This window comes from [Flexibacter] sp. ATCC 35103 (assembly GCF_001975985.1).
GTDB lineage: Bacteria > Bacteroidota > Bacteroidia > Flavobacteriales > Flavobacteriaceae > Flavobacterium.
Genome location: NZ_MTQF01000004.1, coordinates 670,635 through 722,134 on the forward strand (window position 1 = coordinate 670,635; position 51,500 = coordinate 722,134).

50 protein-coding genes (1 of these 50 only partly in view) are annotated in these 51,500 nt (G+C 32.8%); 25 read left to right on the plus strand and 25 right to left on the minus strand.

Going from position 1 to position 51,500, the window contains the following annotated elements; all coding sequences use genetic code 11:
• On the minus strand, positions 1-1,161 hold the 5' portion of the coding sequence (locus BXU01_RS10895) for a sialate O-acetylesterase (protein ID WP_083693232.1). 231 nt of this gene lie to the left of the window's left edge; the window shows 1,161 of its 1,392 coding nt (coding positions 1-1,161); the start codon lies at positions 1,159-1,161; its stop codon lies beyond the left edge, outside the window.
• Positions 1,151-2,245: an SGNH/GDSL hydrolase family protein gene (locus BXU01_RS10900; protein ID WP_083693233.1), complete on the minus strand. Its 1,095-nt coding sequence runs from the start codon at positions 2,243-2,245 to the stop codon at positions 1,151-1,153. The genes BXU01_RS10895 and BXU01_RS10900 overlap by 11 nt, the downstream gene beginning before the upstream one ends.
• Before the next feature lie 219 nt (positions 2,246-2,464).
• On the opposite strand from BXU01_RS10900, the gene BXU01_RS10905 reads away from it, so the two are divergent.
• Positions 2,465-2,971 (plus strand): C40 family peptidase, encoded by a 507-nt coding sequence (locus BXU01_RS10905; RefSeq protein WP_083693234.1) that lies wholly within the window; start codon positions 2,465-2,467, stop codon positions 2,969-2,971.
• A 266-nt stretch (positions 2,972-3,237) separates the two neighbouring features.
• Here BXU01_RS10905 and BXU01_RS10910 read toward each other — a convergent pair whose 3' ends face one another.
• Together BXU01_RS10910 and BXU01_RS10915 are read right to left on the minus strand one after the other, a co-directional pair.
• Entirely contained in the window at positions 3,238-4,812 is a 1,575-nt protein-coding gene (locus BXU01_RS10910; protein WP_083693297.1) for a murein L,D-transpeptidase, read from the minus strand.
• Between the two features lie 162 nt (positions 4,813-4,974).
• A complete protein-coding gene (locus tag BXU01_RS10915; RefSeq protein WP_083693235.1) occupies positions 4,975-5,391 on the minus strand; it encodes a DUF1573 domain-containing protein in 417 nt (138 codons plus the stop codon).
• A 162-nt stretch (positions 5,392-5,553) separates the two neighbouring features.
• Here BXU01_RS10915 and BXU01_RS10920 point away from each other — a divergent pair, with 162 nt between their 5' ends.
• The 3 genes from BXU01_RS10920 to BXU01_RS10930 all read left to right on the plus strand — a co-directional run bounded on the left by BXU01_RS10920 (position 5,554) and on the right by BXU01_RS10930 (position 8,457).
• A complete protein-coding gene (locus BXU01_RS10920) occupies positions 5,554-6,816 on the plus strand; it encodes a sensor histidine kinase KdpD (protein ID WP_083693236.1) in 1,263 nt (420 codons plus the stop codon).
• Positions 6,813-7,496 carry a response regulator transcription factor gene (locus BXU01_RS10925; protein WP_083693237.1) on the plus strand — a complete coding sequence of 228 codons (684 nt, stop codon included), beginning with the start codon at positions 6,813-6,815 and terminating at the stop codon, positions 7,494-7,496. The genes BXU01_RS10920 and BXU01_RS10925 overlap by 4 nt, the downstream gene beginning before the upstream one ends.
• Before the next feature lie 196 nt (positions 7,497-7,692).
• Positions 7,693-8,457, plus strand: a complete 765-nt coding sequence (locus tag BXU01_RS10930; protein WP_083693238.1) for an MBL fold metallo-hydrolase — start codon at positions 7,693-7,695, stop codon at positions 8,455-8,457.
• A 2-nt stretch (positions 8,458-8,459) separates the two neighbouring features.
• Here the strand turns inward: BXU01_RS10930 and BXU01_RS10935 are convergent, their stop codons facing one another.
• Both BXU01_RS10935 and BXU01_RS10940 read right to left on the minus strand, forming a co-directional pair.
• Entirely contained in the window at positions 8,460-10,664 is a 2,205-nt protein-coding gene (locus tag BXU01_RS10935; protein ID WP_083693239.1) for a radical SAM protein, read from the minus strand.
• A gap of 131 nt (positions 10,665-10,795) precedes the next feature.
• Positions 10,796-12,073 (minus strand): MFS transporter, encoded by a 1,278-nt coding sequence (locus tag BXU01_RS10940; RefSeq protein ID WP_083693240.1) that lies wholly within the window; start codon positions 12,071-12,073, stop codon positions 10,796-10,798.
• 268 nt (positions 12,074-12,341) lie between these two features.
• Between BXU01_RS10940 and bshC the strand changes: the two genes are divergently transcribed.
• The 3 genes from bshC (at position 12,342) to BXU01_RS10955 (ending at position 16,004) form a co-directional block, all read left to right on the plus strand.
• Positions 12,342-13,931, plus strand: coding sequence for a bacillithiol biosynthesis cysteine-adding enzyme BshC (gene bshC / locus BXU01_RS10945; protein WP_083693241.1), 1,590 nt, complete (start codon positions 12,342-12,344; stop codon positions 13,929-13,931).
• Between the two features lie 168 nt (positions 13,932-14,099).
• Positions 14,100-15,371, plus strand: coding sequence for an acyltransferase family protein (locus BXU01_RS10950; RefSeq protein ID WP_083693242.1), 1,272 nt, complete (start codon positions 14,100-14,102; stop codon positions 15,369-15,371).
• A 213-nt stretch (positions 15,372-15,584) separates the two neighbouring features.
• Complete coding sequence (locus BXU01_RS10955) at positions 15,585-16,004, plus strand: nucleoside-diphosphate kinase (RefSeq protein WP_017495185.1); 420 nt, start codon at positions 15,585-15,587, stop codon at positions 16,002-16,004.
• An 86-nt stretch (positions 16,005-16,090) separates the two neighbouring features.
• Here the strand turns inward: BXU01_RS10955 and BXU01_RS10960 are convergent, their stop codons facing one another.
• From BXU01_RS10960 to BXU01_RS11030, 14 genes are all read right to left on the minus strand, one after another.
• Positions 16,091-16,561 carry a hypothetical protein gene (locus tag BXU01_RS10960; RefSeq protein ID WP_083693243.1) on the minus strand — a complete coding sequence of 157 codons (471 nt, stop codon included), beginning with the start codon at positions 16,559-16,561 and terminating at the stop codon, positions 16,091-16,093.
• A gap of 36 nt (positions 16,562-16,597) precedes the next feature.
• Complete coding sequence (locus tag BXU01_RS10965) at positions 16,598-16,894, minus strand: DUF721 domain-containing protein (RefSeq protein WP_083693244.1); 297 nt, start codon at positions 16,892-16,894, stop codon at positions 16,598-16,600.
• Positions 16,875-17,315 (minus strand): hypothetical protein, encoded by a 441-nt coding sequence (locus tag BXU01_RS10970; RefSeq protein WP_083693245.1) that lies wholly within the window; start codon positions 17,313-17,315, stop codon positions 16,875-16,877. Before BXU01_RS10970 ends, BXU01_RS10965 begins: the two co-directional genes overlap by 20 nt.
• Before the next feature lie 510 nt (positions 17,316-17,825).
• Positions 17,826-18,779, minus strand: coding sequence for a signal recognition particle-docking protein FtsY (ftsY, locus tag BXU01_RS10980; RefSeq protein WP_055095555.1), 954 nt, complete (start codon positions 18,777-18,779; stop codon positions 17,826-17,828).
• A gap of 266 nt (positions 18,780-19,045) precedes the next feature.
• Positions 19,046-19,198, minus strand: a complete 153-nt coding sequence (locus BXU01_RS10985) for a DUF4295 domain-containing protein (RefSeq protein ID WP_007805819.1) — start codon at positions 19,196-19,198, stop codon at positions 19,046-19,048.
• 90 nt (positions 19,199-19,288) lie between these two features.
• Positions 19,289-19,471, minus strand: a complete 183-nt coding sequence (gene rpmG, locus BXU01_RS10990; RefSeq protein WP_017495179.1) for a 50S ribosomal protein L33 — start codon at positions 19,469-19,471, stop codon at positions 19,289-19,291.
• Positions 19,472-19,498: 27 nt separating this feature from the next.
• Positions 19,499-19,735 (minus strand): 50S ribosomal protein L28, encoded by a 237-nt coding sequence (gene rpmB / locus BXU01_RS10995; RefSeq protein ID WP_007805815.1) that lies wholly within the window; start codon positions 19,733-19,735, stop codon positions 19,499-19,501.
• 71 nt (positions 19,736-19,806) lie between these two features.
• Positions 19,807-21,060 (minus strand): CinA family nicotinamide mononucleotide deamidase-related protein, encoded by a 1,254-nt coding sequence (locus BXU01_RS11000; protein ID WP_083693247.1) that lies wholly within the window; start codon positions 21,058-21,060, stop codon positions 19,807-19,809.
• A gap of 226 nt (positions 21,061-21,286) precedes the next feature.
• Complete coding sequence (locus BXU01_RS11005; RefSeq protein WP_055095551.1) at positions 21,287-21,631, minus strand: Hpt domain-containing protein; 345 nt, start codon at positions 21,629-21,631, stop codon at positions 21,287-21,289.
• Positions 21,631-22,242, minus strand: coding sequence for a fumarylacetoacetate hydrolase family protein (locus BXU01_RS11010; RefSeq protein ID WP_055095549.1), 612 nt, complete (start codon positions 22,240-22,242; stop codon positions 21,631-21,633). The genes BXU01_RS11005 and BXU01_RS11010 overlap by 1 nt, the downstream gene beginning before the upstream one ends.
• Positions 22,243-22,339: 97 nt before the next feature.
• On the minus strand, positions 22,340-23,110 hold the full coding sequence (locus tag BXU01_RS11015) for a 3'-5' exonuclease (protein WP_083693248.1): 771 nt from the start codon (positions 23,108-23,110) through the stop codon (positions 22,340-22,342).
• Between the two features lie 216 nt (positions 23,111-23,326).
• Positions 23,327-24,652 (minus strand): dihydrolipoamide acetyltransferase family protein, encoded by a 1,326-nt coding sequence (locus tag BXU01_RS11020; protein WP_083693249.1) that lies wholly within the window; start codon positions 24,650-24,652, stop codon positions 23,327-23,329.
• 84 nt (positions 24,653-24,736) lie between these two features.
• Positions 24,737-25,900 (minus strand): glycosyltransferase family 2 protein, encoded by a 1,164-nt coding sequence (locus tag BXU01_RS11025; protein ID WP_083693250.1) that lies wholly within the window; start codon positions 25,898-25,900, stop codon positions 24,737-24,739.
• Positions 25,901-25,930: 30 nt separating this feature from the next.
• Positions 25,931-27,112: a hypothetical protein gene (locus BXU01_RS11030; RefSeq protein WP_083693251.1), complete on the minus strand. Its 1,182-nt coding sequence runs from the start codon at positions 27,110-27,112 to the stop codon at positions 25,931-25,933.
• A gap of 140 nt (positions 27,113-27,252) precedes the next feature.
• Here BXU01_RS11030 and BXU01_RS11035 point away from each other — a divergent pair, with 140 nt between their 5' ends.
• Positions 27,253-27,843: a hypothetical protein gene (locus BXU01_RS11035; RefSeq protein ID WP_083693252.1), complete on the plus strand. Its 591-nt coding sequence runs from the start codon at positions 27,253-27,255 to the stop codon at positions 27,841-27,843.
• A gap of 61 nt (positions 27,844-27,904) precedes the next feature.
• Here BXU01_RS11035 and BXU01_RS11040 read toward each other — a convergent pair whose 3' ends face one another.
• On the minus strand, positions 27,905-29,095 hold the full coding sequence (locus BXU01_RS11040) for a DUF5009 domain-containing protein (protein WP_083693298.1): 1,191 nt from the start codon (positions 29,093-29,095) through the stop codon (positions 27,905-27,907).
• 116 nt (positions 29,096-29,211) lie between these two features.
• Here BXU01_RS11040 and BXU01_RS11045 point away from each other — a divergent pair, with 116 nt between their 5' ends.
• Positions 29,212-29,952, plus strand: a complete 741-nt coding sequence (locus BXU01_RS11045) for a tyrosine-protein phosphatase (RefSeq protein WP_083693253.1) — start codon at positions 29,212-29,214, stop codon at positions 29,950-29,952.
• On the opposite strand, the gene BXU01_RS11050 is transcribed toward BXU01_RS11045, so the two are convergent.
• Positions 29,949-31,367, minus strand: coding sequence for an undecaprenyl-phosphate glucose phosphotransferase (locus BXU01_RS11050; protein ID WP_083693254.1), 1,419 nt, complete (start codon positions 31,365-31,367; stop codon positions 29,949-29,951). The genes BXU01_RS11045 and BXU01_RS11050 overlap by 4 nt on opposite strands.
• A 145-nt stretch (positions 31,368-31,512) precedes the next feature.
• Here BXU01_RS11050 and BXU01_RS11055 point away from each other — a divergent pair, with 145 nt between their 5' ends.
• Positions 31,513-32,478 (plus strand): hypothetical protein, encoded by a 966-nt coding sequence (locus BXU01_RS11055; RefSeq protein WP_083693255.1) that lies wholly within the window; start codon positions 31,513-31,515, stop codon positions 32,476-32,478.
• Between the two features lie 130 nt (positions 32,479-32,608).
• Entirely contained in the window at positions 32,609-33,028 is a 420-nt protein-coding gene (locus BXU01_RS11060; RefSeq protein ID WP_083693256.1) for a helix-turn-helix domain-containing protein, read from the plus strand.
• 248 nt (positions 33,029-33,276) lie between these two features.
• Here BXU01_RS11060 and BXU01_RS11065 read toward each other — a convergent pair whose 3' ends face one another.
• On the minus strand, positions 33,277-33,831 hold the full coding sequence (locus tag BXU01_RS11065) for a hypothetical protein (RefSeq protein ID WP_083693257.1): 555 nt from the start codon (positions 33,829-33,831) through the stop codon (positions 33,277-33,279).
• Positions 33,832-34,156: 325 nt separating this feature from the next.
• Here BXU01_RS11065 and BXU01_RS11070 point away from each other — a divergent pair, with 325 nt between their 5' ends.
• From BXU01_RS11070 to BXU01_RS11085, 4 genes are all read left to right on the plus strand, one after another.
• A complete protein-coding gene (locus tag BXU01_RS11070) occupies positions 34,157-36,019 on the plus strand; it encodes an ABC-F family ATP-binding cassette domain-containing protein (RefSeq protein WP_056252302.1) in 1,863 nt (620 codons plus the stop codon).
• A 140-nt stretch (positions 36,020-36,159) separates the two neighbouring features.
• Positions 36,160-36,528 carry a four helix bundle protein gene (locus BXU01_RS11075; RefSeq protein WP_083693258.1) on the plus strand — a complete coding sequence of 123 codons (369 nt, stop codon included), beginning with the start codon at positions 36,160-36,162 and terminating at the stop codon, positions 36,526-36,528.
• Positions 36,529-36,629: 101 nt separating this feature from the next.
• Positions 36,630-37,103 (plus strand): FKBP-type peptidyl-prolyl cis-trans isomerase, encoded by a 474-nt coding sequence (locus BXU01_RS11080; protein WP_083693259.1) that lies wholly within the window; start codon positions 36,630-36,632, stop codon positions 37,101-37,103.
• Positions 37,104-37,337: 234 nt separating this feature from the next.
• The gene (locus BXU01_RS11085; RefSeq protein ID WP_083693260.1) at positions 37,338-37,880 is read left to right on the plus strand and encodes a hypothetical protein; all 543 of its coding nucleotides are present in this window, start codon (positions 37,338-37,340) and stop codon (positions 37,878-37,880) included.
• Positions 37,881-37,989: 109 nt separating this feature from the next.
• Here the strand turns inward: BXU01_RS11085 and BXU01_RS11090 are convergent, their stop codons facing one another.
• Complete coding sequence (locus BXU01_RS11090; RefSeq protein ID WP_083693261.1) at positions 37,990-39,540, minus strand: SDR family NAD(P)-dependent oxidoreductase; 1,551 nt, start codon at positions 39,538-39,540, stop codon at positions 37,990-37,992.
• A 162-nt stretch (positions 39,541-39,702) separates the two neighbouring features.
• On the opposite strand from BXU01_RS11090, the gene BXU01_RS11095 reads away from it, so the two are divergent.
• Both BXU01_RS11095 and BXU01_RS11100 read left to right on the plus strand, forming a co-directional pair.
• Positions 39,703-40,494, plus strand: a complete 792-nt coding sequence (locus tag BXU01_RS11095) for an O-methyltransferase (RefSeq protein ID WP_083693262.1) — start codon at positions 39,703-39,705, stop codon at positions 40,492-40,494.
• Between the two features lie 105 nt (positions 40,495-40,599).
• A complete protein-coding gene (locus tag BXU01_RS11100) occupies positions 40,600-41,007 on the plus strand; it encodes a helix-turn-helix domain-containing protein (protein WP_083693263.1) in 408 nt (135 codons plus the stop codon).
• 89 nt (positions 41,008-41,096) lie between these two features.
• Here BXU01_RS11100 and BXU01_RS11105 read toward each other — a convergent pair whose 3' ends face one another.
• Positions 41,097-41,756 (minus strand): DUF6565 domain-containing protein, encoded by a 660-nt coding sequence (locus BXU01_RS11105; RefSeq protein ID WP_083693264.1) that lies wholly within the window; start codon positions 41,754-41,756, stop codon positions 41,097-41,099.
• Between the two features lie 309 nt (positions 41,757-42,065).
• Here BXU01_RS11105 and BXU01_RS11110 point away from each other — a divergent pair, with 309 nt between their 5' ends.
• The 8 genes from BXU01_RS11110 (at position 42,066) to BXU01_RS11145 (ending at position 51,400) form a co-directional block, all read left to right on the plus strand.
• Complete coding sequence (locus BXU01_RS11110) at positions 42,066-42,752, plus strand: ABC transporter ATP-binding protein (protein WP_055095513.1); 687 nt, start codon at positions 42,066-42,068, stop codon at positions 42,750-42,752.
• Between the two features lie 100 nt (positions 42,753-42,852).
• Complete coding sequence (locus BXU01_RS11115; protein ID WP_083693265.1) at positions 42,853-43,422, plus strand: cob(I)yrinic acid a,c-diamide adenosyltransferase; 570 nt, start codon at positions 42,853-42,855, stop codon at positions 43,420-43,422.
• 291 nt (positions 43,423-43,713) lie between these two features.
• Positions 43,714-43,935 carry a DUF2795 domain-containing protein gene (locus BXU01_RS11120; RefSeq protein ID WP_007138072.1) on the plus strand — a complete coding sequence of 74 codons (222 nt, stop codon included), beginning with the start codon at positions 43,714-43,716 and terminating at the stop codon, positions 43,933-43,935.
• A gap of 87 nt (positions 43,936-44,022) precedes the next feature.
• Positions 44,023-47,364, plus strand: a complete 3,342-nt coding sequence (gene secA, locus BXU01_RS11125; protein WP_083693266.1) for a preprotein translocase subunit SecA — start codon at positions 44,023-44,025, stop codon at positions 47,362-47,364.
• A 313-nt stretch (positions 47,365-47,677) separates the two neighbouring features.
• Entirely contained in the window at positions 47,678-48,022 is a 345-nt protein-coding gene (locus BXU01_RS11130; protein ID WP_083693267.1) for a hypothetical protein, read from the plus strand.
• A gap of 117 nt (positions 48,023-48,139) precedes the next feature.
• Positions 48,140-48,943, plus strand: coding sequence for an MbnP family protein (locus tag BXU01_RS11135; RefSeq protein ID WP_083693268.1), 804 nt, complete (start codon positions 48,140-48,142; stop codon positions 48,941-48,943).
• 160 nt (positions 48,944-49,103) lie between these two features.
• Positions 49,104-50,144, plus strand: coding sequence for a cytochrome-c peroxidase (locus tag BXU01_RS11140; RefSeq protein WP_083693269.1), 1,041 nt, complete (start codon positions 49,104-49,106; stop codon positions 50,142-50,144).
• Between the two features lie 296 nt (positions 50,145-50,440).
• Complete coding sequence (locus BXU01_RS11145; RefSeq protein WP_083693270.1) at positions 50,441-51,400, plus strand: hypothetical protein; 960 nt, start codon at positions 50,441-50,443, stop codon at positions 51,398-51,400.
• The last annotated feature ends 100 nt before the right edge of the window (positions 51,401-51,500 follow it).

The window sequence follows — 51,500 nt, forward strand, 5'->3', positions numbered from 1 at the left end:
AAACGAAACGATAGCTTTGTTTTTATCTACTTTAAAATCTTTAAAAAGCGGACCATTTACCACATTAGAATTTACTCCCGAAACTTCGGGATAAGTATTAGCCAAAGCCAAATTTGCCAAACGAATCCCAACCGATTTTTTATTTTTTGGATGAATATCTATGGTATCCGAAATATCACTTGTTAGTACCATTCCCGTTTTAGAAACTTCTTTCAATACTTTTCGTTGAGAATTTCTTACCGTAACATTCGAGAAGTTATTACTGCCAGTTTTATAAGGCGCGATTTGAACGAAATAAAACGGAAAATCATCATTCCAGGCTTTTCTCCACGAAGTAATTAGAGCCGATAACGTTTGATCATAAACCAAAGAACCAACATTCGATTCTCCCTGATACCAAAGTGTTCCTGCGATTTTAAAACCTACAAAAGGATAAATCATCGCATTATACGCACGTCCGGGTTGGCGCGGGCCATATTCTTGCTCGTTTAGTTTTTTAGCATTTTCTAACAAAACCGGATCGTTCTGAACCACTTCTTCCGGCATCCAGATTTCCGCAGGCGTTCCTCCCCAATTCGAAGAAATCAATCCTATCGGAACATTTTTTAAATCTTCCCTTAAGCGTTTGGCAAAAAAGTAACCAATCGCGCTAAAGTTTTTCATGGTTTCCGGAGTCGACTCGACCCAGTTTCCTGATAGATTATTTTGAGGACTTGTTGCCGTTAATTTCGGAACGGTAAAAAATCGAATATTCGGATTTGTGGCATTTTTCATTTCTTCTTCGCCGTTGTCGATTCCCCAACTTGCCGACATTTCCATGTTCGATTGTCCGGAACAAACCCAAACTTCACCAATCAAAATGTTTTTCAGGACAACTTCATTATACCCTTTTATAGAAATAGTATAAGGTCCTCCGGCTTCAGGAGTTTTGATATGAAGTTCCCATTGTGCCTGATTATTAGCAACCGTTTTATATTCCTTATTGTTCCAGCTCGAAACCAATTTGATTTCTTCCTTTGGATTTGCCCAACCCCAAATTTTCACTTCGGAGTTGCGTTGTAAAACCATATTATCGCCAAAAATATTCGGAAGTGTAACGTTTGCCATCATAGTACTGGAAATCATCAGAATGAAAACAAACTTAAATATATTATTTTTCATTTAGCAACTTTTTTAAAAACGGAGCATATTCATCTGCCAAAACCTTATGATCAGCCACATCAGGATGTCCGCCACAACCATTTGGAGTCATCGGTTTAAATTTGAAAATCAGGATAGGTTTATGGATTTTATCAGATTCAAAAGTTGCTTTTACTTTATTTAAACAATCTTCAAAAACAACTGCTCTTTCGCCGCCAACCATCGGACTATTCGTAATCACGATTTGCGCTTTCGGATTGTGCTGGTACAACATTTTAATAAAGTTGATGTAATTCGAAACGTACTTTTCAGGATTAAAAGGTAAACGTTCTTTTTTACCATCTCCGCCAGAAAAATCGTTGGTTCCTAATGCAATGCTGATAATATCAGGCTGAAAAGTAAAATCGTATTTAGGCTTCGAATTGTCTTTGGTCAAATATAAATTCTGATAAACGTCAGGCATAATTCCTTCTTCTTTATTCTCGTCGTTCCAGTTTCTATACATTCCAATTCCCGAAACAGAACTCATCAAATAATCGACACCAATTGCTCTCGAAAGTACTGGCCCGTAAGCATAATATCCATTATGATGATCAAAATATTCTCCTTTATCGCACGGAATATCAGACGGATCACTAGCTGCTCCGCAAGTAATGGAATCGCCTATAAATTCGATTTTCTTTTTCTTTTTAGTAGTAATAGAAGTAAGCTTTGCCGTTGTTCCTGCAAATAAAATTCCGCCACTGTGAGCTTCTGTAGTTTTATAGATTTCGAGTGTATGAACTTTTTTATTTGAAGTGACTTTTATTGGGAAAGATTGTGTTGCTCCTTTTTCGATTCTCAATTTCCCTATATATTTCCCGTCTAAAACCAAAGAAACATAATTATGATGTTCCCACGAATCCACACTTTGCAAGCTAATCGAACATATACTACCCGTAAAATTAAAAGAAACTGAGGAAGCCGTTCCTATTAATATAACAGCATTATTTTCAAGTTTTTCTACACGACCCTGATATAAAAAAGTATTGGTTTTGCTTTGTGAAATCGACACAATTGAAATCAGCAAAAACGAAATTAAAAATGATATTTTTTTGAGAAACATAATTTATTTGTTAAAATATAAATACGATTCACAAATATATCTGAAAAACGACATACAGAAAGATACTAAAACATCAAAAAGCAATAAAAAAACACCAAAACGATAAGACTAATTCTTAGTATTTATCGTTTATTAATAGACTACATTGCAAAACATTCTTCTCGTATTGAACGTAAGGAGATATATTTGTAAATTAAATCTTATAATTACCTCTTAAAAATGAAACCAATCATATATATTGCCTATGCTGCAACTATTTTACTATCTTCTTTTGTGCCAAAAGATAAAAATATAATACGATCAAATTCAATTCAAAAAACACAAAACACAATAGATAGAGATTCTATTATTGTTTATGCAAAACAATATTTGGGAACGCCCTATTTATATGCAGGAAATGATCCAAAAAAAGGTTTTGATTGTTCCGGCTTCGTAAATTATGTTTTCAAAAATTATGGTATCACTTTACCAAGAAGTTCAAGTGGTTATAAAAATATAGGAGCCAAATTATCTCCTGAGGATTTTAAAGTGGGAGACATTTTAGTTTTTTATGGTTATAAGGATAAAACTATTATTGGGCATCTGGGAATCATCTGTGAGGCAAATGGTATGCATTCAAAATTTATTCACGCATCATCTGGAAAAGCAGGCAGCGTAACGATTAGCGATTTAGATTCTGATCATTATAGCAAACGTTATTATAAGTGTATTAATGTATTGCCTTAGTTTTTTTAAGCCACGAATTTCAAGAAAGTGGTTTAGTAATTTGACAAAGAGTTACTAACTTAAATTGTCTATATAAGAACGCGGATGAAAAACGGATTTTTTATCTATACTTTTTAAAAATCAGTTTTTTATCTGCGTTTTTACTTTTGTAAATCCGTTTTATCCGCGTTTCTTTCACAAAGAATTAAATAGAATTTTACGAATTATTTTTTTATAATTAAGATTATAAATTAGTGAAAATTCGTGTAATTCATGGCAAAACTCTCTTATTCCTCAGTCAATAGTTTTATCAAACTTTCATCTCTATTATAAACATCTTTATAAAAGTTCAAATTGCCATCACGATCTACAAAGGCTGTAAAATATCCTATATAAACCGGAATTTTCTTTTTTAGTGTATACCAGCTTTCTTTACCGGCGTGCATTGCTTTATCAATTCTCTCCGGAGTCATGCTTGGATCTTGTTTTAAAATTTCTATTGCTAATTCTCTAGGCTTTCCTACACGAACACAACCATGACTAAAAGCTCTGTTTTCTCTTTCGAACAAACTTTTTGCCGGAGTATCATGCAAATAAATATTGTTTGAATTTGGAAATAAAAACTTCACCAAACCAAGCGAATTATTTTTTCCCGGTAACTGACGAACCGCGCCATTATTCCATTCCAGGTTTTTCTGAGCCAGATAGTTTTTATTCTTAGCCATTCCGGGTTTTATCTCACTCTTGATAATACTTGGAGGAATATTCCAATACGGGCTAAAAACAATATTATTCATCATTCCGCTAAAAACAACTGTTTTTGTCATTGCTTTTCCTACCACAACCGGAGAAACAAAAGCAATTTCATGATTTCGAATTAAGTATAATCTAAACTCCGGAATATTAACTTCGATGTATTCTTTTCCTTTTTCAAGTTCAGGATCAATCCATCTGCAACGTTCCATGTTGGCAATAATAGTTTTTATTCTATTCGAAACCGGAATGTTTAATTCGGCAATATGCTCCGATAAAATAGTATTTTTAGGTGTTAAACCATGATGTAATTCGTAACTTCTTATTGCTTTTATCAATGTCGAATCACAAATATTACTTTTGCAATTTTCTTTAAGATCACCCGTTTTATATAATCTTTCTCTGATTTGCCCAATTGTAGCTACAGAATCTCCCAATTTCAGACTTTTAAAATCTTCAGCGGTTTCGATAGTTTTCCATCCGCCTTTTTTCTCAATTTCTCTATATCGGTGAAGTGCATCACGAAGTTTATAGTACTGACTGAACATTTTACTCTTTTTGTCGTCACTAATAGTCGCTTTTTTATAAATCGAATCTGAAAAAACCTGATAGTTAACTTTTTTTCGAGGTAAAAGCCATTCTAATGATCTGGTCGTTTTTTCGTCTACGCCCGAAACTTTCTGTACATAATAAAAATACAGATTGGTAATCATCAAATCTGTGTCTTCTTTTGACAGCTTATTTTCTGCAGTATGCTCAAAAATAGGATTGATCTTTTCGTTATAAGGAAAGTTAGCTTTCAAACCTTCCTGATCTAATCCTTTGTATTTATTAAACAAAGTGTTTCCGTATTCTACAACACCTCTGTTATCCAGCCATAATTGAGTCGATTTGTTTTTTTTGTATAAAGCCAGAACTTCATTCTGAAATTTAATCAATTTAGGATATGTCTCATAAAATGCAGTAATACCTGCACTGTCGATTGTAATTTTAAGTTCAGGAATCGCTTTCTCTGAAGTCTTTTTTAATTCTTTTTTTTCTGCCTTTTTATTACACGAAACAACAGTTAAAAGAAACACAACAGCAACAAGCGAATGCAAAATTTTCATAATCTTTTTTTTAATAAAAATAGAAAAGTTTTGATGAAAAAAAAGCATTTCAGCAAAAAATAATACTGCCTTCACAATCTTTATTCTGCTTGAGGAAAAGGCAAAAAAAACTCCGGATACATTACATATCCGGAGCTGCCACTTTATAACCAACCTTTATTTTTAAATTACTGTTCCTTTTAAAGTAAGGATTTTTGGAGCAGTTTCAGCACTTGTTGTTACGGTAACTGTTTTTGTAAAACCGCCTTTATTTGCTGCATTGTAAGTTGCTGTAACTTTAGCTGATTTACCAGGTAAAATAGGCTCTTTTGTATAATCTGTTGCTGTACAACCACAAGATCCCTGAACATTTGTAATTACAACTGCAGTTTTCCCTGTATTTTTAAATTCATAAACAATTGCTTTTGGCGTTCCCTGAGGAATTTGACCTACATCAATTGTTTCTGCTTTCCATACAATTGTAGAAGCAGCTTCTGCCTCAATTTTTGTTTCAGCTGTAATCGATTTTATCGGAGCAATTGCCGAAAAAGACATTAAACTTAAAGCTAAAGCTAACATCGAAATTTTAATCATTTTCATAGTTATAGATATTAATGGTTTATAGTTCTAATTTTGTTTTACAAAGATATTTCAGACAAATCCTAATCGCTGTTAACCGCTTTCAAATCTTTGTTAATGACTTGTTAATCGGTGTTTTTAAACCTAAATTTGATTAATATTACACTCTAAAATACCGTTTTCTTGAAAATCAATAAACTCAATAGTATTATCCTTCTGGGACTTTTAGCCATTATTAGCATATTGGTGGCGCAATTGCTTTGGACAAAAGAGGCTTTTACTTTAGAACAAAAGAAACTGAGCCAGAAAGTAAATATTGCTTTACTTGAAGTTGCCAGAAAATTATATGAAGGAAAAGATCACGAATCATCTTGCCAGAATCCTGTTCAAAAAATATCAAACGACTATTATATTGTAAACATTCAAAACGATTTTGAACCGGATATTTTAGAATTCTATTTGAGATCAGAGTTTAAAAAAGTGAATATTATAACTGATTTTGAGTATGCGGTATATAATTGTCAGAGTGATGAAATGGTTTATGGAAAATACATCTCATTTTCTGAAAAAGAAAAGACCAAAAGAACAGTTTCTTTCCCTAAGCATAAAAATTTAGTTTATTATTTTGCTATTCGATTTCCTAATGAAACAACTTATTTATTCAGTTCGATGCGTTTTTGGTTTGTGCTTTCGATCGCTTTAATTCTTATTTTACTGATTTATGTGTATTCGATTTTTACACTTTTGCAGCAAAAAAAATACTCTGAATTGCAACGGGATTTTATTAATAATATGACGCATGAATTTAAAACGCCTTTGTCGTCTATACTAATTGCTTCAAAATATCTTAGCGAACAAAATCCTATTAAGGACGATAAAAAACTTCATACTTATACCAATATCATCATCAATCAGAGTCATAAACTGAACAATCATATTGAGAAGATTTTAAATGTTGCCAAATCAGATTCTGCTCCTTTAGCATTAAAAAAAGAAATGATTTTAATTGTTCCTATTATCGAAGAAGTAATCGAAAATATTCAGTTAAAATATCCTGATGCAACCATTAAAATTGAAACTTTATCTCACGATTATAAAATAGAAATTGATGTTTTTCATTTTACTAATTTAGTCTACAATTTATTAGATAATGCGGTGAAATATTGCAACGAAAAACCGGAAATTACGATTGCAATATCATCAGAAAATAATATTTTAAAACTCGCTTTTATTGATAACGGAATCGGAATTTTGCCTAAAAATTTATCGTTTATCTTTGATAAGTTTTACCGTGCACAAAACGAGAAAAGCAATGAAGTTAATGGTTTTGGACTTGGTTTGTATTATGTAAAAGAAATTTGCAATTTGCATAACTGGAAAATAAAAGTCGAAAACAATCTCGCAAATGGTATTACAATAACCTTGTCTATTCCTCATAAAAAATGAAACAATTCAAAATACTTTATACTGAAGACGATGAAACTTTAGCTTTTTTGACTAAAGACAATCTGGAACAAAATAACTATGAAGTTATTCATTGTTGCGATGGAAAATTGGGATTGGAAACCTTTAAAAAAGAAAATTTTGACATTTGTATCTTTGATATCATGATGCCAAAAATGGATGGTTTTGAATTGGCTACAGAAGTTAGAAAATTAAATACTGATATTCCGATTATTTTTCTCTCGGCAAAAACATTAAAAGAAGATCGTATCAAAGGTTTGCGTCTGGGCGCCGATGATTATTTAGTAAAGCCTTTTAGCATCGAAGAATTATTGCTGAAAATCGAAATATTTCTGAAGCGTTCTCAGAAAAATATACCGATAGAAAAATCTGTTTATGAAATTGGAAAGTATCAATTTGACACGAACAATTTTATTTTATTTAATGAAACTGAAAAAATCAGCCTTACACAACGTGAAGCCGAATTATTGAAATTATTTCTGGACAATAAGAATTCGGTTTTAAAAAGAGAACAAATTTTGACTTCACTTTGGGGAACCGATGATTATTTTATGGGAAGAAGTCTGGACGTTTTTATTTCGCGACTGCGTAAAATTTTAATTAATGAAAAAGGGATTTCTATCGAAAATCTTCACGGAATTGGGTTTAGGTTTACGGTGTAAATTTTGTTTATAAACGTTTTTATAGCATTATAGAACATTTTTAGCATTAACAAAGCATCCTAAAAATATAATACTTACGAAAACCTTCTTATAAATACATTATCCTGAAAAGTTATATTTTTAATACAAATTAGAAAAAAACTGTAAAATTAATTTTAAAAAACTTTCGTATTTTTAATATCTAATTTTCCCCGATATGAAATTACATCATTTACGCAACGCCACTTTAGTTATTGAAACTGAAACCGATGTTATATTGGTTGATCCCATGTTAGGAAAAAGAAAAACGATTCCTCCTTTTACAATTTTTCGTTATAACCCCCATAGAAATCCGCTTGTCGCTTTGCCCAAAAATAGCAGGGATATTTTAAGCCGCGTTACCATTTGCCTGATTACACATTTACATCCTGATCATATTGACAAAGCCGGAGAAGTTTTTCTTCGACGAAAAAGCATTCCGGTAATTTGCAGTTCAAAAGATGAAAATGCTTTAAGCGCACGAGGATTAAACATTCTTCAAACTTTAAACTATTGGGAACCTGAGGAATTTTTGGGCGGTAAAATTACAGGCATTCCCGCAATTCATGGTTACGGATTTATTGCCAAATTTATGGGAAACGTAATGGGTTTTTATATTGAATTACCCAATGAAAAATCAATTTACATAAGCTCTGATACCGTTTTTACTGAACACGTACAAAAAGTTCTGGTTGAATTTAAACCGGAAATTGCTGTAGTGGCCTGCGGAACAGCAAGATTAGATATTGGTCAGCCTTTATTAATGCGAATGAACGATATCCTCAAATTTGTTGCCTTAGCACCTAAATATGTTTTAGCAAATCATTTAGAAGCCTTAAATCATTGCCCAACAAAAAGATCTGAATTGAGATTAGCCTTAGAACAAAATGGCCTTTTAGATAAAGTTTCGATTCCGGAAGATGGAGAAACGGTTTCGTATTAAAATTATAAAACAAGCAAACCAAATTCGCGTAAAGTGTTTATAGGTTTTGAATACCAGAATAATTCAAAATCATCTAAAGTGGCTTCAAAATCAGCTTTTACTTCCTGAAAAGTATAATTTTTAGCATTTGAAATCGTGATTTTGGTTAAAATATCTACCAGCCATTCACCTTCTTCTTTATTGGTCTGAATGTTGAAACTTTCTTTTTTATCATGAAAAGTAAAAGTCATCATTTCCCAGGATCTGCCTTTTTTAGATTTTGTAAAATGTTCTGTAAATGGCTTTCCTCCTAACCAAACTACTTTTGCATTTGGTTTGGTATTAAAATCATTTCCTTCTTCGAGAGCATTAAAAATAAAATCGGGATCAATTTTAGTTTTAGGGATCTTAAAATCGAACCAATCCTGTAATTCGTAGTCAAAACAAATTCCGTGCATGAAATTAAAGAGCGATTTCTTTAATCCGAAACTAAATTTATCATGATTGATTCCTGTAGAATCTGTATAATCAATATCATTATTGGCGAAGGTTCCAATAGCTTCGGTCTTTTTTGTTACGCCAAATTTTTCCGGATACAATCCAACCGGACTATGCGCCGTCATGGCAAATTGATGCCAAAATCCCGATTGCAAAATTCCAGCTTCAAATAATTGACGTACCATTTCGAGACTATCCACCGTTTCCTGAATGGTTTGAGTTGGATATCCGTACATTAAATACGCATGAACCATGATTCCGGCTTCGGTAAAGTTGCGTGTCACTTTTGCTACTTGCTCTACGGTTACGCCTTTGTCTATTAATTTTAATAATCGATCAGAAGCAACTTCTAAACCTCCTGAAACAGCAATACAACCGGAAGCTTTCAGTAATAAACACAAATCTTTAGAAAAGCTTTTTTCGAATCTAATATTCGTCCACCAGGTTACGGCTAATTTTCTTCGCAGAATTTCTAATGCCAAAGCGCGCATCAAAGCAGGCGGTGCAGCTTCATCAACAAAATGAAATCCGTTTTGTCCTGTTTGCAGCATCATATCTTCCATACGATCGCACAACAAATTGGCTGCAACGGGTTCGTAAACTTTGATATAATCTAACGAAATATCACAAAAAGTACATTTTCCCCAATAACAACCGTGTGCCATGGTAAGTTTATTCCAACGGCCGTCGCTCCACATTCGATGCATAGGATTTACAATTTCGATAACCGAAATGTATTTATCCAAAGACAAATCAGAGTAATCCGGAGTTCCTACGTAAGCTTGTTTGTAATCTTGTTTTAATGAATCGTTTTTGTAAACTACTTTTCCGTCTTCTAAAAGAAAGGTTCGTTTGTATAAATTGTAATTTGGATTTTCGAGATTGAAGATTAACTCTTCTATCGGAACTTCTCCATCATCTAAGGTAATAAAATCGAAAAACTCAAACACGCGTGCGTCAGAAAGTGAACGCAATTCGGTATTTGGAAAACCACCTCCCATCGAAATTTTAATCTCGGGATGATGTTGCTTAATCCATTGTGCCGATCGAAAAGCGCTATATAAATTCCCCGGAAAGGGAACCGAAATTAAAAATAAAGTAGGCTGAACAGCTTCAATTTTTGCTTTTAAAATCGAAATTAAAATCTTGTCTATATAAGTAGGTTCTTGCTGTAAAGCATCGTATAATTCATCAAATGAATTGGCGCTTCGGCCTAAACGCTCGGCATATCGGCTAAAGCCAAAATTTTCATCGACACATTCTACAATATAATCGGATATATCTTCAAGATATAAAGTCGCCAAATGTTTTGCTTTATCCTGAGTTCCCATTGTTCCGAAAGCCCAATCGAGTTCTTCTAATTGTGCAAAACGAGAAGCTTCAGGCAAAAAATCTTCCTGACAAATTTGTAATGCCAATGTTGGATTTTTTCCTTGCAAAAACTGAATTACAGCGTCAATGGTTTTGATATATTCATCTTGTAAGGCAAAAATACGTTTGGAGTTATCAGATGTTGCAGAACCTGAAACCTGAAACTTGAAACTTGAAAATTCAAACAAATCAATTAATCCTTTTTTTGAAAACAATTCTAAAATAACATCAATACCCAAATCAGCCTGAACAGATTCGATATTTTTGGTATTCAGAAATCCTTTTATATACGCAGTTGCTGGATACGGTGTATTCAGTTGTGTAAAAGGTGGAGTAACGACAAAAAGTTTGGTTTTCAAGGCAACATTATTTTTTGCAAAAATACGCGATATTTAGAGACTTTTCAGGAAAAGATTTTATTCATTTTAAATTAAAAAAGCCTTTTGAAAAAGATTCAAAAGGCTTTATATTATATATAAGATAAGAATAATTAAAACTTATGTTCTTCTTTGCTAATCATCAAAAAAGCAAACAAAGAAATACATGCCGCAATTGTTAAATATAGACCCACGTAGCTTACACTATAAGTAGAGGCTAACCAAATTGCGATCATTGGTGCAAAAGCTGCACCAAGAATTCCTGCCATATTAAACGTTAATGAGGCACCGGAATAACGAACATTTGTTGGAAACAACTCTGACAAAAAAGTTCCTAAAGGTCCGTAAGTAAACCCCATTAAAGCCATACCAATACAAGCGAAAGTGGTCACTAAAACAATGTTTCCTGAACTTAAAAAGTAAGAAAAGAAAAATCCGAAAATCGCGATTGCCACTGTTGCAATAATAAGCATTTTGCGTCGGCCAATTTTATCAGCGACTACAGCCGAAACCGGAATAAAAATCGCAAAAAACAATACCGAAAATAATTGTATTAATAATCCGTCTCGTTTCACAATTCCTAAATCTGAAGTTGCCCAACTTAACGTAAAAACGGTCATTAAATAAAAAACCAAAAAAGTGGTAATTGCTGCAAACGTTCCAAAAATCAATTGATTTTTATACGATTTGACAAGCGTTAAAAAAGGAACTTTAACTTCTTCCTGTTCTTTTTTAGAATTTTCGAAAGAAGGTGTTTCGGTTATTTTTGTTCGAATATAAAACCCGACAATTACCAAAAGTGAACTGGCAATAAACGGAATCCTCCATCCATAATCCATAAAAGCTTCATTACTCATTGAATCGGTCAGCAATAAGAAAGTTCCTCCTGAAAGTAACAATCCTATTGGAGCTCCTAATTGCGGAAACATTCCGTACCAGGCACGTTTATTTGGTGGTGCATTTTCTATGGCCAATAAAACAGCTCCTCCCCATTCGCCTCCTAAACCTACTCCTTGTCCAAATCGACACAGCATTAATAACAATGGAGCAGCAACACCAATACTTGCGTGACTTGGCAAAAAGCCAATGGTAACAGTAGAAATACCCATGGTTAATAAAGCAGCAACTAACGTAAATTTACGCCCTATCTTATCTCCATAATGTCCAAAAAAGGCTGAGCCCAAAGGTCGCGATAAAAAAGCTATTGAAAAAGTAGCTAACGATTCTAAAGTCGCCATAGTCGAATCAGAACCCGGAAAAAATAATTGAGGAAAAACCAATACAGCTGCATTGGCATAAATATAAAAGTCAAAAAATTCAATTGTGGTACCAATTAAGGAACCGAAAAGAACATGTTTTAATGAGTTCTTCTTTTTCGGGGTAGTTTCCATGTAAATAGATATATCTTTTTTAATTACAAAAATAGAATTTCGCTACTAATAATTCACCTTTAGAATAAATACTTTTAAATCATCCTGTATTTTTAACAAATTTTCCTAATTTTCAATTTATTTCAGCCATCAAATAATGCAACATTAAAAACTTGATTACAGGAGCTTTAAAATAAATTTTAAAAATCAAATCATAAGCTATCGTTAAAACTGTTTTTCACTGCATATTTTCATTAAATTTACAGCTGTCAAAAATAAATTTAAAATTATGCCTACCGACTGTATCAGCTATCAAACTTCAGGATATTTCTCTAAATTGATGCAAGATTATTTAGATCAAAAATCAGAATTAAAGCCGCTGTACAACAACTTTCCTACTTTAGAAAACTTCGAAAAACAGATCGCTGAAAAAGCTGCTAACTTTAATAACAACAACCGAATTCCTCTGGTTGAAACTTTAAAAAAGCAATATCAGCATATTGAAATCTCTGATTCGACAAAACAAAATATCGAGCTTTTAGCGCTTCAAAATACGTATACCATCACAACCGGACATCAGTTAAATTTATTTAGTGGTCCGCTATACTTCTTGTATAAAATCATTTCGACGATTAATCTTACCAAGGAATTAAAACTAAAATATCCAACGAATAATTTTGTTCCAATTTATTGGATGGCGACAGAAGATCATGATTTTGAAGAGATCAACTATTTCAATTTTAAAGGAAAAAAATTTAGATGGAACACAGAAAGCACAGGTCCTGTGGGAAGACTTTCGACTGAAGGTTTATCTGAATTTTTCGAAATTTATTCAAAAGAATTAGGATCAAGTACTAATGCAAATGCTCTGAAAAAACTATTTGAAGAAGCTTATTTAAAACACGAAAAACTAGCTGATGCTACTCGTTTTTTAGCCAATAGTTTGTTTGCTAATTATGGTTTAGTGATTTTAGATGCTGATGATGCCAATTTAAAACAAGCTTTTATCCCGTATATCAAAGAAGAATTATTTGAACAAACTTCATTTAAAGCAGTTCAGGAAACTATCGAGCAATTACAAGCATATAATGTTCAGGTAAATCCACGTGAAATAAATTTATTCTATATTGAAGATGATTTACGTGAACGAATTATTTTTGAGCATGATAAATACTTTGTCAACAATACTAAAATCTCATTTTCTAAAGATGAAATTTTACAATTACTGGAAAGCAATCCGGAAAAATTTAGTCCAAACGTGATTATGCGTCCACTATATCAGGAAATTATTTTACCTAATTTATGCTACATTGGCGGAGGCGGAGAAATTGCTTACTGGTTAGAATTAAAAGCATTTTTTGAAGCTGTAAACATTACTTTCCCAATGCTTTTAGTTCGTAACTCGGTACTTATATCTACAGAGAAACAAGGTAAAAAAGCAGACAAATTAAATCTGTCTTGGGAAGACCTTTTTACAAAACCTGCAGATTTAACAAATGCCATTACTCATAAATTATCTGATTTTGCGATTGATCTGACACCTCAAAAAGAAATATTGGAAAATCAATTTGAATATCTTTACAAATTAGCAGAACAAACGGATAAATCATTTACAGGAGCTGTAAAAGCACAGGAAGTCAAACAAAAGAAAGGATTGGAAAATCTTGAAAAAAGATTATTAAAAGCTCAAAAACGAAAATTAGATAACGAAATCCAACGTGTCACAGATTTGCAATCCGAATTATTTCCAAATCAGAGTCTGCAGGAACGCCAAACTAATTTCTCAGAATTTTATCTGGAAAAAGGCGAACAATTGATTCCGCTTTTAATTCAAAAATTAAAACCTTTAGAAACGAATTTTAACATCATAACAATATAAAGCAACAAAAAAAGTCGCCATAAATTTACAAATAGATTTGTCTGAATTTGTGGCAAACAATAAAGTAATAATCCTCAGAAACAAATAACCACCTCGTCTGAAATTATTGCCTCTCTAAACCAAATAGTAACTTTTAAAAAACAAAAATTAACCTATTTACCAAAAATTATGACCAGAGAGCGCTTGATATCTTTAGATGTCTTTAGAGGATTAACGATTTTATTAATGACAATTGTTAATAATCCCGGAGATTGGGGACATGTTTACGCCCCTTTATTACATTCAGAATGGCATGGCTGCACGCCAACCGATTTAGTTTTTCCGTTTTTTATTTTTATCATGGGAGTCGCTGTTCCCTTAGCAATGCCAACCAAAACCTGGGACGATACCACTTTTAATAAAATACTGGTTCGTTCTTTACGAATGTTCTGTCTGGGCATTTTCTTTAATTATTTTTCTAAAATACAATTATTTGGGTTAGAAGGAATTTCACTTCTTATTGGTCGCTTAATCATTACTGTTATAGTTGGTTATTCATTAATGGGTGATTTTAGCTCTAAACTTAAAAATATCCTGGCTTTTTCAATTCTCTTTATCTATCTGTTTTTAGCTTACAGCGGTATCGAAGCCTATCAGGATGTTCGCCTTCCCGGAGTTTTACAGCGAATAGCAATTGTATATTTTGTAGTTTCTCTTTTATATTTAAAAACCAGCAAAAAAACACAAATCATAACCGGTGCAGTTTTATTATTAGGGTATTGGGCAGCAATGACATTAATACCTGTTCCCGGAATTGGAGCTCCAAATCTGGAAAAAGGAACTAATCTTGCTTCATGGGTTGACAGTATATTACTAAAAGGACATATGTACCGCGAAACCATAACCTGGGATCCTGAAGGAATTTTGAGTACTCTGCCATCAATCGTAAACGGAATCATAGGTTTATTAATTGGACAGATTTTACAACGCGAGATTACCAAAACACAAAAAGCTTCAAAAATAGCTCTTGCAGGTGTAGCACTTATTATTGTAGGACTACTTTGGGATATTATTTTCCCTATAAATAAATCACTCTGGACAAGCAGCTACGTTTTGTATACGACTGGATTAGCTGCAACTTGTCTGGCATTATTATATTATATAATTGATATTGCAGATTATAAAAAAGGATTTAAATTATTTTTAATCTGGGGAGTAAATCCAATGATTGTCTTTTTCTTTTCGCAGATTATCCCACAAGCACTGGTGATGATTCAATTTAAAAATCCACATAATCCTGCTGAACAAATTAATCTTCTAAATTATTTATATATTTTCGGGATTGCACCATTTTTCAGTAATCCAATGACAGCTTCATTAGCTGGAGCCCTGGTTTATGTTGCAATCTGGACTTTTATTTTATGGATATTCTATAAAAATAAACTAATATTCAAAGTTTAAATTTTACCATATATGTAGAGACGCACAGTAGTGCGTCTTTTTTTATTAAAGATTTACCTTGGGGTAGATGCACTGCTGTGCATCTTTATACATATGGATCAAAAAAAAGTTTTTTTTGGTTAAAACATCATTCTACCATGTTTTAATTACGAATTAATTAAAAACAATTCATAAAAAAAGTATACTTTTGCACAAAATTTAATAAAATATAAAATGGCAACAAATAGAACTTTTACAATGATTAAGCCAGATGCAGTTCAAAACGGACACATCGGTAATATCTTAGCAATGATTACTAATGGAGGTTTCAAAATCGTTTCATTAAAATTAACTCAATTAACTGTAGCTGATGCTCAAGCATTTTACGCAGTTCACGCAGAAAGACCTTTCTACGGAGAATTAGTTGAATTCATGTCTCGCGGTCCAATTGTTGCTGCAATTTTAGAAAAAGACAATGCAGTAGAAGATTTCAGAACTTTAATTGGAGCTACAAATCCAGCTGAAGCTGCTGAAGGAACTATTCGTAAAGCATACGCAACTTCTATTGGAGAAAATGCTGTTCACGGATCTGATAGCGACGAAAACGCTGCAATCGAAGGTGCATTTCACTTTGCTGGAAGAGAGCAATTCTAATATAAGTTTACAGTCACAGTTATCAGTGACAGTTTACAAATACAAAAAAACCTGTTTCAAATCTGAAACAGGTTTTTTTATATCTTTTACTTAAACAGTTCAATACCTTCTTTTATAAAAGCAGGTTCCCTCTCTCCCATATCCGTAAGTCTATCTTTCAAAACCGACTTTAATTCCTCAAAATTACTGTGATAAAAGTTAGAAATACTACCAATTCTTTTTCCGTCTTTAAGAATAAAAAGGGATTCATAAACTCCTCCTCTTGCGAATTCAATCAATGTTATAAAACCATCTAACGTATTAAAATCATAACTTACAGATTTTCCAGCTCCAAAATAGCGTTTTATAATTATAGCAGTATCTTCAATTTCAACTTTAAACGCCCTGGTTCTAAAAACTGTGAGCCAAAAAAACACTATAAATAATACAAATAAAATAGGCAAAAACATACCTGCCGTTATCGACTTAGCCGAAAAATAAACCGCCACTAGTGGCAATATTGTAAAATAAGAAATTAAAAGGATCGTCCAAAATTTAAACTTAGATTTTATACTCATCACAACAAAAACTTCATTCTCAAATCACCAACTAATCTATCTCAAAACAACATCTTTCACCACCTCACGACCTAATTCTTCATTAATCATTTTCACTATTTTAGATTTTCCGTGGCTTAACTCTTCCCTTAAAACTGCCGAACCCAATTCTACATACAATGTACTCCCCTTCAATATTACATTCTTCGTATACGTATTTACTCCATTCCCCATCAACTGTCTCCAGGCCTCTTTTACATCAATCTGATCCATTCCGGGACCTAGCTTATTCACTTGGATAATCTGTTGCAAAACAGCCCCAATCGTACTCTGATTATTTAGTCTTTTTGCCATTGTCTAATAAATTTATTGGTCCTGCTTTTTTATAATGATATTCCTTATTCTCTTGATTTTTTACCACCAGTTTTTCATCTGTAATCAAAATCAATTCCTCGCTCCATTTTGCATAATCTGTTTTATAATCCAGAAAAACCTGATCTTCCTTAAATCGAACCGACACATTCTCAAAAGAATCACTTGTCAAAAAAGTTCCATCAAGTTGAGGCATAACTTTCTTCCTTATTCCTTTATTATTTTTAACATCAAAATAATCAAAACTCTCATTCATTCCATAATCCTTATCTTCTCCTTTATCAAAAACCACTTTTTCAATTTCCCAATAGCCATTTAATTTAGCAATATCTGCCGGTTTAATTTCCTGTTTGCAACTCACAAACAAAAACGATAAAACCAAAATCATAAAAGTGTTTTTCATAGTATACTTATTAAATTTAACAAATGTCATTTTAAATATCCTTAAGCTTCAGTAGAAGAATTTGGAGCTGATTCCTGCTGTCCGCTATATCTTTTTCCTGCAAAAAAGCAAGAAAAAGGATGCCGCTTCCATCAGGGCTAAAACTCCTGTTTTTAAAAGAATCTTTTGTAATACAAAGTTAACCTTATAAATTCAAAAGAAATAAAAATTGCTAAAAACAAAAATAAGATCACGATCAAGTTATCAACATTGTCAAAAATAGAACAATGCAATTTTGATGAAATCTTATTAAAGAAAATTCGTTTATATTAAACTATCGCTTGGTACCCAATCTTTTAAGGATTCCCATAAAAAAGAAAACGATTCCCAATACCAGTAAAATGTAGTAAAAGGATAAAACTTTATCTCTTAATACATTTGCTAAAACAAAACAAATAACACTTCCGAAATAAAAAGTAAGAGGTGTTATATTTTTTATAGAAGAAAAACTCATTGAAATTATTTCGAAAATTATTTAAAAAAACTATCTACAAATTCGTATTTATTAAAAACCTGTAAATCTTCAATTCCCTCACCTACACCAATATATTTTACAGGAATTTGAAACTGGTCAGAAATACCAATTACAACACCACCTTTTGCAGTTCCGTCTAATTTAGTTACAGCAAGAGAAGTTACTTCAGTTGCAGCAGTAAATTGTTTAGCCTGTTCAAAAGCATTTTGTCCAGTAGAGCCATCCAAAACCAAAAGTACATCATGAGGCGCATCAGCAACTACTTTCTGCATTACACGTTTTACTTTGGTAAGCTCATTCATTAAATTAACTTTATTATGCAAACGTCCGGCAGTATCAATAATCACGACATCGGCATTTTGCGCCACAGCTGATTGCAGGGTATCAAAAGCTACAGAAGCAGGATCACTACCCATATTTTGTCTCACAATTGGCACATCTACACGATCTGCCCAAACCTGTAATTGATCAATAGCAGCAGCACGAAAAGTATCAGCAGCTCCTAAAACAACTTTATAACCGGCTTTTTTAAACTGATAAGCCAATTTACCAATTGTAGTCGTTTTACCTACTCCGTTTACTCCTACAACCATTAAAACATATGGCTTCTTATCTTTTGGAATTTCAAATTCAGTTGCTTCACCAGTATTGGTTTCAGATAATAAAGCACCAATTTCTTCTCGTAGAATTTGATTTAGCTCATCTGTACCTAAATATTTATCTTCGGCAACACGTTTTTCGATTCGGGAAATCACTTTCAAGGTTGTATTTACACCAACGTCTGAAGCCACAAGAATTTCTTCCAGATCATCTAAAACATCATCATCGACTTTAGATTTTCCGGCAACGGCTTTACTTAACTTTGAGAAAAAAGTAGTTTTTGATTTTTCAAGACCTTTGTCTAAAGTCTCTTTTTTATCAGTAGAGAATAATTTTTTAAAAAAACTCATTTTTATAGGTTGTTAGTTTTTTAGACTATACGATTTTTGACAATCTAATAATCCTAATTTTTATAGAAGCCCAATTGTTTTCATATGAACCAATAGTTTTTATATCATTTGACTTCACAAAACCGAAAGTAAAGATATAGAGGATATCGGGAATTAATGCTTAAAAAAAAGCCAATTGTTATATTTCTATAAAATTTTAGACAAATATAAAAAATAAAAAAGCTACTTCCGAATGAAAGTAGCTTTTCTATATACTGTAATTGTTATTATTTCTTTTTCAAGAAAGTATCAACTTCTTCAGGAGCCATAATAGATTCTACGAATGTATATGCACCTGTTTTAGGAGATTTCACCATTTTGATGGCTTTTGATAATCTCTTAGAAGATGTTTGTAACGATGCTACGGTTTTCTTTGCCATGATTTAAATGTTATTGAAATTCAATAAATCTTAAATGTTAGTAATATTGCTATAATCAACATTCAGGATTGTACTAAAATCTCTAAATTATTACTTAATTTCTTTGTGAACAGTTACACGTTTCAAGATTGGATTAAATTTCTTAATCTCTAATCTGTCTGGTGTATTTTTTTTGTTCTTAGTTGTAATGTATCTTGAAGTACCCGCAACACCAGAAGTCTTGTGTTCAGTACATTCTAAAATTACCTGGATTCTATTACCTTTCTTTGCCATCTTGCTATATATTTATTTAGGAAAAGATTATTTGATAAATCCTTCTGACTGTGCTTTTTTCAAAACAGCAGAAATTCCATTTTTATTAATTGTTTTTATCGTAGATGCTGCTACTCTAAGAGTAATCCATCTATCTTCTTCTGGAAGATAAAAACGCTTTTTAACTAAGTTTACAGAAAATTTTCTCTTAGTTTTGTTCATAGCGTGAGAAACGTTATTTCCTACCATCGCTCTTTTACCTGTAAGGTCACAAACTCTTGACATTATACTTATCTTTTATCGTTATTCAAAATCAGGGTGCAAAGAAAAGAAAAATAAACGATTGAAACAAAAAATTACAGCACATTTTTTAAAATTTCTTTCTGTAATATTTCTAAACTCTTAATCGAAGCTCTATCTATCACTTTTTCACGTGGTTGGCCAAAATTAAATTCTTCCGTAATTATACCGTTTGGAGTAGCCAAAGCGATAAAAACAGTTCCAATTTCAGCATCTGAGTCTCCTTTTGTCGGTCCGGCGTTCCCAGTTGTTGCAATTGCATAGTCTGTTTTAAGTATCTCTTTCACCTTCAAAGCCATAGCAGAAGCAACCTCTGCGCTAACTACCGAAAATTGACTAACTAAATCCTGCGAGATACCGAGAACATTAACCTTCGCCTCTGTTGCATACGAAACTATACTGCCCTTAAAGTAGTTAGAAGCTCCGGGAACCGCTGACAAAATCGAAGCAATTTTTCCTCCCGTAAAACTTTCTGCCGTTGAGATTGTTTTATTTTGTTTGGTTAAAATTTTACCAACTACAGATTCTATCGTTTCATTTTCTTCATATCCTACTATAATATCATGAATTATAGCATCTAATGTTTTTACATTTTCTTCAATTGCCGCTTCAAGCAATTCTTTATTTGTCCCTCTGGCAGACAAACGCAAACGCACTCTGCCGGGATTTGGCAAATACGCCAATTTAATAAATTCAGGTAAATTATTCTCCCAGTCCTCGATACGTTCTGCCACTAGACTCTCGCCCTGACCATAGGTTAAAATGGTTTTATGAATGATATAAGGACGTTTGTACTCGCGAACTATTTTAGGAATTATCTCTTCTTCGACTAAATATTTCATTTCATAAGGAACTCCCGGAAGCGAAATAAACACGGTATTTTCTTTTTTCATCCACATTCCCGGTGCAGTTCCCATTTTATTGTGTAAAACGGTACATTTTGACGGAACCAAGGCCTGATCTTTATTTAATTGTGAAATTGGTCGTTTATAAAATCCTTCGATCAATTCTGTCACATGTGCCAGAACTTCCGGATTTACGACTAACTCATCGTCAAAATAATCACAGAAAGTTTTTTTAGTTACATCATCTTTCGTTGGCCCTAAACCTCCTGTTACAATTACAACATCTACTTTGTTTTGCAATTGCGCAAAGGTATCCAGAATGTGTTTTTTATCGTCGCTTATCGAAATCATTTCATGAACCTCAACACCAATTCCGTCTAGAGATTTGGCAATAAACCCTGAATTGGTATCTACAATCTGACCTATTAAAATTTCGTCTCCAATAGTAATGATAGTTGCTTTCATAGCTGTGGATTATTTTTACTTACTTGTGTTGTAAGTGGTTATTAGAAAGAGGATGTTATGCTCCCGTTTTTACCTGAAGAATATAAACAACTTGCTTTTATAACAAAAGTGATGTTTGTTTAAGTAAAATATTTCCGGAACAAAAGATAGAGTGAATCTCTATAACTATTAATACGCTCCTGTTTTCAGCCTATAGCATAAACTCAAAAACAGGAACGTGCTTTTTTTACAAATCGAAATCTTTTTTAATTTCTTTAATTGCTTCTTTTACCTGAACTTTAATACTTTTAAAAGTTTCGATAATTTCTTTCTTCTTGCCTTCGGCCTTTGTCCAGGCTTCAACTTGCAGAATTTCTTCAAAAGCAACATTTAACCCCATTAAATCTAATGTTGGTTTTATTTTGTGCGCGTAAGAATATGCATATTTATGATCTTTTTTCTTGATTCCTTCTTTGATTTGCTGTAAATCTTCAGGAACTTCGGTAACAAATAATTGCAGAATTTCGTTTACAAATTCCGGATCATTGTCTGAAAGCGCATATACTTTCGAAAGGTTGTATTTTAAAGCCATTATTTTACTTGTATTCTAAATAATTTTTTATCTTCTAAAAAGCCTTCTAAAACATCATTAGGTTTAACTGAAGCGACACCTTCCGGAGTTCCCGTAAAGATAATATCTCCAATTTTTAATGTAAAAAATTGCGATACATACGCCACAAGTTCATCTATTTTCCAAAGCATAAAACTTGTATTTCCTTTTTGAACCGTTTCAGAATTATTTGTTAACTCAAATGTAAGATTTTCCATCGAAACAAAGTCGGTTTTTGGTAAAAACTCTCCAATAACCGCAGAACCATCAAATGCTTTTGCTTTTTCCCAGGGTAATCCTTTAGCTTTCAGTTTATCCTGCAAATCTCTAGCAGTAAAATCAATCCCTACACTAATTTCATCATAATATTTATGAGCAAATTTAGGCTCTATATACTTCCCTACTTTATTAATCTTTACAATTATCTCTATTTCGTGATGAATTTCTTCAGAAAATTCAGGAATTACAAACGGATGCTGTTTCAACAAAACTGCTGAATCCGGCTTCATAAAAACTACAGGCTCGGTTGGTCGTTCGTTTTTTAATTCCTCAATATGATTGGTATAATTTCTACCGATACAGATTATCTTCATTCTTTTTAGTTTTCAGTCTCGGTTTTCAGTCACAGTCTTTGCAAAATACAAAATCAGTTCCAGCACAAAACTGCATACTGAGACTGTGACTAAAAACTTATTTCGTATTTAACTTTCTTAGTTTGATTGCTGTCAGAACTTTTTTGGTATATAATGGAAAGTCTGCGTTTTGAATCCAGCTGAAATATCCCGGTTCAGTTTCCAGAATTTTATCCACTTTTGCGCCTTTATGTTTTCCGAAGGTAAAAATTTCTTCGTTGTCTTTATCGAAAGCAATCATTCCGGCGAAATCAGCGATTTTTTTACGGGTTGTAAATTCAGACAATGACTTCATATCATTTTCTAAATCCGGATAACGATCTAATTGTGCTTTTAATATTTCGTAAGTTGCCATTGTATCCGCTTCTGCAGAATGCGCATTTTCAAGACTTTTTCCGCAGTAAAATTTCAATGCAGCACTTAAAGTACGTTCTTCCATTTTATGAAAAATAGTCTGCACATCTACTGAAACTTTATTTTTCATATCAAAGTCAACTCCGGCGCGAAGTAATTCTTCCGCAAGCAACGGAATATCGAAACGATCAGAATTAAAACCACCCAAATCACTATCCTTAATCATATTATGAACCTGAGGTGCAAGTTCTGCAAAAGTAGGCTCGTTTGCTACTTTTTCATCAGTTATACCGTGAACAGCTGTAGTTTGTGGCGGAATTGGAATCGTAGGATTCACTAACCATGTTTTACTTTCTTTATTTCCGTTTGGAAAAACTTTGAATATCGAAATTTCTACAATTCGATCTTTACCGATATCAATTCCGGTTGTTTCAAGATCAAAAAAGCAAATTGGTTTGTTGAGTTTGAGTTCCATTTTTAATTTTTATAAGATTACAAATGTAATTTTTAAAGCCGAATTTCCTCCTGTATTCTTATTTTTTTTAATCAAAAATGGATTCAATTTTCAGACTTTAACTTTAAAATATATTCTTAAAGAAAGACAACGTTCATTTCTTTAACCTTTTCTTACAAACAAAAAACCCGCAAAATCATTAAAATTTTCCGGGTTTGAATTTATTTTTATTTGATTTTAGAAGTCTCTGTCAATATCAAAAGCTTCTAAATATTCTGCAACTCTTTTTACAAAACTTCCACCTAAAGCTCCATCAACCACTCTGTGATCGTAAGAATGCGACAAGAACATTTTTTGACGAATCCCTATAAAATCACCTTCAGGTGTTTCGATAACAGCAGGAACTTTACGAATTGCACCAAGAGCAAGAATACCAACTTGTGGCTGATTGATAATTGGCGTTCCAAAAACACTGCCAAAAGTTCCCACGTTTGTTACGGTATAAGTTCCGCCTTGCGTATCGTCTGGTTTTAGTTTTCCGGCTTTTGCACGGTTTCCTAAATCGTTAACCGCTTTTGCCATTCCAACAAGATTCAATTGATCTGCGTTTTTAATTACAGGAACAATTAAATTTCCGTTTGGTAAAGCCGCTGCCATTCCTAAATTTATATTTTTCTTTTTGATGATATAATCCCCATCAACAGAAATGTTCATTCCCGGGAAATCTTTTAAGGCTTTTGCCACAGCTTCCATCATAATTGGCGTAAAAGTCAACTTTTCACCTTCTCTTTTCTCGAAAGCAGTTTTTACTTTTTCTCTCCATTTTACAATATTCGTCACATCAACCTCAATAAATGATTGCACGTGAGCCGAAGTCTGAACTGAAGCAGTCATGTATCCTGAAATCAGTTTACGCATTCTGTCCATTTCGATAATTTCGTCACCTCCATTTACAGAAACAGGAACTGCTTGCTGGCTTTTTTGAACCGGAACTGCCTGAACTACTGGTTCTGCAGCTTTTGGAGTCTGAACTACCGCTTTTGGAGTTTCGACAACACCAGATTTACGATCTTCAATATATTTTAAAATATCTTCTTTTGTTACACGTCCGTCTTTCCCTGAACCGGCAAGACTTTCTAATTCTGCCACAGAAATCCCTTCTTCTTTCGCAATATTTTTTACTAAAGGAGAAAAGAATTTATCTGATCCGGAAAAATCTTGCGGAGCAGCTACAACATCTTTCGCAGCTTCTATAGTTTGTTCTATTGCAGCAACTTCAGCAGGAGCAGCAACTTCTTGAGATTTTGCTGCTGGCGCATCACCTTCTGTTTCAATAATTGCAATGGTTTGTCCTACCTGAACTAAATCATCTTTGCCAAATAACTGTTCAACTAAAATTCCCGAAACTTCGCTTGGTACTTCACTGTCAACCTTATCAGTTGCAATTTCCAGTACAGCTTCATCAGCTTCAATTTTATCTCCCACTTCTTTCAACCAGTTGGTAATAGTTGCTTCAGCGACACTTTCTCCCATTTTAGGAAGCTTTAATTCAAATCTTGCCATATTGTTAATCTAAAGGATGATTTTGATTTTCTGATTGCGAAATTACTGAATATTTTAAATATAAATTACACTTAATATAATTTTCTACTCAATTTTTATAATTTGCCCTCTGTCATTTCGGGAATTACTCCCGATAATAAAATTTGTATTTTTGGGGAAAATCTTAAAAGTAATGTTCTTATCTCTAAGAGTTTCTATGATTTTGATACATTTTTTGAACGAAACATACTGATTATCTAAAATAATCTCCACCTTTTTACCCCTAAAAATCAGGGACGAATTTACCATTTTTTCTTTTTTCAAATCGAAAAAGACAACTTTATTTTTTAAAATAAAAGGTAATTTTTCAGACAAATTTTTATTTAAAGAATAAAAAACAACACTTTCCGGTTCAGGTTTTGACTTCGTTTTTCCTTCAAACATTTTTACAATAGAGAAAAACCAAATTCCGATTTGAATGAAAAATTCAAAAAACCATGATCTTTTAAAATGCTTTTGATAAAAAAAGCTCATTGCTTCCTGAAAGCGTTTCATATATTTTTCGTCTTTCACGGTGCTTTCTCCTTTATAATGCAAAACGGTCGTTTCATGAAAGTAATAGTTTGATTTCTGTTTCTGCAATACCCGATATGACAAATCGATATCATCTGCATACATGAAACATTTTTCATCGAAACCTTCCAGTTCCAAATACAAATTACGATGCATTACCATAAATGCCCCAACTAAAATCTCAACTTTTCCGGTCTCATTTTTATTTAAGTGTTGTGCATAATATTGATTAAAAATCCTCCATTTTGGAAAAACTTTATACAAACCAAAAATCTTGGTAAAGGCAACCCAAGGCGTTGGAATCCCTCGTTTACTTTCGGGCAGAAAACTTCCTGTTCCGTCAATTAATTTACAGCCTATAATCCCTAAATCAATTTGGTTTTCGGCGAAAGCCAGAACTTTTATAAATGTATCTTCGGCAACAATAGTATCGGGATTTAAAATACAAATATATTTTCCGGAAGCATGTTCAACACCAATATTATTGCCTTTAGGAAAACCACAATTAGAATTGTTTTGAATTAATTTTACGTTTGGAAATCTAATTTTCATCATTAAACAGCTTTCGTCTGATGAATTATTATCGACTACAATAATTTCGGCATCAAGTGTCAAAAGCGCTTCCTGAACACTTAAAACACATTGTTCCAGAAAGTAACGCACATTATAATTGAGAATAATTACCGATAATTGCATGAAAATTTGATCTGTTGATTTTTGGGAAAGTTAGAAATTTTCAGCCAAACCTAACCGCAATGACCAATCGTTTTTACTAACACCAAAATCCAAGACTAAATTACTATTGTTTTGCTTGTTCCATTTAATACGCAAACCGGTTCCAACGGCAGGATTCCATTTTTTGAAATCATAAGTATCCAACTTTGAAACCGAAGAAAGATTGGTAAAAAACACAACTCCCCAAAATCCGTTTTTAGAAATATCTGTTCGATATTCGCTTTCAAAATAAATTAATGCATTGCTCCGAAATCTATTTCGTGTAAAACCCCGGCCCGTTTTTCCGTCACGGTCCCAACCAATGCTTGGCAAATCAAGATAATGTGGTTTTCCGCCAAACGTAGACCAATAAAAAGCTCTGTACGCCAGAACTCTGTGTTTGTATTTATGGAAAGAATGATATTTTCGTGCATCCAAATAAATAGATTTCCATTTTGCACCTTCTACTCCACTGGTATTAATTCTGTAATCTGCTTCGACATACAAACCCTGTTCTGGATTTACGTTGTTTTTTCTGGAATCATACAATCCCTGAATAGCAACACCAAAAGAATTTTCATTTGAGAAATCGTCATTCATATATTTCGAATAATCAGTTTGGTCTTCTATATAAGACTCTTCAGAAATATTCTGATAATTATCTAATAATAAACCTAATCCTAAACGGAAATCACCAATGATTTTTCGGGTTGCAAATTGATAAAACCGCCATTGCTGATAATCCAAAGTCGACATTTTTTTATCTGTATTATGTCCGCCTAAACCATATGTGGGCTGCGGATAGATCATATAGCGATAATCACCAATAAAATTCCAGTTATTGTCTTTTGTATAAATATAAGATTGTACAGGAAAAACGTATTGCTTGGTAAAACTAAAATAGGGCGAAAATGAAACTTGCGACATTTTTGTTGTATTGCTGTCGCCAAGGTAAAATGTAGTCAAAAAAGAAACTACTAATCCTGCACTTTTATTTGCATCTATAGGGACCGGAAGCAATGAAAAAGCAACTTTTTTATCCGGATTAATTCGTACTGAGTCATTTTTATGAAAGAGCTTATATAAAACATCTAAAATATCTTTTTCGTTATTCGAAATCGAATCATTTTGCGAATAACAAAATGAACTCAGAAAAAAGAAAAACAAAACAATTAGAGATTTTACATTTTTCATTTCATAATTATTTAAGAAACAACTTCTTACAAATTTAAAATTAAATTTAGAACCAAAGCTGATTTTAGAAATAATAAAAAAAGAAAACCTGTAACAAACTATAAAATCATATTTTTGATTGTAAATAAGATTTCATTTCTATGACAAAGAAAATATTAATTAAAACGAAATTCTTGCTTTTAATTCTAACTATAGCATTTTTCGTTTTTGGATTTAGCGCTATTAAAAACAATTCGGCTAAAGATTTAGTTAAAACCTCGACTTGGTATATTGCAGGTCCAACAGTAGAAAATCAGAAAATTATTAATCGGGTTCGTCTGGAACAAGGGATTGTTAGAATAACCGCAAAAGATAATCCAGTTGGTGAAATTGAATTGAATGTTTTAATAACAGAGTCCGATTCAAATGATGGCGCTGCAACAAATTTATCTGACGATTCTAAATTTGTAACGATTACTTATAAATCTTCTCATCTTATAAAACTACAAGCACGAGAAGGAAATCCGGAAGGAACAGGATGTGTGCATGGAGGTTCACACCCAAGAGTTGATTTAGCAGCTTCACCAATAAAATTTACAACAATTAAAATTCCGTGGTCAGATTTTAAACAAGATGGACTCTCTGACGGAAAAGTTTTAAACATTCATAATCTTTGCAAATTCAATTTTGTGAATTATACTCCGGTTTCGGGGGCATTTTTAGAAATAAAATCAGTTATAGTTGAGAGGTGAAAGTTGTTTCAGGTTTCATGTCTCACATTGCGTTAATCTGAAACCTGAAGATTTTAAATCTTTACAAATGCAATTGAATTTTATATTTATTGCATAATTTCATTACAAATAGCATAATGGTAGAAAACACAAGTGACCAGATAATTCCGGGAACACCTACTCTAAAATATCCCGGAATGATATGAATATTAATAGCTTTACAGAAATAATACAACACGCCGGGTAAAATATAAATTAACAAAGGGTTTGCTGCTGCAGGCATAAAGAAATCACTCCATCTAGTTTTCTTTTTTATTTCCATCAACCAATAAAGAAAGTAGAACAAAACGGTACAAATAGCAGCCGAGAACATGGTCCAGGATGGAGTTCCTTTAATTTTTGAAATTCCATAATATGGTCGTAGCAAATATCCTGTTACAAAAAACAAGACTGCAAAACCTATAACAGCCCAATTGATTTTTGCAGGCACTTTTCGGTCAAAAAATAGTAACGAAATAACGATTCCGGCAGCAACTAAAGCGGCATGAGTTAAATGTCCTGCAATAAAATTAAACCAAGGCAAATGCTGCAAAGGTGCGCCTTCGGTTAAATTTATACTATTGGCTAAAACACAAACTACTAAAAAAGCAATCATCGCCCATAACTTTCCGCAAACAAGCCAATAATAAACTACGGTAAAAAGATATGCCCAGCCTATTAATCCCAGAATTCCCCACCATTTTGGCGTCATTCCAATTTCTCCGGTATCCTGAACGTATAAAAAATAAAGTGCAACTAAAACCAATATTCCGCCGTATTGAAGTATATTTTTTAACCAGACCGGAAAATTTTTATCATATTTATTCCAAATCGGGATTGGCATTGTATACGCTAAAAGTGCCCAAAACACGGGAGTAATTATCATTTTTGCAGCATCATAACCATCCTCGGCATTTACCATAAAAACACCAATGATAATTAATGCCAAAGCTCTTTTTAAAGTATGTGACCAAATCGTTTTTGTACTATCTCCTTTTAACAATCGGGCATTAAAAGCAAACGGAACAGACATACCTACAATAAATAAAAAGGCAGGAAAAACAACATCAACAAAAGTCATAGCATCAGCATCTGCCGGCATATGTCTCATCCATTGAGGCACATTTTTGATACTCGCCAGTTCATTTACAAAAATCATAACAAAAATTGTAATTCCTCGTAAAGCATCAATAGAAATAATCCTCTGATTGTATAAATTTTCTTTAATTTTCATAAAATAGTAGGTTTTTAGCAATTCCAAATATAACATAATTACAAAAGCTGTTGTTACATTTTGTTACATTAAATTTAAGTAATAACAAATCCCTTCCGTTTTCATACTTTTGCAACATGCTATCTTTCCTCAAATCAAAACCTGTTCTAAAAGATCTTTTATCTGATAATTATGTTGATATTCATTCCCATTTGTTGCCCGGAATAGATGATGGTGCAAAAAATATAACACATACCACAAAACTTATTCGTGCTTTTGAGAAAATTGGGGTTTCTCAATTTATCACAACACCGCATATCAGCCATTATGTATGGAATAATTCTGCAGAAGTTATTACAGCCAAACATCAGGAAACTAAACTAATTATAGAAGAAAAGAATACGACAATTCCTTTTCAGGCTGCTGCTGAATATTTTATAGATGATTGGTTTGAAAGTCATTTTAAAAAAGAAAAGCTTCTTACTTTAAAAGACAATTATGTATTGGTTGAAATATCGTACCAGAGTGCTCCTATTAATCTCTACAAAACACTTTTTGAATTACAAGTTGCAGGATATACTCCAGTTTTAGCGCATCCGGAACGTTATTTATATTACCGAAAAGACTTTGATGAATATAAAAAACTAAAAAAAGTAGGCTGTTTATTTCAATTAAATTTATTGTCGACAGTAGGCTATTATGGAGACACAATAACTCAAATTGCAGAAGAACTTCTAAAAAAAGGATTATACGATTTTACAGGAACTGATGTGCATCATATGAAACATATTGCCTCTTTTGATGAAAAAATAAAAACAAACAGCGTTTCTAACCTAAAGGAAGTGATTAAAAACAATCAGTTCTTTAAATTTCATTAATAGGCGTTCTCTTCACCCTTGAATATATTAATGACTGTTTCTATAATAATTTTTACGTCAAGTAACAGGCTCCAGTTTTCGATATACCAAATATCATATTCTACCCTATTTTCCATATCGTTTAATGTTTTTGTTTCACCACGAAACCCATTAATCTGTGCCCAACCTGTAATTCCGGGTTTTGCATATTGGCGAACCACATAATTATTAATCAAATCACTATATTCTTTTACAACATTCATCATATGTGGTCGTGGTCCTACAACAGACATATCGCCCCAGAAAACATTAAAGAATTGTGGCAACTCGTCGATACTTGTTCTGCGTATAAAAGCGCCAAACTTAGTAACACGGCTATCTCCTTTTTTTGTTATTTTATCATGGGCAAAATCATTTACATACATGCTTCTGAACTTAAAACACATAAAAGATCTATTGTCCCTGCCTGATCTTTTTTGTTTAAAGAAAATAGGACCTGGCGATTCTAGCTTAATAATCAACATTATGATTGGAAACAGCCACGGAAACACAAAGAAAATAACCGAAGCAGAAAAACAAATGTCAAATATTTTTTTTATAAGTCTGTTTACAGGAAATTCCAAAGGCTCTGTACGAAACATTAATACCGGAGTATTTTCATAAAAAGCAACTTCGACTTTGCTAGATTTTGTGTACAATTGAAAATCAGGAATAAATTTTATTCGCACCATATTTTGTTCGCAAATTCTGGTCAGTTCATTTATTATCTCAATATTATCAATATGTAATGCCACATACATTTCATCGACTTTTTTTTCAAGGACAAAATTTCTAATAGCGTCAAATCCTCCCAGAACCAAATTTCGATTAACAATTTTATCTTCTATCTGTTCATCAAAAAAACCTAAAAATCGATATCCGTAAGTTAAATCTTTAGCTAATATTTTACGTATTTTATCTCCGGACTCATTGGCACCAACAACCACAAAGGTTTTAAAATTATATCCTTTTGCCCGAATGTATTTCAAAAGCTTCATCGAAAAATAACGGGAAATCATTAACAAACCAAAGAAGATCAGGTAAAAAGACAGCAATCTCCATCGCGAAATATCAGTGTAGTTTAAGTACACAACAAAAATTGAAATTAGAGATGCATGAATTACTAATTTTTTTATTGTTCTGACCAATATAGATTCTATAGGTTCAACACGAATGCTTCTGTTTGAATCGTTTTGAAGCAATAAAGCCACCCAAATTAAAATTGCCAGTAATGAAACCGTTCTTTCCTCTTTAGACAAAAGCCTGTCTAAACTGCCAAATCTGGCTAATGCCGAAAGGATTGTAGCTAAGTTTAACAATACCAAATCTACACCTACAAATAAAATTTTAAAATAGCGTGAAATACGATAATGTGAAAGTCGTTGTAAAATTTTCATATTTGGGAATTATGCTACAGCCAGAGAAAAAGCCTAAATTAAATTAGCACTGCAAAATAACATTTTAATTATATTTTTTCAATAATATTTAAAGCTATTCTTTAAAACTTTACTTTTATCTTATGCAAATATAACATTGCAGGATATGCTAAAAACGATTTTATTTTTTTGTTTGATTTTCACTTCTAATTATGCGCAAATTCACGGTTGTACAGATCCTAATTCTAAAAACTATAATCCTAATGCAACAATAAATGACGGAAGCTGTTTGTATAAAGACCTCAAAATCAAACCACAGTATTCTATTAAATTGAGTGACTCAATACGCGAAACTTCAGGATTAATTGCTTTTGATCATTTATTATGGACACATAATGACGATCATGACAAAACAATATATGGATTAGATTCATTAGGAAAAATTCGGAAAAAAGTCATTCTTGATAAAGTAACAAATCAGGATTGGGAAGAGATCTCGCAAGATAGTTCTCATTTATATATTGGTGATTTTGGCAATAATTATTCCGGAAACCGAAGTAATCTTAACATTTTGAAAATTGAAAAAAAATCGTTTTTAGAAGGAAATCCCATTATAGAAACGATTTCTTTTACCTATTCAGACCAAAAAAATCTGAATTTAGAAAAACCAAATACTACCAATTTTGATTGCGAAGCTTTTATCGTGTCAAAAGACAGCATTTATTTATTCACCAAACAGTGGAGCTCATCCAAAACCAGTATTTATGCTTTACCCAATAAATCCGGCAATCACGTTGCACGACTAAAAGATACTCTTGATACAAAAGGTTTAGTAACTGGAGCAACTTATTTAGAATCGCAAAAATTAATTGTTCTTTGTGGATATTCGAAAATTGGAAAACCATTTTTATACCTATTATACGATTATAAAAACAATGATTTTTTATCCGGAAATAAAAGACGGATTAGCATTAAATTTCCCATTCTTCAAATAGAAGGCATTGCAACTCAAGATGGTTTGCATTATTATGTGACAAATGAATCTTTGGTACGAAAACCTATTATTAATGTTATCCAGCAAATTCATCGTTTTGATTTAAGCGAAATCTTAAAAACCTATATTTATAAATAATTCGCAATAGACATATAATAGTTTCCTTTTTGGGAAAAATTATTTTACATGATATTTTTTTATCTTTGAAACTCATGCTTTTTCATCGAAATGGGTTTATCTTTGAATCTTCAGAAAATTGATATTCATTATGGAACAAAAAATACATCAAGGAAGAAACGTAAAACGTTTTAGAGAAATGCTTGGAATCAAACAAGAGGGATTGGCTTTTGATCTGGGAAATGACTGGAATCAGAAGAAAATTTCTATGCTGGAGCAAAAAGATGTAATTGAAGATGATATATTAAATCAAATCTCAGAGATATTAAAAATTCCTGTTGAAGCTTTTCAGAATTTTGATGAGGAACAAGCAGTGAATATTATTGCAAATACTTATTCATTCCAAGATTTTAAAGATAATGCAGTCGCTTCTGGATTTAGCTATCAACCTTCTTTTAATCCCGTAGATAAAATTGTTCAATTATATGATGAAAAAATTGCATTGTACGAACGTATGTTGAAAGAGAAAGATGAAATGATGCAAAGACTTGAAAAATTAATCAATAAATAATTTTGTAATTATCATATATCACGAGACATAAAAAAAGTGCCATTTTCATGACACTTTTTTTATTTTTAAACCTTCTTTACAAGTGATTTAAAATGTAAATTATTTAAGAATTTTTTTGCAGTTTCAACTTTTTCGGGAAACAAAATTCTTTCCTTCAATTTTGAAGAAACCAATGATAAAAGAGCACTTTCTGACACTTTTACATATTTGTCGTTTTTTATAACTTTATTTTCCATAGTACAAAGGTATCATATTTTTTCTACTACCATACTAAAATACTCTTTGTTTTTCACGTAATCCTCTAAGTAAGAGTTTTGAAATTCATCTCTAAAGCCACCATAAAACTTATATTCTTTAATTAAAATATCATAGTTTTTATCAACGTAGCCTTTATAAATTTTCAATCTCTGATTGAACTTTCTGCATTTATTATCTTTGCAATTCTTTATACAGTTCTCTTTACATTTTTCTAAAAAATCTTGTGTTCCGTCACTTCCTTGGACTATTATTTTATCATTTGGAAAAATTTCAAAAAAAGCAGTTATGCTAAGTAAAACAGTATTGAATACAGGATAAACATCACCATTATTTGAGTTTGCATCATCAACTACGATATCTTTTTCTGCATCATAATTTCCAAATGCTAAATTATAAATATTATGTTGCTCATATTCTTGAACATATTGATAATCAATAATTTTAATAATTGATTCTTTACCTTCACTTATAAAATAATATCTTAAATAATTATTATTCTCATCTTTACTTTCGGATAAATTATATGTATTGAAATTCAGGTTCATTTAGAAGTTTTAAAAAATTAAAAGTAAATATTTTCTTTCAATTATATTGCTTTTTTTCTTATAACTTCTAAACTGACTTGCCTTTTACAGCTTATATCCATAAACTTTAATTTAGTTTGTATGTCTTTTTTTTTAAAATCAAATAAAAATATCCAAAGCCACTATATTTTTACATTTGAACACTAATGTTAAGCTATTTTTTTCTTTGATCCAAAAAGGTATCTTTGCACCGTCTAAATTAAACTCCTATTTAAAATTAGAGACCTAATTAGAGACCTCTTTTTTTAAATAAACAAAAAAGCCCTATTTTAGGCACCATTACAACATGAATTACTTATCTGTAGAAAATATATCGAAGTCGTTTGGCGAGAAAACGCTTTTTGACAACATTTCATTTGGAATCAATAAAGACCAAAAAATTGCTTTTATTGCTAAAAATGGTTCTGGAAAAACAACCATTATGAGCATTATTAATGGTTTAGACGAACCAGATACTGGTCAGGTAGTTTTAAGAAAAGGCATTAAAATGGCTTTTTTATCGCAAAACAATAATTTGCAGGAAGAACTGACTATCGAAGAAAGTATTTTTGCTTCAGATAATGAGACTTTAAAAGTTATAGAGAAATACGAAAAAGCACTTGAAAATCCAGACGATGAAGAAGCATATCAAAAAGCTTTTGACGGAATGGACCAACATAATGCGTGGGATTTTGAAACGCAATACAAGCAAATCCTTTTCAAATTAAAACTGGAAGATTTTAAACTAAAAGTAAAAAATCTTTCCGGAGGGCAAAAAAAGCGTCTTTCATTGGCGATTATCTTAATCAATCGTCCGGATTTATTAATTCTTGATGAGCCAACCAATCACCTGGATCTTGAAATGATCGAATGGCTTGAAAGTTATTTTGCAAAAGAAAATATTACGTTGTTTATGGTTACGCACGACCGTTTCTTTTTAGAGCGTGTTTGTAATGAAATCATCGAGCTTGACAACGGAAAATTATATCAATATAAAGGAAATTACTCTTATTATTTAGAGAAAAAAGAAGAACGAATTGCTTCTGAAAATGCTAGCGTTGACAAGGCTAAAAACTTATTCGTAAAAGAATTAGAATGGATGCGTCGTCAGCCAAAAGCAAGAACTACAAAATCAAAATCCCGTCAGGATGATTTTTATTTAATTAAGGAAAAAGCACAAAGCCGTCGTCTTGAAAACAAAGTCGAGCTTGAAATTAATATGGAACGTATGGGAAGCAAGATTATTGAGCTTCACAAGATTTCAAAAAAATTCAAGGATCACGTTATTTTAGACAATTTCAGTTTTGATTTTCAGCGTGGAGAACGTATTGGAATTATTGGAAAGAACGGAACTGGAAAATCTACTTTTTTAAATCTTTTAACCGGAACACTTCCATTAGATAGTGGTCGCGTGATAAAAGGTGAAACAATAAAAATTGGTTATTACACACAAACCGGTATCAACCCAAAACCGCAACAACGTGTAATTGATATTATTAAGGAATACGGAGAATTTATTCCGCTTGCAAAAGGGCGTATGATTTCGGCTTCTCAATTGCTGGAACGTTTTCTTTTTGATGCTAAAAAACAATATGACTTTGTAGAAAAATTAAGCGGTGGAGAATTAAAACGTTTGTATTTATGTACCGTTTTAATTCAGAATCCTAACTTTTTGATTCTGGATGAGCCTACAAACGATTTAGATATTGTAACGCTAAACGTTCTGGAGAGTTTTCTATTAGATTATCCGGGATGTTTGCTTGTAGTTTCTCACGACCGTTATTTTATGGACAAAATTGTAGATCACTTATTTGTTTTTAGAGGAAATGGTGAAATCGAAAACTTCCCAGGAAACTATTCTGATTTCAGAGCTTATGAAGATAGTGCAGATGTTGCTCAAAAAGAAGAAAACAAAGCCGAAAAGAAAGACTGGAAACAAAATAATCCAACCGGAAACCTAACTTTCAACGAGCAAAAAGAATATCAAAAACTAGAAAGAGAAATTAAAGATCTGGAAATTGATAAAACTAAAATCGAGCAATTATTCTCTGACGGAAAAGTTGCCGATGCTGATATCGAGAAAAAGGCAAACGAACTACAAAACATTATCAATAAAATAGATCAGAAAGAAGAACGTTGGTTTGAGCTTTCGGCTAAAATTGAAGGGTAGTTTTTTTTTAGTTTTCAGTTTCAGTTTTCAGTCTCAGTTTTTAGTCTCAGTGGCGGTTTTCAGTTGGATTGTGATATTTCTTTGTTTTAAAAAATAATATTTTTCTTACTTTATTTATTGTATACTTGTGAGAAAAAATAATGGATTTTAAAGAATTATTGGCTTATAAAAAATCTTTTGAACTTGCGATGGAAATTTTCGAACTTTCAAAAGATTTTCCAAAAGAAGAGAGATATTCATTGACAGATCAAATAAGACGTTCTTCAAGAAGTGTTTCAGCAAATATTGCAGAATCGTATCGAAAGAGAAGATATGTAAATCATTATATTAGTAAATTGACTGATAGTGATGCTGAAAACTCAGAAACAAATGTTTGGCTAGAATTTTCACTTAAATGCAATTATATAAATCAAGAAACATTTGAGAAACTTAATACTAAAAGTTTTGAAATTGGAAAACTTATAAATTATATGATCAATAATCCAAATAAGTTTGGATGCACAATTTAATATGAACCCAAAACTGAGACTGAAAACTGAGACTGAAAACTGAGACCGAGACTGAAAACCGAGACTAAAATTTTAATATATTTACCAAAAATCAAAAATTCATGAAATACCTTTTAACTTCATTACTAGCTTTAACGCTTTTTATCTCTTGCAACGGTGATAAAGAAATAGACAAACAGGAACCGGAAAAAGATTATACTATTGAGAACGACAAAGAAATCACAGATTACATTGCTAAAAACAATTTAGCGGCTGTAAAAAGTGAATCTGGCTTGTATTATGTCATCAATGAACCTGGAACTGGAAAACAGCCAACAGCAACATCAAATGTAACTGTAGCTTATAAAGGATATTATTCGAACGGAAATGTATTTGATAAAAGTAAAGAAGAAGGACTTTCTTTTGGATTAAATCAGGTTATTAAAGGCTGGACTGAAGGAATTACCTATTTTAAAGAAGGCGGAAACGGAATTTTATTAGTTCCTTCACGTTTAGGCTACGGAAGTTTTGACTATAATGGAATCGCCGGAGGTTCTGTACTTATTTTTGACGTTAAACTAATTAAAGTCAACTAAAGGAATTAAAGCATTATTTATATAAATAAAAACCACAACAGAATATATTTTGTTGTGGTTTTCTTTTTTTATAAAATTTAGATAAATGAAATAATATTAAAAAATGAGATCTATTTTATTAAAATGAAAATTTCAATATGTAATTATTAAGAAAAATTATGTAAATAACTATCTGGAGTGTTTCACGAGCTTTGTGTAAGTGAAAATGAATTCACAATATAAAATTTACATAAAATGGAAAATACACATAACCCTGACGGAACTAAACGTCAAGTATTAACAGGAATGTTTACAGATCGTGAAAGCACAGAAAGAGCTTACAACACTTTAAACGACAGAGGATATACAAAGGATGAAATAAACCTTATCATGTCTGATGAAACAAGAAAAAAACATTACTCAGATAAAGATGATCATTCTGAATTGGGTACAAAAGCTGCTGAAACTGCAGGAACAGGATCTGCAATTGGAGGAACAATTGGTGCTATCGTAGGAGTTATTGCTGCTTTAGGAACAAGCCTTGTTATTCCTGGATTGGGATTAATAATTGCCGGACCTCTTGCTGCAGGATTAGCCGGAGCCGGAGCAGGTGGAATTACCGGAGGATTAATTGGAGCCTTAGTAGGATCTGGTATTCCTGAAGACAGAGCAAAAGTTTATGAAGACGGAATTAAAGATGGTCACGTTGTATTAGGAGTTCATACTCGTAATGACGAAGATGCTGAATATTTTGAAAGAGAATGGAAATCAAACAAAGGAGAAAACGTTTACCGTTAATCAACTTATATTTCTAAAAGAAAACCACAACAAAATATATTTTGTTGTGGTTTTTTATTTTTGAATCACAAAGAAAAACTGAGACTGCGACTGAAACTGAAAACTAGTTCTACCAAGGAATTGGGTTGTAATCTTTCAAAAATTTCCCGCACCAATGTTTTCCTGTATTTATACCATCAAACAAAGGATCCATAACTCTTGCTGCACCATCTACAATATCTAATGGCGGCTGAAAATCTTCTAATTCCTGTTTCTTTTTCGCCAGTTCAGCAGGATCTTCATCAGTTACCCAGCCTGTATCAACGGCATTCATAAAAATACCGTGTTTTGCTAAAGTTCCGGACGAAGTATGCGTTAACATATTCAAAGCTGCTTTTGCCATATTAGTATGAGGATGACGATCTTCTTTAAAGAAACGATGAAACTTTCCTTCCATTGCAGATACATTGATAATATGCTTTTGTCCTGTATTGTCTTTTTTCATGACTTCAGAAAGTCGATTACATAAAACAAAAGGCGCCACAGAATTTACCAACTGAACTTCGATCATTTCAGTAGTTTCTATTTGTCCCAAACGCAAACGCCAACTATTGGTTTTACGTAAATCTACTTGTTGCAAATCAGCATCGAGTTCTCCTTCCGGAAAAACTTCATTTGCTACCAAGGCATTATCAAACGAATACGGAATTTGAGATAATTGAGCCGAAGCCCGCAAACCAATTCCTGGTTCCGGACCATGCCACGTTACCGGCATATTTTCGTTTGAAGAAGCTCCGCTTGTCAGGATTTTCAATTCTTCCAGACAATTCAAGTGATCTGATAATAAATCTTGTGCTTGTTTGGGTAACGCGCTTAAAGGCAATTCTTCATTTGGCATTAAATGCGAATAAAAACCTGCCGGACGTCTTACTGTTTGTGCTGCATTATTAATTAAAATATCCAAACGCTCATATTTTTGCTCTATAAAATTGCAAAAAATCTCCACACTCGGAATATGTCTTAAATCTAAACCATGAATTTTTAAACGGTGTCCCCATTCCATGAAATCTTCTTCTTTAGCAAATCGCAAAGCCGAATCTACCGGAAAACGTGTTGTAGCAATAACAGTTGCACCGCCACGTAAAAGCATCAAAGTAATATGATATCCAATTTTTAAACGAGAACCGGTTATAATAGCAACTTGTCCTTTTACATCAGCAGTTTGAAAACGTTTTGCGTAATTAAAATCACCACAATCTGTACACATTGTATCATAAAAGTGATGCATTTTTGTAAATTCTGTTTTACATACGTAACAATTTCTTGGGGTTTCTAGTTCTAATTGTTCTTTATGAGCAAGATCTGTATAAGCTAATAATTTTGGTGCCACAAATATACTCGCTTCTCGTGCATGACGAATTCCGGTTTCTTTACGAGCGGTTTTGTCTTTCTTTTCTTTTTTACGTTTGGCAGCTTGCAAACCGTCTTTAACTCTTCTCGCAAACTCATCACGATCCGGTCTCGAAAACATTCCGGCTTCTTTGATTAAAGCGATTCGTTGTTCTTTCGGAATATCAAATATCTGATCTGTATTGGCATTCAGTTGTGCTAAAATGGCAATGCATTTATTAATTTCTTCCGACGTTATTGTATTCTTACTTTCGACTTCTTCCTTCAACATTATAAAACGTATTACTATTTGCTTAATGGACAAATATAGTCTTTTTGAAAGTCATAAAGTTCAAAGTCAAAAGTCGTAAAGTATCGCTTTATGCCTTTAAAATTTTCGACTTTACGACTTTCGACTTTTTTGTATCTTCGCGCCTACTTGTTAAACATTTATATGCTATTTCAAATTAAATCTTATTTAAAATTCCTTTGGGATTCCAAAAACGAGCATGGAGTACATTCGCCGTTTGTTTTTAATTTATTGACAAAATGTTTTTACGACAAGAAATCAAAACCTGAATATTCGATTTTACGAAACTATCGAAAATCATTACTCAATAATAAAAACTTTATTGAAGTAACTGATTTTGGCGCCGGTTCAAAAGTATTTAAATCGAATAGAAGACAGATTTCGAAAATTGCATCGACAGCAGGAATTTCTCCAAAACGAGCCGAATTGTTATTTCGCGTAACTAATTATTTTCAGCCCAAAAACATTCTTGAAATTGGAACTTCTTTAGGTTTGGCAACTTCTGCCTTAGCTTTAGGAAACACAAGCGCAAAAGTGATTACGCTTGAAGGTTGTCCACAAACGGCAAATGTGGCGAAAAATCAATTAAATAAATTTGACTATAATAATGTTGACCCTGTAATTACAGAATTCGAAAGTTATCTGGAAGACCTTCAACTGAAACTGAAAACCGAGACTGAAAACTTCGACTTAATATACTTTGATGGCAATCATTCTAAGAAAGCCACTTTGGCCTATTTTGAACTTTTATTGCAAACAATTACCAATGATTCTGTTTGGATTTTTGATGATATTCATTGGTCTCCAGAAATGGAAGAAGCTTGGAAAATCATAAAAGACCATCCAAAAGTTACGGTAACGATTGATACTTTTCAATGGGGATTTGTATTTTTTAGATATGAGCAGGAAAAAGAACATTTTGTAATTCGTGCTTAATATCTGACAAAAAAAATATTTACTACGATATTTTTTTATCTTTGAAATTCATTTTTTTAGTACAGATAGCTTTATCTTTGAATCTTCAGAAAAATGACACTCATTATGGAACAGAAAATTCATCAAGGAAGAAACGTAAAACGCTTTAGAGAAATGCTTGGCATTAAACAAGAAGCATTAGCTTATGATTTGGGAGAAGACTGGAACCAAAAGAAAATTTCTATGTTGGAACAGAAAGAGATAATTGAAGACAATCTACTTAAACAAATCTCTAATTCTTTGAAAATTCCTGTTCAAGCTTTTCAAAATTTTGATGAAGATCAAGCAGTAAATGTGATTTCGAATACTTTTGGAGATAATGCTTGTGTCGGGAATCATCCCACTTCTACAGTCAATATTAACCCTATTGAAGAAGTAATGAAACTTCATGAAGAAAAAATCGCATTATATGAGCGTATGCTTAAAGAGAAAGATGAAATGATGACAAGGCTTGAAAAACTAATCATCAAATAAATTTCAGAACGATTCAGTAAGATTAGTGCATAAAAAAAAGACAATCATTGCTGATTGTCTTTTTTTTTTACTAATTCAATTTATTTAAATTATTTTTTAGCTTCTTTATTTTCTTCAGATTTAGCACCCATTCTGTTAACAGTATACATTGGTGCAAATTTGATTTTTAAACCTGCAATTTTTCTATTATCTTCAGATGTAAGACCTTCTTTTTCAACTGTATTTTTACGGCTGTCAAGTGCTTCGTACATCAATTTTACTTCATCCCAGTCTTCACGAGAATATTTATCTTTATTGTTCTCTACAGTATGAACAAATTGTTGGTATACACTATGAATATTTTTAGCGTTTACCCAATCAAAATTCATATCATCACCAATTTTTCCTTCACCAAATAAGGCGTTTCTTAATTGTTGTTTTGGGCTTGGAGCGGGAGGGGCAAAAACGGTGGTCATTTCATTTTTAAATTCTTCGTATTTTACTTTACTCGCATTTATCTTTTCTGTAGCAGCTGTATTGTCTTTAATATCAGCAAGTGCAGTTTGAGCTTCTGCAGCTTTTCTGTCATATTCAGCTTCTACATTTTTCCAATCTGCTTTCAAATCGTCAGCTTTGACATTTTTAACCGAATCTACGTAGGCTACATAGGCGTCGATTGTTTTTTGAGCTTTTTCTTGTTTCTCATCTTTACACGATGTAAAAGCTAATGCAATTAATGCAATTCCCGATAATAATTGTATGTTCTTCATAATTCTGATTATTTAAGATTAGATAACAAATATAGTTAAATATTTGAATTAAAATGAATAATTAATAAAAAATTAATATTTAAAAGTAAAATAATTCAATAAAAATTAAAAAATATGATAATTATATAAAATCATTTTATAATCATATAACATATTTTTAAATCAATAGAATATAATAAGAGTGAATATTAATGTTCGCAAAAAACAAAGTCTTATAAACAGTAGTTTTTGTAACAAAAATCAATTTAAGGCTACTTATCGTTTATTGAAAAGTGTTTTGTACTTTTAAATCCAAAATTGTAAATCGAAATGGCAAATCCATTAATTAAAATAACCAACATCAAACGAGATTTTGTATTGGGTAACGAAATTGTTTATGTTTTAAAAGGTATAGATTTAGAAATCAACAAAGGGGAATATGTAGCTTTAATGGGACCTTCAGGATCCGGAAAATCAACTTTAATGAACCTATTAGGTTGTTTGGATACGCCAACTTCAGGAAATTATGTTTTAAACGGAAAAGATGTAAGCCAAATGAAAGATGATGAATTGGCCGGAATCCGAAATAAGGAAATTGGATTTGTATTCCAGACTTTTAATCTTTTACCCAGAACTACTGCTCTGGATAATGTTGCATTACCTATGATTTATGCAGGACATTCGAAATCTGAACGTAATGAGCGTGCCATCGAAGTGCTAAATCAGGTAAATCTTGCTGACAGGATGGATCACCAACCCAATCAGCTTTCAGGAGGACAACGCCAGCGTGTTGCCATTGCCCGAGCTTTGGTTAATAAACCTTCGATTATTCTGGCTGATGAACCAACCGGAAATTTAGACAGTAAAACTTCTGTAGAAATCATGAAACTTTTTGGAGATATTCATGCTCAGGGAAACACTGTGATTTTAGTAACCCACGAAGAGGATATCGCTGCTTATGCGCATCGTGTCATTCGTTTACGTGACGGAGTTATAGAAAGCGATACAACAAAATAATTTAATCGTTTGTTGTTTAATTGTTTAGTCGCAAAAGAAAAAACTTAGTCACTTAGCAACTCAGTCCCGAAGCTTCGGGATAGCATCTCAAACAAAAAAAATGAAAGTATATACAAAAACAGGAGATAAAGGAACCACAGCTCTTTTTGGCGGCACACGCGTTCCTAAAGATCATATCAGGATTGACAGTTACGGAACTGTTGACGAATTGAACTCTTATATAGGACTCATTCGCGATCAGGAAATCGATTCACATTATAAAAGCATTTTAATAGAAATTCAGGATCGTCTTTTTACTGTTGGTGCTATTTTAGCCACTCCGGCAGAAAAAGAAGTGTTGAAAAACGGTGAACTTCGACTAAAAAACCTCGGAATCATTGAAACTGATATCGAACTGCTAGAAAATGAAATTGACAAAATGGAAGAAAGTCTTCCGCCAATGACTCATTTTGTTTTACCAGGAGGACACCCAACCGTGTCACATTGTCATATAGCACGTTGTATTTGCCGTCGTGCAGAGCGTTTGGCAGTACATTTAAGCCATAATGAACATGTTCCTGAAATCGCAATCAAGTACTTAAACCGACTTTCTGACTACCTTTTTGTCTTGGCACGGAAGTTGTCGTCAGACTTAAAAGCGGATGAAGTGAAGTGGATTCCGAGGAAGTAAATAAGTTTACAGTCGCAGTCACAGTTTTATACTTAAACGGCATTGAAAACTGAATACTTTGAAAAAGAAGTAAACAGTCGCAGTTTCAGTCTTCAGACTGCAAGCCAGCAACAAAAACTGAATACGAAAAAATACAGCAATTAGTAACAAATTTCAGTTTTAAGACTGAAAACTGACACTGAAAACTGAATACTAAATAGAGACGTTCTTAAATTTTATTAAAATAAATCAAATTTTACTTGTCTTTTTCAGTAAAAAATTTATTTTTGCACAAACTAAACAAGATAACAGATGTATTGGACATTAGAATTAGCATCTTATTTAAGTGATGCGCCATGGCCTGCTAACAAAGACGAACTTATAGACTACGCTATTAGAGCTGGTGCTCCATTAGAAGTAGTAGAAAACCTTCAGTCAATTGAAGACGAAGGAGAGATATATGAATCAATGGAAGAAATTTGGCCAGATTATCCAACAGACGAAGATTATCTTTGGAATGAGGATGAATATTAAAAAATAAACCAAAGAAAAAAGTCTCATCACCGAGGCTTTTTTTTTGGTTCAAATACACATTTACACAAAATAGAAATACAATAAATCATGAGTTTCATAAACAGTATTATAAAAGTCTTTGTAGGTGATAAATCACAGAAAGATGTCAAAGCTTTACAGCCTTATTTAAATAAAATTAAAACATTCGAAACCAGCTTAATGGATTTGTCTCATGACGAATTGAGAGCCAGAACCGTTTTTTTTAAACAAAAAATAAAAGAAGCCAGAGCTGATAAAGATGCTAAAATTGCTTCGCTTAAAGCAGAAGTAGAAAACATTGAAGACATCGACAAAAGAGAAGATCTTTATGATGCTATCGATTCTCTTGAAAAAGAAGCATACGAAATCTCAGAGAAGACTTTATTAGAAATTCTTCCTGAAGCTTTTTCTGTTGTTAAAGAAACTGCACGCCGTTTTAAAGACAATTCGTTTATTGAAGTTACTGCAACTCCAAAAGACCGCGAATTTTCGGCTTCAAAAACATATATCACTATTGACGGTGATAAAGCGGTTTGGGCTAACAAATGGAATGCTGCAGGTAAAGAAATTACCTGGGACATGATTCATTACGATGTTCAGTTAATTGGTGGTATGGTATTGCACGAAGGTAAAGTTGCCGAAATGCAAACAGGTGAAGGTAAAACTTTAGTAGCTACACTCCCACTTTACTTAAATGCTTTGACAGGAAACGGTGTTCACTTAGTAACTGTGAATGATTACCTTGCAAAACGTGATAGCACATGGAAAGCACCTTTATTCGAATTTCACGGTTTAACTGTTGACTGTATCGACAATCACCAACCAAGTACTGAGCAAAGAAAAAAAGCATACGACGCTGATATCACTTACGGAACTAACAATGAATTTGGTTTTGACTACTTAAGAGATAATATGGCACATTCGCCAGCAGATTTAGTACAAAGAAAACACAATTACGCTATTGTCGATGAGGTCGATTCTGTATTAATTGATGATGCAAGAACACCACTTATTATTTCAGGACCAGTTCCTCAGGGAGATCGTCATGAATTTAATGAATTGAAACCAAAAATCGAAAACTTAGTAAGCCAACAACGTCAGTTAGCGAATGGTTTCTTAGCAGAAGCTAAAAAACTAATCAAAGAAGGAAACACTAAAGAAGGTGGATTCTTATTGTTAAGAGCTTACAGAAGTTTACCTAAAAACAAAGCATTAATTAAATTTTTGAGTGAAGAAGGAATCAAACAATTGCTTCAAAAGACCGAAAATCAATACATGCAGGATAACAATCGCGAAATGCATAAAGTGGATGAAGCTTTATATTTTGTAATTGAAGAAAAAAACAATCAGGTAGAATTAACTGATAACGGTATTCAATACCTTTCAGGAGATACAGATGCAGACTTTTTCGTGCTTCCGGACATTGGAACTGAAATTGCTGCTATCGAAAGACAAAAACTGGATAAAGACGGTGAAGCAGAAGCTAAAGAAAGATTATTCCAGGATTTTGGAGTAAAAAGCGAGCGTATCCACACTCTTACTCAACTTTTAAAAGCATATGCTCTTTTTGAAAAAGATGTAGAATATGTGATCATGGACAACAAAATTATGATTGTCGATGAGCAAACAGGTCGTATAATGGATGGTCGTCGTTATTCTGACGGTTTACACCAGGCGATCGAAGCTAAAGAAAATGTAAAAATCGAAGCCGCTACACAAACTTTTGCAACTGTTACATTACAGAATTATTTCAGAATGTACAGCAAATTAGGTGGTATGACAGGAACAGCAGTTACAGAAGCTGGAGAGTTATGGCAGATTTATAAATTAGACGTTGTTGAAATTCCAACAAACCGTGCTATTTCAAGACAAGACAAAGAAGATTATATCTATAAAACTACACGTGAGAAATTCAACGCTGTAATTGAAGATGTTACTGAATTATCAAATGCAGGAAGACCAGTTTTAATTGGAACAACTTCTGTAGAAATTTCAGAATTATTAAGCCGAATGTTGAAAATGAGAGGCGTTACACATAACGTTTTGAATGCTAAAATGCACAAACAAGAGGCACAAATTGTAGAAGAAGCAGGAAAAGCCGGAGTTGTAACTATTGCAACAAATATGGCTGGTCGTGGTACCGATATTAAATTATCTCCAGAAGTAAAAGCTGCCGGAGGTCTAGCAATCGTAGGTACAGAACGTCATGATTCTCGTCGTGTAGACAGACAGTTACGTGGTCGTGCAGGACGTCAGGGAGATCCGGGAAGTTCTCAATTCTATGTTTCTCTTGAAGATAACCTGATGCGTTTATTTGGTTCTGAAAGAGTTGCTAAAGTGATGGACAGAATGGGACTTCAGGAAGGTGAAGTTATTCAGCATTCTATGATGACTAAATCTATCGAGCGTGCTCAGAAAAAAGTAGAAGAAAACAACTTTGGTGTTCGTAAACGTTTATTAGAATATGATGACGTTATGAACTCTCAACGTGAGGTTGTATACAAACGTCGTCGTCACGCATTATTTGGTGAGCGTTTGAAACTGGATATTGCAAACATGCTTTATGATACTTGCGAATTAATCGTAAGCAACAATAAAATAGCCAATGATTTCAAAACATTTGATTTTGATTTAATTCGTTATTTCGGAATTACATCTCCAATTTCTGAAGCAGATTTTACAAAATTATCAGATATTGAAGTAACTGGAAAAGTGTACAAAGAAGCTTTAGCTTTCTATACTGAAAAAACAGAAAGAAGTGCTAGAGAAGCTTTCCCAATTATTCAGGGAGTTTACGAGGAGCCAAACAATCATTTTGAGCGTATCGTAGTTCCATTTACTGACGGAATCAAAACTTTGAATGTTGTTACAGATCTTAAAAAAGCATACGAAAGCCAAGGTGCTCAGTTAATTGCTGATTTCGAGAAAAATATCACATTATCTATTGTTGATGAGGCCTGGAAAAAACACTTGCGTAAAATGGACGAATTGAAACAATCTGTTCAATTAGCCGTTCACGAACAAAAAGATCCATTGCTTATCTACAAATTAGAAGCTTTTAATTTGTTTAGAGGAATGTTAGACAACGTTAACAAAGAAGTTATTTCATTCTTATTCAAAGGTGATTTACCAGCTCAAAACGTTCCTGAAATTCACGAAGCAAAAGAAGTACGTCAAAAAGAAAACTTCAAATTAAGCAAAGACGAAATTGTAAACAGCGAAGACATCAACCGCGAAGCTGGAGAAACACAACAACGTCAGGTTACAGAAACAATTGTGAGAGATATGCCAAAAATCAACCGTAATGATACTGTGACAGTTCAGGAAGTTGCAACAGGCAGAACTGAAGAAATGAAATTTAAAAAAGCTGAAACTCTAATCGCTTCTGGTGCTTGGGTTCTTGTTAAATAGTTTACAGTCTCAGTTTACAGTCTCAGTTTACAGTATTCAGTCTCAGTCTCAGTATTCAGTCTGATATTCTAAATTATATAAACCCGACAGATTTAAAATCTGTCGGGTTTTGTCTTTTAAAATAGTTTTTAGTTTACAATCTGCGACTGAATACTGAGACTGAGACTGAATACTGAGACTGAGAGTGAGACTGTAAACTTTTTTTTCGGAAAATTTAAAAATAAATTCTTTCTAAATCGAATAAACAGTACTTTTGCATTCGAAACAACGAAATAAACTCTTGAAGAAGTTTTTTATCATATTACTTTCCTGTATGCTATTAGTACCCTCTTTTGGCAGCTTTGTTGTTTATACCTCATTTAAATTAAATCAGGACGAAATTTCCAAAACCATTTGTGTACAGCGCAAAATGGTTTATAATACTTGTAACGGTCGTTGCGAACTTCAAAAAAGTTTGAAAAAATATGCCGATAACGAGAAAAAAATGCAAAACAACCTGAAAGAGAAATCAGAAGTAGTTTACATTCAAAATACAATCACAAGCGAATTCAAATTAGTAGCTCCAATAACATCTGAAACAAAACTCTTTGCTTCTTTAGATGCAAAACCTATTTCGGTTTCAATTGCTACTTTTCGCCCTCCTTCCTATTTTATATAATTTTTTAAATCCCATTTCGATTCTTAATTGAAATGTTTTTTTCGTTGTTCAAAAAACAATGAAAACGTGTTTACGCACATCATAAATTTAAAATTACAATTATATAAAATTCATAAAATGAAAAATACTTTATACAAAGCCATCGCTCTTGTAGCAATTTCTATAGCACTTACTTCATGTTCAAGCGACGATAATAAAAACGATACTTCAGGATCAGGAAGCCTTGTACTGGAATATGATAACGGTTTTGGCGCAAACGATTTGATTTTAAACACACAAGGAAATACAACTTCTAATGACGAAGTGCTAAAAATAAGTTTAGTTAAATACATCATTAGCAATGTCGTTTTAACAAAAGCTGATGGAACAACTTTTACATATCCAAAAAGCAAAAGTTATTTTATTGCTGATGAAACTTCTGCAGACGGGCACGAATTTAAACTTACAGATATTCCTGCAGGAGATTACGTAAAAGTAAAATACGGAATTGGTGTTGATGAAGAACAATGGAAATTAGGCGCTTCTGGTCAGGGAGATTTTCTTGCTCAGGCTGATAAGGCAGGAATGATGTGGTCTTGGGCTGCAGGATATAAATTCTTTGCTCTTGAAGGTACTTTTACATCGCCAACTGTTACTACAGCAACTCCTTTTATGATTCATACCGGCAAAACCGGAACTGATTATAATTATACAGAGGTTACGCTTGATTTACCAACAAAAGCATTGGTTCGTACTACAATTACCCCAACGGTTCACATAAAAATTGATCTGTCTAAGACTATTGACGGAACAAACAAAATCAAACTTTCTGACAACAATATGGGCGGAATGGGCGCTATGATTATGAGCGGGGCAAACCTGCCGTTGATTACTCAGAACATCTCGACTATGTTTAAGGTAGACCACGTACATAACGACTAATTTTATTTTCAGGAGCACAAAAGTTTCTTTTTACAAGAAATAACGTCCCGCTTTCGGCTATATCTTTTTTGAGGCGAAGAAAAATCGTCTCAAAAAAGGATACCGCGCTCTATCGGGGCTATTCCAGAACCTTTTGTGCTTCTAATAAAACATAAAAATCATGCTGAAAATAAAATATTTTCTTTGGCTAATGATTCCGTTGTTATGGAGTTGTTCTAATCAGGATGACGAATATGTAGATGTTCCTTTAGAATTTACTGTTCCGTCAAACTTTCCTGCCTTGGCATACAATATTGCACAGAATCCACCAACCGAAAAAGGATTTGAATTGGGTAAAAAACTATTTTACGACGGACGTTTAGCGTCTGACGGAGTGGTTTCCTGTGGTTTTTGCCACATACAAGCCAATGCATTTACACATCACGGACACACAGTAAGTCATGGTGTAAATGATGCACAAGGAACGCGAAACACACCGCCAATTCAAAATTTAGCTTACCAGAGTATATTCATGTACGACGGAGCTGCTGACCATTTAGACTTACAACCTATAATTCCGTTAACGAGTATTATAGAAATGAACGGAGATCTGAATGCCATTTTAAAAATGATGAAAGCCGACAAAGAATATCAAAAACTATTTGGTCTTGCCTTTGATGATGGCGCAATTACAACCGAAAATATGCTGAAAGCACTTTCGCAATTTATGGTTATGGTTACTTCATCAAATTCAAGGTTTGACAAATACAGACGTAATGAATCCGGCGGAACCCTAACAACAGATGAGTTGGCAGGATACGATTTATTCAAATCAAAATGCGCTTCATGTCATGCAACCGATTTGCAGACAGATAACTCTTTTAGAAATAATGGATTAGCCGTAAATCCTTTTGTAAATGATGTGGGACGTTATAAACTGACGGAATTAGAGAGTGATTATTACAAATTTAAAGTACCAAGTTTACGCAATGTAGAAGTTTCTGGTCCTTATATGCACGACGGAAGATTTGGAACCCTCGAAGGCGTTCTCGATCATTATGCAAGTGGTATAGAAAACTCGGCTACTCTAGATCCAATTTTAAAACAGAACGGAAAATTGGGAATTTCACTTTCTGATACGGATAAAAAACAAATAATAGCTTTCCTGAAAACGTTGACAGATAATCAGTATTTGACAGATAAACGTTTCTCAGAATTTTAAAAAATATATCATCAAAGTTTGTCATTTCGACGGAGGAGAAATCACACTAGAAACTCCATAAAGAAAAGCGCCAATCTTTGTCGACCAACGAGTGTGATTTCTCCTTCGTCGAAATGACAAGATTGTGTAAAATACTTTGCCACTCACTAGAATTATCAAGAGTAGCAAAAAATAAAATATATAATGAAAACTGGAGTCCTAGCCCCGATAGAGGCGGTATCCTTTTTTGAGGCGATTTTTCTTCGCCTCAAAAAAGATATAGCCGAAAGCGGGATCAGCTCCTAAAAAAAATTAAAATGAAAAAAATAATAGTAATGTTTGCCCTTTTGGCTGGATTTTCGGCCTTTAGTATTACAGTAAAAGACAGTATTTCGGGATTTACTTTCCAGCGTTTGGCAATGATGGAAGATTTTGATTGCGATGCCTGCGGATGTTCAGCAAGTGGCGGAAGTATGGGCTTTGGCTCGATGCTCAATAATAATTTTGTGGGCTTGAGATATATGAAACAAAGTTATACGAGTCGCGATGGAATCTTTGCCAATTCGCCCTGGATTGATGAAAACTTTAATACCATTCAGGCTTGGGCAAGAATTCCGGTTACGGATAAAATTCAGATTTCGGCATTAGTTCCGTATCATTTTAACGAAAGGAAATTAACAGCCGGAACAGAAAATATTGCCGGTTTAGGGGATATTACGGTAATGGCTTTGTATACTGTTTTTGAAACAAAAAAGGACAGTACATTTTTTACTCATAAAATAAATTTAGGCGGTGGTGTAAAACTTCCAACAGGAAAATTTACAGAAGCCAATAATTTAGGAAGTGTCAACCAGAGTTTTCAATTAGGAACCGGAAGTTGGGATTTTCCGGTGGTTTCTGAATATGTTGTTAAACATAAAAACTTAGGTTTAAACACGACACTAAATTATATCTTTAAAACAGAGAACAGCAAAAACTATCAATATGGGGATCAGTTTAATTATGCCGGAACGTTCTTTTATTTGTTCGATTTAAAATCGGTTCAGATTGTTCCGCAAGCAGGTTTGGCAGGCGAACTTTATCAAACCAACAAACAATATGGCTTAGATTTACCCAATACAGCAGGTGATATTTTGTTTGGTAAATTTGGTATTGAAGCCGGAAAAGATAAGTTTTCAGTTGGTATTAATGCCATGTTACCTATCAATCAGAACTTATCAAGCGGTAATATGGAGGCAAATTACAGGTGGAGTGTAAATCTGAATTACACTTTATAATCCGAAAATCAATTATAAATAAAATTTCGAAATATTATAAGATCCCTAATTGCAAAAGTAATTAGGGATTTTTTATATTTTGTCTCGTCCTGAAAAAAGT

What these genes read in the sequence shown, in the direction of transcription:
- BXU01_RS11120 (WP_007138072.1), top strand. Translation starts at nt 43,714, where the DNA reads ATGTATTGGACATTAGAATTAGCATCTTATTTAAGTGATGCGCCATGG.
- BXU01_RS11050 (WP_083693254.1), bottom strand. Translation starts at nt 31,367, where the DNA reads ATGAAAATTTTACAACGACTTTCACATTATCGTATTTCACGCTATTTT.
- BXU01_RS11055 (WP_083693255.1), top strand. Translation starts at nt 31,513, where the DNA reads ATGCTAAAAACGATTTTATTTTTTTGTTTGATTTTCACTTCTAATTAT.
- BXU01_RS11115 (WP_083693265.1), top strand. Translation starts at nt 42,853, where the DNA reads ATGAAAGTATATACAAAAACAGGAGATAAAGGAACCACAGCTCTTTTT.
- BXU01_RS11075 (WP_083693258.1), top strand. Translation starts at nt 36,160, where the DNA reads ATGGATTTTAAAGAATTATTGGCTTATAAAAAATCTTTTGAACTTGCG.
- BXU01_RS10930 (WP_083693238.1), top strand. Translation starts at nt 7,693, where the DNA reads ATGAAATTACATCATTTACGCAACGCCACTTTAGTTATTGAAACTGAA.
- BXU01_RS10940 (WP_083693240.1), bottom strand. Translation starts at nt 12,073, where the DNA reads ATGGAAACTACCCCGAAAAAGAAGAACTCATTAAAACATGTTCTTTTC.
- BXU01_RS11080 (WP_083693259.1), top strand. Translation starts at nt 36,630, where the DNA reads ATGAAATACCTTTTAACTTCATTACTAGCTTTAACGCTTTTTATCTCT.
- BXU01_RS11105 (WP_083693264.1), bottom strand. Translation starts at nt 41,756, where the DNA reads ATGAAGAACATACAATTATTATCGGGAATTGCATTAATTGCATTAGCT.
- BXU01_RS11020 (WP_083693249.1), bottom strand. Translation starts at nt 24,652, where the DNA reads ATGGCAAGATTTGAATTAAAGCTTCCTAAAATGGGAGAAAGTGTCGCT.
- BXU01_RS10970 (WP_083693245.1), bottom strand. Translation starts at nt 17,315, where the DNA reads ATGAAAAACACTTTTATGATTTTGGTTTTATCGTTTTTGTTTGTGAGT.
- BXU01_RS11035 (WP_083693252.1), top strand. Translation starts at nt 27,253, where the DNA reads ATGACAAAGAAAATATTAATTAAAACGAAATTCTTGCTTTTAATTCTA.
- BXU01_RS11010 (WP_055095549.1), bottom strand. Translation starts at nt 22,242, where the DNA reads ATGAAGATAATCTGTATCGGTAGAAATTATACCAATCATATTGAGGAA.
- BXU01_RS10925 (WP_083693237.1), top strand. Translation starts at nt 6,813, where the DNA reads ATGAAACAATTCAAAATACTTTATACTGAAGACGATGAAACTTTAGCT.
- rpmB (WP_007805815.1), bottom strand. Translation starts at nt 19,735, where the DNA reads ATGTCAAGAGTTTGTGACCTTACAGGTAAAAGAGCGATGGTAGGAAAT.
- BXU01_RS10955 (WP_017495185.1), top strand. Translation starts at nt 15,585, where the DNA reads ATGGCAACAAATAGAACTTTTACAATGATTAAGCCAGATGCAGTTCAA.
- bshC (WP_083693241.1), top strand. Translation starts at nt 12,342, where the DNA reads ATGCCTACCGACTGTATCAGCTATCAAACTTCAGGATATTTCTCTAAA.
- BXU01_RS11110 (WP_055095513.1), top strand. Translation starts at nt 42,066, where the DNA reads ATGGCAAATCCATTAATTAAAATAACCAACATCAAACGAGATTTTGTA.
- BXU01_RS10965 (WP_083693244.1), bottom strand. Translation starts at nt 16,894, where the DNA reads ATGGCAAAAAGACTAAATAATCAGAGTACGATTGGGGCTGTTTTGCAA.
- BXU01_RS11045 (WP_083693253.1), top strand. Translation starts at nt 29,212, where the DNA reads ATGCTATCTTTCCTCAAATCAAAACCTGTTCTAAAAGATCTTTTATCT.
- BXU01_RS10900 (WP_083693233.1), bottom strand. Translation starts at nt 2,245, where the DNA reads ATGTTTCTCAAAAAAATATCATTTTTAATTTCGTTTTTGCTGATTTCA.
- BXU01_RS10905 (WP_083693234.1), top strand. Translation starts at nt 2,465, where the DNA reads ATGAAACCAATCATATATATTGCCTATGCTGCAACTATTTTACTATCT.
- BXU01_RS11135 (WP_083693268.1), top strand. Translation starts at nt 48,140, where the DNA reads ATGAAAAATACTTTATACAAAGCCATCGCTCTTGTAGCAATTTCTATA.
- BXU01_RS11005 (WP_055095551.1), bottom strand. Translation starts at nt 21,631, where the DNA reads ATGGCTTTAAAATACAACCTTTCGAAAGTATATGCGCTTTCAGACAAT.
- BXU01_RS10915 (WP_083693235.1), bottom strand. Translation starts at nt 5,391, where the DNA reads ATGAAAATGATTAAAATTTCGATGTTAGCTTTAGCTTTAAGTTTAATG.
- BXU01_RS11025 (WP_083693250.1), bottom strand. Translation starts at nt 25,900, where the DNA reads ATGCAATTATCGGTAATTATTCTCAATTATAATGTGCGTTACTTTCTG.
- BXU01_RS11000 (WP_083693247.1), bottom strand. Translation starts at nt 21,060, where the DNA reads ATGAAAGCAACTATCATTACTATTGGAGACGAAATTTTAATAGGTCAG.
- BXU01_RS10960 (WP_083693243.1), bottom strand. Translation starts at nt 16,561, where the DNA reads ATGAGTATAAAATCTAAGTTTAAATTTTGGACGATCCTTTTAATTTCT.
- BXU01_RS11090 (WP_083693261.1), bottom strand. Translation starts at nt 39,540, where the DNA reads ATGTTGAAGGAAGAAGTCGAAAGTAAGAATACAATAACGTCGGAAGAA.
- BXU01_RS11060 (WP_083693256.1), top strand. Translation starts at nt 32,609, where the DNA reads ATGGAACAAAAAATACATCAAGGAAGAAACGTAAAACGTTTTAGAGAA.
- BXU01_RS11145 (WP_083693270.1), top strand. Translation starts at nt 50,441, where the DNA reads ATGAAAAAAATAATAGTAATGTTTGCCCTTTTGGCTGGATTTTCGGCC.
- BXU01_RS11095 (WP_083693262.1), top strand. Translation starts at nt 39,703, where the DNA reads ATGCTATTTCAAATTAAATCTTATTTAAAATTCCTTTGGGATTCCAAA.
- BXU01_RS11085 (WP_083693260.1), top strand. Translation starts at nt 37,338, where the DNA reads ATGGAAAATACACATAACCCTGACGGAACTAAACGTCAAGTATTAACA.
- ftsY (WP_055095555.1), bottom strand. Translation starts at nt 18,779, where the DNA reads ATGAGTTTTTTTAAAAAATTATTCTCTACTGATAAAAAAGAGACTTTA.
- BXU01_RS11065 (WP_083693257.1), bottom strand. Translation starts at nt 33,831, where the DNA reads ATGAACCTGAATTTCAATACATATAATTTATCCGAAAGTAAAGATGAG.
- BXU01_RS10910 (WP_083693297.1), bottom strand. Translation starts at nt 4,812, where the DNA reads ATGAAAATTTTGCATTCGCTTGTTGCTGTTGTGTTTCTTTTAACTGTT.
- BXU01_RS11100 (WP_083693263.1), top strand. Translation starts at nt 40,600, where the DNA reads ATGGAACAGAAAATTCATCAAGGAAGAAACGTAAAACGCTTTAGAGAA.
- BXU01_RS10950 (WP_083693242.1), top strand. Translation starts at nt 14,100, where the DNA reads ATGACCAGAGAGCGCTTGATATCTTTAGATGTCTTTAGAGGATTAACG.
- BXU01_RS11030 (WP_083693251.1), bottom strand. Translation starts at nt 27,112, where the DNA reads ATGAAAAATGTAAAATCTCTAATTGTTTTGTTTTTCTTTTTTCTGAGT.
- BXU01_RS11040 (WP_083693298.1), bottom strand. Translation starts at nt 29,095, where the DNA reads ATGAAAATTAAAGAAAATTTATACAATCAGAGGATTATTTCTATTGAT.
- secA (WP_083693266.1), top strand. Translation starts at nt 44,023, where the DNA reads ATGAGTTTCATAAACAGTATTATAAAAGTCTTTGTAGGTGATAAATCA.
- BXU01_RS11140 (WP_083693269.1), top strand. Translation starts at nt 49,104, where the DNA reads ATGCTGAAAATAAAATATTTTCTTTGGCTAATGATTCCGTTGTTATGG.
- BXU01_RS10985 (WP_007805819.1), bottom strand. Translation starts at nt 19,198, where the DNA reads ATGGCAAAGAAAACCGTAGCATCGTTACAAACATCTTCTAAGAGATTA.
- BXU01_RS11015 (WP_083693248.1), bottom strand. Translation starts at nt 23,110, where the DNA reads ATGGAACTCAAACTCAACAAACCAATTTGCTTTTTTGATCTTGAAACA.
- BXU01_RS11130 (WP_083693267.1), top strand. Translation starts at nt 47,678, where the DNA reads ATGCTATTAGTACCCTCTTTTGGCAGCTTTGTTGTTTATACCTCATTT.
- BXU01_RS11070 (WP_056252302.1), top strand. Translation starts at nt 34,157, where the DNA reads ATGAATTACTTATCTGTAGAAAATATATCGAAGTCGTTTGGCGAGAAA.
- rpmG (WP_017495179.1), bottom strand. Translation starts at nt 19,471, where the DNA reads ATGGCAAAGAAAGGTAATAGAATCCAGGTAATTTTAGAATGTACTGAA.